Source organism: Paraburkholderia aspalathi (genome assembly GCF_905220735.1).
GTDB classification, from domain to species: Bacteria; Pseudomonadota; Gammaproteobacteria; order Burkholderiales; family Burkholderiaceae; genus Paraburkholderia; species Paraburkholderia aspalathi.
The window spans coordinates 56,917-114,587 of record NZ_CAJNBA010000012.1; the positions used below are offsets into that span (position 1 = coordinate 56,917).

A 57,671-nucleotide genomic window follows, 5' to 3' on the forward strand; every position below is an offset into this window, starting at 1 on the left:
CAACACGCATCTGCTGTACTCGTGGGCGGGCAGTGCGATTCAGCCGACCTCCGTGCTTGGCATCCCCGGCGCCACTGACACCAGCGTCGCGCCAATCGATTCCGCCAACCTCCTTGATGCTTCGACACTCGTCCTGTACGGCACCGGCACGATCATGCTGAGCCGCCGGTCGGGACAGAACGACGGACTCGTCTCGGTGTGCAGCGCACTCTACGGCAAGGTGATCGGCACGAGCTATAAGTGGAACCATCTTGACGAGATCAACCAGTTGCTCGGCGTGCGCGGCGCGAACGCGGCCGACCCGGTGGCAGTGATTCGCACGCAGGCCAATCGCCTGAAGACGCAAGGCGTGTGATCGGATGCGGCGATTGGATCGGCAGCAGGGTAGCGCGCGCGGTCAGTGGCTGGTTTTCGTGGCGGTGGGTGCGGTGTCGGCCGGCGCGGCATTGTGGTTGAACCGCCCGCCGTCCGCGCATGATGCGTCAGCGTTGCACGCGGTGAATGCAGCGAGCTCTGCGCAACCCGCGCTTGCTTCGAGCAAGGACATGGTGGCCGGCACGTCGACTGCCGGCGCATTGCCCGCTTCGCTCGACGGTTCGTCGCCACCGCATTTGCCAACCGATGGCCGCGGCCACCTCGCGCACACGCGTGCGGTCCGCGATTTCTTCGATTATTTCCTGACGACGCAGAACGAAATCTCTCCCGCGACGCTCGATGCTTTGGTGCGTCGCCAGATCGCCGCGCAACTCGACGGCACGCCGGCCGCAGACGAAGCGGTGACCGTCTGGCAGCGCTACAACGCTTATCGCACGGCGCTCGACCAGTTGCCACAAACCTCACCGGTCCAAAGCCAGAACGGCGCAAAGCTGGACCTCGACGCGTTGCAGCTCTCGCTCGATCAGCGCGACGCCTTAGGCGCCCGCTTGATGGGCGAATGGAACGAGCCGTTCTTCGGAGCCGAATCGCAGCAGCAACATACGGATCTGGCGCGTCTGCGCATCGCGTCAGACGATTCGTTGAGCGCGGCGCAAAAAGCGGCGCGTCTCACCGCACTAGATGCGACACTGCCGCCGGAAACACGCGCAGCCCACGAACGGGCGCGCCAGCAACAGGCCGCACTCGACGCGATCAGTCAGGCGCAGAAGCAGGGCGGTTCGCTCGATACGATGCGTGCGCAGATCACGCAGACACTTGGGCCTGAAGCGGCGCAGCGCGTCGTGCAGATGCAGCAGGCTGACGACGCCTGGCAAGCCCGCTACGCGGACTATGCGAGCCAGCGCGCGCAGATCGACAAACAGGGTTTGTCGCGTCAGCAACGCGACGCGCAGATTGCGCAGTTGCGCCAGCAGTTCTTCACCAATCCGAGCGACGTGATGCGCGCGGCGTCGCTCGATCGCGGCAGCGGTTCGGCAAACTGAACCCGCTATCGCGACCTGACAAGGCATCTCAACCCGGCGCGGCGCCCGTCAATTGCGAGTACACGTCATGCGACAGTTGCAACAGCACCTTGCGATCGATCCCGCCTGACACCGCATAGCCGAAGTCGCCGTCGACCCAGTAGAACACGTTCACTGGCCCGTCCTGATACAGCTTGAACGCAGTGGTATTCGAATTCACCTGACGGTGCGAAATGCACAGCGTCACGCGCTCGCCATTCGGCCCGCGATACATGAACTGCGCGGTCGGTCCATCGGCGCCCGGCAACAGGCGGCCACCCGAAAGATTGAAACCGCTCTTCGAGAGCATCGGCGGATGCACGTTGGTGCCGAGCCGGTTTGACAGCCATTGCACGAAATCCTGCTCATGATCCGCAGTCATTTCGGCTGGACGGTCGACGGCGGGCATATAGACCACATGCGCCACCGCGGCCTGCCGCGCAAACATTTCCGAACTGTCCGCACTGACCGGGCGCGTGTTCGACTGACCGGCGACCGGCGCCACGACGTCCTGCCCCATATGCGTGCCGACGCCGATGCCCACGCCCAACACCAGCGCTGCCGCCATCCCCGCAAACTGCGGCCAGTTGGCGGCTATGCGCCAGCGGCGCCCACTGGCCAGAGGCGTTTGCAGACGTTTGGGCACGGGCTCGCTCAGCACGCGGTCATAGCGGTCATGAAACATGTTGTTCAGCGAGAAATAATCGCTGACGCGTGCGGCCAACTCGGGGTTCTGTTCGAGCGCGCGCTCCACCTCGACGCGTCGTTCGTCGGACAGCGTGCCGTCCACGTACGCGTGCAGTTCTTGTTCGCCGATCGGCGTGTGTTGGTCGCTCATCGCACCACCTGTAGTTTTGCACCGGGCTGCGTGCCCGCCATCAATGCCCGAAGCCGCTCGCGCCCACGAGACAGGCGCGACATCACCGTGCCGATCGGAATGTTCAGCGCCAGCGCCACGTCGGCGTAGCTCATTTCCTCGAGACCGACCAGCAGCACGACTTCGCGCTGCTCCATCGGCAGACGCTGCAGCGCGTAGTCGAGGTCGCGCATTTCCAGTGAACGGGTCTGGTCGGACTGCACGGCAAATTCGCTTTCGTGGACGCTGTCGTCGTCGACCGCTACGTGAACCGCGCGTGCGGAAGCCTTGCGCGCCTGATTGGCGAACACGTTGTGCATGATCGTGAACAGCCATGCACGCAGGTCGGTGCCCGGCTGGAACATGCCGGTACGGCCGAGCGCGCGTTCGAGCGTGTCCTGCACCAGATCGTCGGCGAGATCGCGATTGTTGATCAGCGCTCGCGCATAGCGCCGCAAGCGCGGCACATGCTCCATCAACTCGTCACGGACATCCATTTTCTATCCCAATCGTGGGGCTTCTCGTAGGCGCCGGGTGGGCGACCGTCGATTGAACCACCACGCGTATTCGAGGTGCAAACACACGTGGGCACATTTTATTCCGTTGTTTTTGTCGCGTTGCGCAAAAACCTGGAAAGGGCTTAGCGCATCGTCATCACGTCGGCGGCGCGCATCAGGCCGTGGGTGCGGGCGTCGCCGGCGACCACGAAGCGCTGCCATTGCACCGTCCAGGTCAGCAACCTGATCTCGCCGATGCGCAGGGCGGCCCACTGCGGCTGCGCCGGCGCCAGCGGTGCCAGCGAGGAAATCAGCACGACGGGGCGGTTGTCGCCGTTCAGATAAATGAATTCGGTGGCGCGTTGGAGTGGACCGAGCGATAGGACCCTTTGATCCACCAGTCTCAACCCGATCGCCGCGAGGTTGGGCGCGGACACGTCGGTCCGCGTCGGCGAGGCGGCAGAATACTGTGCGGTGGCGGTTTCCGCCAACGCCATCACGGCCGCATTGTTGAGTGCCTGCCGGGATACCTGGGTGGCGGCCAGCCAGCCGCTCGCGGCGATCAGCGTTAGAACGAGCGCCACGACAGCGTTCACCACCTTGCCCCGGCGTTCCCCGGCCTTTAGCCGCCCGAGTACGCCGCGCCGTCCTTCGGCGCGGGTCGAAACGGGTTCGTCAGTTGTTTGGAAGGCCTGCTGCATTTGCGCGTTGAGCCTGTCGTAGAACGCTACGCGGCGTGCTTCCGCCGGATCCTTGCCCAGATAGTCCTCCAGAAACGCAGCGCGTTCCGGCGTCAGCGTGCCATCGGCGTAGGCCTGAATGTCGGCTTCGGAAGGCGGTGAATCGGAGGGAGGAGCGGTTGAGGTCATGGTTTCGGCATTCGTCGGATTTCAGCTATCGAGTGGCGAACACACGCAGGTGTGAGTTTATTCCACGTTCGAAGTTTGTTTCTTACGAAGCGCCAAGGCAGGAATAAAAGCCGGAAACCCGTGGTTATCCCTCATGCAAACCCGCACAAAACTCTCTGGAGTTCATCATGAAGAAGATCGCTTTTGCCGCATTGTCCCTCGTCGTTTTCGCTGCTTCGTCGAGCGTTTTTGCAGAAGGCAAGACACGTGCTCAGGTGTACCAGGAATTGATCGAAGCCCAGCAGAACGGCCTTGACTATGTCACTGATACATCGTATCCGGAAGTCAATCCCATCTTCGCCCAGCAGGTCGCGCACAACAAGGAAGCACTCGCCGCCAAGGCGGCCGCCGCGAACCATGTCGCGAGCGGAGCCGCGACCGCAGGCAGCGTCAATTGACCGTATCGATAGCCGGCGCGCACACGGAACGGACGCGCCGGACGTCGAATGGAATAGATCGCCGAATTCGGTGTTTGCCGATGAGTGCATCTTTCCGAGAGTCAAGGAGTCGTCGTGACAAAACCATCCGTTCCCAACGCTGCGCCTCCATGCATGCCATGCCGGCTCGCGGCAATTGGCGCGGTCGTCGCGGTTCTTGCCGGCGGCTTCGCTTATACGGCGGGCTGGCTGACACCTGCGCGGCTCACCGCGCCCCGTATCATCAACACTTTCGAAGCGGTGGCCGGCCAGGCTCATCCCGGCTATCGCCGCAACCATGCAAAGGGCCTGTGTGTGGCGGGGTATTTCGACAGTAGCGGCGACGGTTCGGTACTTTCACGTGCTGCCGTGTTCGCGCCGGGCCGCACGCCGGTCATCGGCCGCTTCGCGGTTCCAGGGGGCAACCCGTCCGCGCCCGACACGAGTTCACCGGTGCGCAGCATGGCGTTGCTGTTCCAACTGCAGAATGGCGAGCAGTGGCGCACTGGGATGAATTCGACACCTGTGTTCGCGGTTCATACACCCGAGCAGTTCTATCAGCAACTGGTCGCGGCGAAACCTGATGCCGCGACCGGCAAACCCGACCCCGCAAAGCTGAAAGCGTTTTATGCGGCGAATCCGGAGACCAAGCCGTTTCAGGCATGGGTGAAGGCGCATCCGCCGTCGTCGAGTCTGGCGAACGCCGCGTACTACAGCATCAACGCATTCCAGTTCACCGACAGCGCGGGCAATACTCGCGCCGTGCGTTGGGCGATGGTGCCTGAAACGCCGTATGCATCGATCACCGATGCGCAAAAGGAAGAGAAGAATTTCCTCGAAGCCGATCTCGATCAGCGTCTGCAAAATGGACCGTTGCGCTGGCATCTGATCCTGACGGTCGCGCAACCCGGCGATCCCATCGACGACGCGACGATGCAATGGCCCGACGATCGTCAGCATATCGACGCCGGCACGCTGGTGATCGATCACACGACGTCGCAGGAAGACGGTGCCTGTCGCGATGTTAATTTTGATCCGACCATCTTGCCGGCCGGTATCCGGCCTTCCAACGATCCGTTGCTCGCCGCGCGCTCGGCTGCGTACGCGCTGTCATATAAGCGCCGCACGCGCGAAGAATCGTTGCATCCCGAGGTCCATCAAACGAAGTCGAACGGAGAGCGTTCATGACACAGACGCGTACCCATTTCAGTCCGCTCGCGCGACTCCTGCATTGGACGATGGCACCACTGATCATCGCGATGCTGTTTATCGGCGTGGGAATGGTCGCGACGGTGTCGCGGGCGCATACCACGCTGATCGCGATTCACAAGCCGCTTGGGATAGCGCTGCTGCTGTTGGTGATACTGCGCGCGGGCGTGCGTATCCGGCGCGGCAGTCCGCCATTGCCGGCCTACATGCCGGCGCCGCAGCGTTTTGTCGCCAGGCTGTCGCATCTCATCCTCTATGCGCTGATGATCGCGATGCCGTTGATCGGTTGGGGGATGCTATCCGCCGGGGGATATCCGATTACGCTATGCGGTCCCCTGCATTTGCCGCCGATCGCGCCGCATAACACGGAGCTGTTCGCACTACTCCGTGCCTTGCATACATGGCTAGCATTCGCGCTGTTCGCCACGGTGCTGTTGCATCTCGCGGCGGCGCTGTTTCATGGTCTGATCCGCCGCGATGGGGTGTTTTCGAGTATGGCGCGCGGCGGACGTTAGCCCTTCACCCGTTCCGAGCGTGGATCATAGGGCGCCTTCAGATGCACGGTCGCCGGCAGTAGATCGCCGGCTACGTCGATCATGTATTGACCGCTATTCAGATACGCGGCATCGGCGACGCCGTCCGGATTGTTGATATAGCCCATCGCCACCGGACAGCCGAGCGTGTGCCCGAACGCTGCCGAACTGACGAAGCCGACCGGCTTGCCGTCACGCAGAATGGCTTCGCCACCCCACAGCATGCGATTGGCGGCTCCGTCGGCGGTAAGCACCACCATGCGGCGGCGCAGCGGTTCGGCGCGCAATTTCAGCAACGCGTCGCGGCCGCGGAACGGGATGTCTTTGTCGAGCTTGCAGGCGAATGACAGACCCGCTTCGAACGGATTCGTATCCGGCGTCAGTTCGCGGCCCCACGCACGGTAGCCTTTCTCGATGCGCAAAGAGTCGATCGCGTAGTAGCCCGCGTTGACGAGACCGAAGGCCTTGCCTGCCTGTTGCAAGGTTTCGTACACGCTGACTGCGAACTCGACCGGCACGTAGAGTTCCCAACCGAGTTCGCCGACATAGGTGAGGCGGGTGGCGCGCAGCGTCGCGTAACCGAGATCGACCTCGCGGCTCTGGCCGAACGCGAACGCCTCATTGCTCCAGTCCGCCTTCGACACGCTTTGCAGCAACTCGCGTGAACGTGGGCCCATTACGGCAAGCACGGCGTATTGCCCGGTGACGTCGACCAGCGTGCAGTGTTTGTCGCGCGGAATCGCTTTTTCGATGGTGTCGAAATCGCGCGTGGTTTGCGCGGTGCCGGTGACGAGCAGGTATTGATCGTCGGCGAGGCGCGTGAGCGTGAAATCCGATTCGTAGGTGCCGCGCTCGTTGAGCATGCCGGTGTAGACCGTCGTACCTGGCGGTACGGCTACGTCATTGGCGACGATGCCTTGCAGCACGCTTTCCGCATCGCGTCCTTTGACGAGAAATTTGGAGAACGACGTCATGTCGAATAGCGCGACGCCCTCGCGACATGCGCGATGTTCGGCGCCGCTCCACGGTAACCAGTTCTGCTGGCCGAACGCGTAATCGATCTGTGCTTCAGCGGGTGTCGGCGCGAAAAAGTTGGCGCGCTCCCAGCCCATTTTGCTGCCGAAGCAGGCGCCGTCATCGCGCAGCAGCGAATACAGCGGCGAGCGGCGGAACGGCCGCGCGCTGTCGAGTTCGCGATTCGGCCACGGCATCGCATAGTGCAGGCCGAGCGTTTCCTTCACGCGATCATGCAGCCAGGTGTCGTTGCCGTTAAACCGCGCAAAGCGGCGGATGTCGACCGGCCACAGGTCCATCGTCGGTTCGCCCGCGACGATCCATTCGGCGAGCGCCATCCCCGCACCGCCCGCCGATGCGATCCCCATCGAATTGAAACCCGCGCCGATGAAAAAACGCCGCAATTCCGGCGCTTCGCCGAGCATGAAGTTGTTGTCCGGCGTGAACGATTCCGGACCGTTATAGAACTGCTTTACCTGCGCCGTTTCGAGCGCGGGCACGCGCTGCAGCGCATTTTCCATCAGGATTTCGAACTGATCCCAGTCGTCGGGCAGCAACTGGAATTCGAAGTTGTCCGGGATGCCGTTCATGCCCCACGGTTTCGCGTTCGGTTCGAAGCCGCCCATCACGAGACCGCCCACTTCCTCCTTGAAGTAGATGAAGCCGTCCGGATCGCGCATCACCGGCAGGTCAGGATGCACGCCGGCAATGCGTTCGGTGACGATGTAGTAGTGCTCGGCCGAGTGCAGGGGCACGGTCACGCCGCACAGACGGCCCACCGCTTTGGCCCACTGGCCCGCGCAATTCACGACGATGTCCGCGCTGATCGTGCCTTCTTCGCCGTCCTTGTTGCGCCACGCGAGGCCGCTGACTTCGCGTGCGCCTGTTGTGGCGTTTGCCTTGTCTTCGAGTGCGGTGCGCGTGTGAATCGCCGTGACCCGGGTGTTCTCGACGATGCGTGCGCCGCGCGTGCGGGCGCCGCGGGCGAGGGCCTGGGTCAGATCAGTGGGATTCGCTTTGCCGTCGCCGGGCAGCCAGACGGCGCCGAGCAGGTCGTCGGTGCGCATCACCGGCCATAGATCGCCGGCTTCCTGCGGGCTGATTACGTCGCACGCCACACCGTAGGCGCGCGCAACGGCGGCGGTGCGCTTGAGTTGCGTCATCCGCTCGGCCGTGCGGGCCACCGAGAGCGAGCCGCATTGCTTCCAGCCGGTCGCGAGGCCGGTGTCGGCTTCGAGTTCGGCGTAGAGGGCGGTCGAGTAACGGATCAGTTTGGTCATGCTTTCCTGCGCGCGCAGTTGGCCGACGAGGCCGGCCGCGTGCCAGGTCGTGCCACACGACAACTGACCCTGTTCGAGCAGAACCACATCGGTCCAACCCAGTTTGGTCAGGTGGTAGGCGACCGAGCAGCCAATGATGCCGCCCCCGATGATGACGACACGGGCGTGGGTGGGGATGGATGTGGACATGTGTGGAAATAGGTTGAATCAACGTGCGTAGATTGCGACAAAATTTGGCAAAAAGCAACGATCGATTTGGCTGATGTGGGATCAAAGGATGTCGCGGATACGTCGGCAACAGACGGCCGCGCTACCTTTTTATAACCAAGTAGGTTAATATCAATCGGAGGCAAGAGTGGAAAAAAATACGCCTCACTGCAAGTTGGCCGATGTCCAGGGCTTGGCGAGTGCAGGGAAGATCAGAATCACGAAATCGGCCGTGATCGGGGCTGCGGCACTCGGCTTCGGGCCTGCGGCGATTGTCGAAACGGTGATGTCCCTCGGTCGGCGTGCTTTCAGAAAAAGCATGACTACGTACGCGGACCATCGGGTCTGGCAGGACGTCTACTGCGCCATGACTGAAGCAGGCATGGTCTATTTGAAATTGACGGTGGTCGATGACGTCCTCGTCGTGTCATTCAAGGAGTGGTGAGCATGAAATGCCCGAACTGCGGAGCGGCCGAACTGGTGCGCGATACGCGCAATATGCGCTATGTCTACAAAGGGGAAACAGCCGTCTTCGAGGCCGTCACCGGCGACTATTGCCCGGCATGTGAAGAGGCTGTGCTCGACATGGACGAGGCGACCCGCACGGGTCAAATGATGCTGGCCTTCAACAAGGAGGTGAATGCATCGCAAGTGGATCCCGCATTCATTGCCGCCGTCCGCAAGAAGCTTGAGCTGGACCAGCGCGAAGCGGCGGAAATTTTCGGCGGCGGCGTGAACGCTTTTTCGCGGTACGAGAATGGCAAAACCAGGCCGCCGCTCGCGCTAATTAAACTGCTGCGAGTACTGGATCGGCATCCCGAGTTGCTGGCGGAAGTAAGGGCAGGTTGAGCTTTAGTGCGGGTTTAGCATGCCGATTGTGGATTTATATGGGAATGCGTTGAGATTTCTTGGCGAATTATGAGGTGTTTGCTAGACTGGGCACCGTCTCCCGGTCTCGATCCTATGTTCTCCACCCAACGCCAAGCCGAAATCCTGCGACTCGTCCGCGACGAGCGTACCTGCACGATCACCGATCTTGCCGGCCGCTTCGAGGTGTCTGACGAGACCATCCGCCGCAATATCAAGCCGTTGATCGCGGACGGCCTGCTCATCAAGGTCCACGGCGGCATCATGCTGCCCGAACGGCTCGACGAGCCGCCGTTCCAGCGGCGCATGGTGGCAAGCCGCGAAGGCAAGCAGGCGATCGGCGCGCGCATCAGCGAGCTCGTGCGAGACGGCGACTCGCTGATCCTCGAGGGCGGTACGACCTGCTTGCACATCGCCCAGGCTCTTACCGCGCGCTCGCGGCTCACGGTAGTGACCAATTCCATCGAAGTTGCTCGCGTGCTGGCGCCGCGCAACGGCAACCGGGTGTTCATCGCGGGTGGCGAACTGCGTGCTGACGACTCCGCTGCAGTCGGCGACAGCGTGCTTGCCTTCCTGCGCCAGTTCCATGTGCGCTACGCAATCGTCTCGGTCACCGCGATCGACCTGCAGGGCCGTTTCATGGACGCACTGCCCGCCGACGTCGCGTTTTCGCTCGCCGCCTTTGCGCAGGCTGAGCGGCGCGTGGTCGCGGCGGATCACGCGAAATTCGGCCACAGCGCGCTAGTGCATGCTTTCGGCGCGGATGCGGTCGATCTGCTGGTCACCGATGAGGCGCCAACGCCTGCGCTCGCTCAGGTGTTCGCGGCAGCGGGGCTGGAAGTGAGCGTCGGGGCATCCAGCGACCCCGCGCTCTGAGCGAAGCCAGGCCATCCGTCCCTTGCACCGCCTTCAAAGCCGTCTCCACAGCGAATTTCGTCCAACGCGTAAAATGGCCGGTTACCACGGGCAATCTATGCCGGGCTGAAACTGCGCGGGCAGTCGCCATTCATGGTCTGCCGCGCCGATTCTGCGTCCGCACGCTGTCGCCCCCGCTGGCTTGAAAAGGAATGGACCCTGATGTCGTCAGTTTTCTTCGATCGGGAACGGATTACGGAATGGCTGGGCGACCACACCGTCGCCAAGGCACGCTCGGTCGGCGCCGTCACGAACGTGAAATGGGATGGCGCCAAGCTCAGCGGCTATGTGCAGGGCTCACGGGTGCTGCCCTACCACACGCAGGTGCGGTTCCGGACCGATGGCGGCAGACCGTGGGCGCAGAGCGAATGCAGTTGCCCGGTCAGCCGCAATTGCAAGCATGTCGCCGCGCTGCTGCTCGCCGAGCTCGAGTATCACGACGAGATGGACCACATCACCAACGTCGACACTGGCATCGACTCCGATGAGCGCTCGTCCGCCGGTTACCCGCAGGCGTCGTCCGGAACAGCGATGCAGCCGCCATCCGGCGTACGTCCCGAACTGGTCAGCTGGCTCGAGCGTTTTCGCGCACGCGCCGAGGCCGCCGATGCAGTCGCCCAGAAGGCGGGCGCCGCACGCACCCAAACGCTCGCCTACCTGCTGAACTGGTCCAAGTTCCACATGCGCCACGAAGTCGTGCTGTACCGGGCGCACTGCAATCCGGACGGCACGATTGTCGAAGTCGACGAGCCCTGGGGCAATGTGGAAGCCGCCTTGCTCAAGCAACCCAGGTTTGTCTCCGACGAAGACCTGTCGATCCTGCGCGGTTTGTGGCTGGGCCGCTCGCGCGAGGATTTCGGCCAGTTCGTTCTGCGCGGCACGAGCGGCGCGGAGATGTTGCAAAAGCTGATGGCCACGGGGCGCCTGTTCTTCGAGTTCAAGCCGGCGCCGGGTCACGACGGACCGACGCCTTTGTCGCGCGGCGCCACCCGGCCCGGGCGGATCGAATGGGAACCGCTGGCGGATGAACGCCTGCGGCCAGTGCTGTGCACTGAGCCGCGCGCCACCATGGTGCTGCCCACCGAGCCGATCTGGTACGTGGACGGCGTCGCGAATGAAGCGGGTATCGTCGAATCGTCGTTGCCGTTCCAGCAGTTGCCCGACTACCTCGCCATGCCGCCGATCTCGCTCGCCGAAGCGCCGCTCGTCGCCTCGGTGCTGCGTGAGATCGCGCCCGATTTGCCGCTGCCGCCCACCCACGACGCCTCCGCGATTCGCGTGATCGACGTCGATCCCGTGCCGGTGCTCACGCTCAATAGCCACGCGCTGCCGTCGACGGTCAAGGCGGGGCAACGAAAATCAGAGGCTGTTGAACTGGCCGGCGTCAGCTTCGATTACGACGGCGTCAGTATCAATGTCGATAGCAGCGTCACCCTCGTGCCCATGCCGGGCGGCGACGTCATCCATATCCGCCGACGCTACGAAGCCGAAAAGAAGCGCTTGCTCGAACTGCGCAAGACCGGCCTGCAGAAAGTCCCGACCAGCCGCGTGTACGCGTCGCGGCTTTTGCCTGACACGATGCTCGGCCTGCCCGATGCCGAATCCTGGTCCGCCTTTGTCAACGACGCTGTACCTGAGCTCGTGAGCAAAGGCTGGCGCGTGACGATGGCGCCCGAGTTCCGCTACAACATCATCGAGATCGACGCGATCGACGGCACTGCGCAGCAGGCGGGCGACGGCTGGTTCGATCTGGAGATGGGCATCCGCATCGGCGAGCGCAATGTGCGGCTCGAGCCGCTGCTCGCCGATCTGTTCCGGCGCGACCGGCGCTGGCTCGGCGGGGCGCTTGAAGCCATCGCCGACGACGAACCGATCGAGCTGAAGACCGAAGAAAACAAGCGCCTGCGTTTGCGCGCCGACCGGCTGAAGCCGGTGGTGCGCGTGCTGGTCGATCTGTTCGACGCACTGGGCGGCACGTTGGCCGAAGGCGCGCCGCTGCGGGTGCCCTCCGTCGATGCGGGCCGCCTTGAAGCCTTGAACAGCACGGGCCGCTGGCAATTCCAGGGCGACGATTCGATTCGCCAGCTGGCGCAGCGTCTGCAGGCCGGCCCGGGCTTGCACGAGGTGCCGGTACCGCGTGGTCTGAAGGCGGAACTGCGTGCGTATCAGCAGCAGGGCCTGAACTGGATGCAGTTTTTGCGCGAACACGATCTGGCCGGCGTGCTCGCCGACGACATGGGTCTCGGCAAGACCGTGCAGACGCTCGCGCACATCCTCGCGGAGAAGGAAGCAGGGCGGCTCAACCGTCCCGCGTTGATCGTCGTGCCGACCACGCTCGTGCACAACTGGCGCGAGGAAGCGCGGCGCTTCGCACCCGATCTGAAAGTGCTGGTCCTGAACGGCCCGCAGCGCAAGGAGCGTTTTGAGCAGATCGGCGAACACGACCTGATTCTGACGACTTACGCGTTGCTGTGGCGCGATCAGAAGGTGCTCGCCGAGCATGACTATCACCTGCTGATCCTCGACGAGGCGCAGTACGTGAAGAATGCCAGCACCAAAGCCGCGCAGGCGATCCGCGGATTGCGCGCGCGGCATCGGCTGTGTTTGACGGGGACGCCGCTGGAGAATCACCTCGGCGAACTGTGGTCGCAGTTCGACTTTCTGTTGCCGGGTTTTCTCGGCAGCCAGAAGGACTTCACCAAACGCTGGCGCAATCCGATCGAGAAGAACGGTGACGGCGTGCGCCGCGCGCTGCTGGCGCGCCGCATCCGGCCGTTCATGCTGCGCCGTCGTAAGGACGAGGTGGCGAAGGAGTTGCCGGCCAAGACCACCATCGTCTGTTCAGTCGATCTGGAGGGCGCGCAGCGCGATCTATACGAAACAGTGCGGACGGCCATGCAGGAGCGGGTGCGTGCGGCGGTCAGCGCGCAGGGCCTCGCGCGCAGCCACATCATCGTGCTCGATGCCTTGCTGAAGCTGCGCCAGGTGTGCTGTGATCCGCGTCTCGTGCGGAAAATCAGGGTTGATGAGGCGCCGGGGGAATCAGGCGAACCGGGCGGGAAGCGCGGCAAAGTGGAAAAAGCGGAAAGGGTCGAAAAGGGCGCACGTGTCACGCGTTCGGCCAAGCTCGATTTGCTCCTGTCGATGCTGCCTGAATTGATCGAGGAAGGACGCCGCGTGCTGCTGTTCTCGCAGTTCACCGGCATGCTGGCGCTGATTGCCGACGCGCTCGAGGAAGCCGCGATTCCCTACGTCATTCTGACTGGCGACACGACGGACCGCATCACGCCGGTCGAGCGCTTCCAGCAAGGCGAGGTGCCCTTGTTCCTGATCAGCCTGAAGGCAGGTGGAGTAGGTCTGAACTTGACCGCTGCGGATACCGTGATTCATTACGACCCGTGGTGGAATCCTGCTGCCGAGAATCAGGCGACCGACCGCGCCCATCGGCTGGGGCAGGATAAGCCCGTATTTGTCTACAAGCTGATTGCCGCGGGCAGTATCGAAGAAAAGATCGTGGAGTTGCAGGAGCAGAAGGCGGGACTTGCCGACAGCATTCTCTCCGAAGACGCCGCCGGCGCCGCCAAGTTCTCGGACGACGACCTCGACGCGCTATTCGCGCCGATGCCCGAGATTGAAAGCAGTAGGTGAGAAGTGCAGGCTGCGCGCGCCGCGGAGATTCCGACTGCGGCGTGACGCGCCTCCAAAAGCGCAAGGTTCCCCGCCAACCCGTCAATCCCCGTTTGCTCGCTTGATGAAGCATGTTGAACTCCATGTGCACTGAGGGGAATTCGAGCGACCGTATAAAAAATATTTTTCTGTTCCCCTACGTTCTTCAGCATTCCGGTGTATTCCACCAGTCTTGATGACCGGCAGGAACTGGTATTGACGATGAGTAAACGCCTACGCAAGACGCGTGTGACGGTGTTACATCGGAGCGAATCATGCCGGTTGTTCGGAGTTTCACGCGAGGGCAATGGGAGGCACTTGGACGCAGACTGGGTGCGCTCCCGGAAAAGGGCAAAGATGAACAGCACCTCAAGGTGGGAGACGGCGTTAAATCCATTCGGACGCAAATTGGCGCGGCGAGGGAGAAGGGCTACACGCTGAATGAGTTGATAGAGCAGGCAGCGCAGGAAGGCATCGACGTGAATCTCAATTCCCTGAGATATGCGATGCGCCGCGCCGAGGGAAAGGGGCGCATTGGCCGGAAAAGCAAGGACGCAGTACGCGATCACCCCGCAGGGCCGGCACGGAGCAGGAAACCGGCTCAGAAAAATGCGGTACGCGATAAGCCGCTACGTGCCGGAACACAACAGAAAGGGGATGGGGGAGTGACCAGGTCGGGGCCCTGCTCCTCAGGTTTGGTGCGACGTTCCCGAATGCGGTCACACACGTTGTGCGCAACGGCTATTTCGGCGCGCCGGAAAAGTTCGCCCTGTACCGGGAATCAAATCTGCGCAAGGCCATTGAGGCGCAGGGTCAGTCGCTGGATTTCCCTGATCTTGCGGATCGCGTTGCCGACGAACTTCGTAGCCAGCGCCTGTCGATACGCAAGGCAGCAGAAATGATGCATATCGGGGAGCGTGCTGAATTGCTGCGCTGGCGCGCATTGCTTACCACGATGTTTGCCAGGATGGCGGCCGATGCGTGACCGGCAGACGAGACTACCGGATGCAATCGGCCGTCTGTTTCTCGACGTCACGGGGTGCCGGCATGCCGTTTCGCAAAGCTATGGAACGCTACCTGCCGGAGCGCCTAGGGGCAGGGCAGTCGGCGCGCGGAGTGCTCGGCAGCGTTCGCCGACGGCTGGCGAAGGTCGCGCGGCAGGTCGGCCGGCCGGAACTCGTCACGGTTTTTGCGCACCCTGACGGTAAGCGTTTACGGGACACGAAGGCGGTCGCGGACGCGATCGAGGTCCTGCGGCACGCGCGCATGCCGACTCCGAAGATCAGTGACGACATCGGCATCTGGCTGCCCGCGCGAGCGGTCGCTACCCTGCACGCGCACGGTATCTCGACGCTGTCGGACCTCACCGTATATTAGACGTCCCGATGGAACCGTTTTTCATGTCGCGAGATATGAATACTCCGTCAATTGTCCGTCGCCCGCGTGCATGGTTTCAGGCACGGCGCTAACCAGAATCATCTCATCGGCGTTAAGCGTTGCCTGACTTCGTTTGGGTTTGAACACCGCGTCGCCCTTATGGATATCCGTCCCGCTGAATGCACATCGCCCCGCTGTACGAGCCGTGACAATGCGCCATTCTTGCCCGCCACAGTGGCCGCGACGCGCGTCGCTCCAGTCGACCACCAGGAGGTCGGCCTTGGGCCGTTCGAGCAGCAAGATGCGACATCCCGTCGCAAAACACCGCGTGTTCTCTGTGTCCGCTTTACGCATCATCGATCGCCTCCGAGTGGTACCCTCTCGCACCGAAAACACGTGCCGTTAATCCATCACCGCATGCGCCGCGTCTTCACTGTTGACTCGCTTGGCGGGTCGAATAATCAACAGCAGCGGGATGACCACGATGCTCATCCACATCATGAATTTGAAATCGTCGATGTAGCCGATCATGCTGGCCTGCGCGGTGATTTGCTGGTCAAGCGTAGCAAGCGCGAAGGCAGAAGGCCCCTGACCCGAGGGGTGCAGGAGCGGGTTGAAGCGGGTGATGTGCTCAACCAGCGTCGAGTGAACGATCTGCGTGTGCTGCGTGAGCATCGTTTGCACGACTGAGATACCGATGCTGCTGCCAATATTGCGAACCAGGCTGAAAATAGCCGTGCCGTCAGCACGCATCTCCGGACTTAGCGTGGCGAATGTCAATGTGCTCAACGGGACGAACACGAAGCCGAGTCCAAGCCCTTGAATCACGCCCGGCCAAACGACGTTGCGCTCGGACAGAACAATCGTATAGCCCGCCATCTGCCAGAGCGAGAACGCTGTTAGCGCAAGGCCGATAAATATGAGAATGCGCAGATCAACGCGTCCGATTGATCTGCCGGCGATCATCATTGCGAACATCGTGCCTATACCGCTGGGTGCGACGACGAGGCCTGCTGTCGCGACTGGGTAGTTCATGAGGGTTTGCAGCATGGGCGGCAGCAGTGCGCGAGTCGCGAAGAGAATCACGCCCACCACAAAGATGAACACAAGGCCTGTGACAAAATTTCGATCGACGAGCAGGCGCCGGTTGAAAAAAGATGGTCCTCGCACGGTCGCCGTGTGGATGATGAAGAAGATAAAGCTGATCGCGCATGCGAGCGTCTCGCACCAGATTTCGATCGAGCCGAACCAATCCTGTTGCTCACCGCGATCGAGCATCGCCTGCAACGCGCCGATGGCGATGCTAAGTGTTGCAAAGCCGAAGAAGTCGAATCGGGTGTCCCGCCGCAGGAATTCGCCCTTGATATATGTGAACACGCCAAACACCGCGAAGGCGCCAATCGGCACGTTGATGAAAAATACCCAGCGCCAGTTGTAACTGTCGGTGAGCCATCCACCAAGGGTTGGGCCCAGGATCGGGCCGACCATCACACCCATGCCCCAGATCGCCATGGCCTGCCCCTGCTTTTCACGCGGGTTGATGTCGAGCAGAATGGCCTGCGACAACGGCACGAGCGACGCGCCAAATACCCCCTGGAGCAGACGCGCGGCAATGATCATCGGTAACGAAATCGAAACGCCGCACAAGGCCGACGCGACCGTGAAGCCCACAATGGAGGTGAGCAATACATTCTTTTTCCCGAAGTGGTCGCAGAGCCAGCCGGTGACAGGCGTCGCGATAGCCGCGGCGACGATGTAGGACGTCAGGACCCAGGTGATCTGATCCTGTGACGCTGACAAGCTGCCTTGCATGTGCGGCAACGCCACGTTTGCGATCGTGCTGTCGAGCGACTGGATCAGCGTCGCCAGCATGATGCAAATCGTGATGATGCCGCGGTGCGGCACCAAAGGTGCCGACGCCTGGTCCCTGGCCGTACCCGTCGGCGTGCTCATTGCCTCGTTCCTTTCTCTTCGCTGCCTGATGCTGCGAATTGTTCAAGGCCGTGCTGAGGCAAAAAAACGAAAGACTTGTTCTGGTATTTCCTTCCGCTCCCGGTCGGTTGCTGCATCGCGTGGCCGACGGTCGGCTTCTTGCGGTGCGAGGACGTGTCTTGCACTTCATTGCCCGGGCCTGCGCTGCCCTCGTTTTCTTGAATGATCCGGGCGATTTCGGCGTCGGCCTGATCGCCATACCTCGCAAAAACGTCGGTCTGGTAAATGGTGTTGGGCGCGGCGCCCAACTGGCCGCCTTGGTCGTTCTTGATCGTCACGTCGACGTTCATCGACAGGCCGATGCGCAGCGGATGCTTTTCCAGTTCCTTCGGATCGAGCCCAATGCGCACCGGCAGTCGTTGCACGACCTTGATCCAGTTGCCGGTGGCGTTTTGAGCCGGCAGCAGTGAGAACGCGGAGCCAGTGCCGGCTGAGAAGCCGATCACCTTGCCGTGGAACACCACCGATGAACCGTACACGTCTGCGGTCAATTCGACCGGTTGGCCAATGCGCATGTGTTGCAACTGAACTTCCTTGAAGTTCGCGTCGACCCATACGGCGTTTAGCGGGACAATCCCCATTAACGGAGTGCCCGGCAATACGCGTTGGCCGACTTGTACCGAGCGTTGCGCGACATAGCCTGTGACCGGTGCAGGCATGGTGTTGCGGGCAAAGTTTATGTAGGAGTCGCGTACTTTCGCCGCGGCAGCGCGCACGTTCGGATGGTCAGTGATGTCCGTGTTGGCGGTCAGTGCGCGATTGGATTGAAGCTCCTGCTCTGCGGCGTTGAGCGATGCTTGCGCGCCGCGCACCGTGTCCCGCGCATGCGAGATTTCTTCCAGCGAAATCGCACCGGTTTGCGCGATGGTCATGCGGCGCCGCAGATCGTCCTCGGCGCGCGACAGGTCCGACTGGCGCAACGCTACTTGCGCCGCGTACTGGTTGTCGTTCACAAAAAGCGTGTGCACCTGACGTACCGTTTGCGCCAGATTCGCTTCGGCCTGATCGAGTGTGACCTTCGAGTCCGCCGGGTCAAGCACCACTATCGCATCGCCGACGTGAACCGTCTGCGTGTCGTCGGCGTTCACGGAGATGACAGTGCCCATTACTTGTGGAGTGATCTGTACGACGTTGCCGTTCACGTAGGCGTCGTCGGTCGTTTCGTGAAAGCGCGCGATGAGGAAGTAATACAGGCCATAAGCAACCGCCGCGATCACAAGCACAATGATGAACAGCGTCATCAGCAGCCGGCGTTTGCCGTTGGTCGTCGCCTCCGGATCCGCGGCAACCTGAGTCGCTTGGGCCTGGGTGGGTGGATACGGCGGACTGGTTGGTTTTGCGGAAGTGACGGGATCTTCGGTGGTGCTCATGGCGATGCTCCGGATTTCTCAATGTTCGTCGCTTGTTCGGGTAGCTTTCGGGCTCAGTCCGCGGCAGTCGGCGTCGCTCGGCTTGCCGGCAGGGGTTGAGCGGACTGCGGAGCTTGCGCCACGCGAGCGTCGGTCGGCACGACAAGATCGACCTTCGTGGCGTCGAATCCACCGCCGAGCGCCTTGATCAGTGCGATCTGCATATTGCGGCGACTCATCCTCAGATCCGTCACGGTCTGTTCCGCCGCGAGCCGGCTCTGGTCCGCCGACAACACTTGCAATTGGGGAGAGAGGCCCGCCTTGTAGCGCACCACTGAGAGCTGGTAAGCGCTGGTCGAGGCCTCCAGCGCCCGCTGCGCGTCGGCTTGCTGCCGGTCGATCGAATGGATGGAGGCAACCTGGGTGGAGACATCGTTCAGCGCATTGACGAGCGTCTGGTTGTAGCCGGCAACGTCGTAGTCGAAGTCCGCATAGCGGCCTTTCAACTGTGAGCGCAAAGCGCCGCCATCGAAGATCGGCAGGTGAATGGCGGGGCCAAACTGTATCTGGCGGCTCCCCGCAGTGAAGAACTTGCCCCAGCCAAACGCGTCGAAGCCGGCGGTCGCAGCGAGGTTTACATCCGGGAAGAATTCGGCCTTGGCCTCTTTGACATCGTGGAGTGCCGCCTCCACCTGCCAGCGTGCGACGACGATGTCCGGACGACGCGCCAGCAGGTCGGCGGGAAGGTTGTCCGGCAGAGCGATGGCGCCGCCTGACGCCAGGACCGGCTGAACGATTTGCAGGCCGCGGTCCGGACCCTTGCCGAGCAACGCTCCCAATTGATAGCGCACGACGGTGATCTGGCCATCCAGATCGCTAAGATTCGCGCGGGTCGTTGCGATGTTGCCGATCGCCGTTTGTCGCTCAACGTTGGTGTCGAGGCCCGCGGTGACGCGGCCGTCGGTGATGCGGCCAATCTCTTCACGATTCTGGACTTCACGTTGAGCGATGTCGCGCTGGGCATAGAGGCGCGCGAGCTGGTTGTAGGCACTTGCGACCGACGCGGCGAGTGTCACGCGGGCCTGCTGCATATCAGCTTCGGTCGCTCTCTCCTGCGACACAGCCTGGCCCAGGCGCTGGCGATTCTTGCCCCACAGATCCAGATCCCACGACGCGCTCGCGAGTGCGTTGTTCTCGCTATACCAGGTGCCGCCGAAGGGCGGCGGGTAGATCGAGTTGGCCGAGTAGATCTCGCGGTTCCACGAATAGCTGGCATTGACCTTCGGGTAGAGCGCCGAACGCGAACTTTCGATATACGAGGAGGCTTTTGCGATGCGCGCCTGCGCCTGGGCGATCGACGGGCTGCCTTCCAGCGCCTCCGCGATCAGTTGGGGCAGTTGCGGGTCGCCGAACTGGTTGGCCCAATCGAGCGATGGCCACTGCCCACCCTGTGACGGTAAGCTCTGGTTGGACTCGTACTGACCCGGCGACGACATCTGCTTGTCGCTTCCTATACCGAAGTAATTCGCGCACCCCGTAAGGGCGAGCGCTGCCACCGCTGTGGTGACAGCGGCCCGGCACGACAGTGCAGGCGCGGACAGGGAAAGGGATTTCATCGCTCGACTTTTTTGAGTGTCAGTGGAATGTGATGGCGGGGTCTGCAACGGACTCATTACTCCCCGTTGCAAAAGCTGGTTGATGCATTGCCGGTTGGTCCCGATAGCTGGCTGTCGGCGTTGGCGAGCACGCGCTTCAACATGCTCTTAAGTAGTCCGACCTCTTCCGGTGTGAAACCGGACAACAGGTCGTCCAGCACGCCGCTGAAGATGGCCGGTATGCGTCGCTGGCCTTCCGGCGTCAGCGCAAGGCCCCTGGACGACTGGTCGGAACCCAAAGTGTTCATCTGCTTTTTGCTGCCTGAGCACGGGTTGGCACAAAAATGTCCCCGTGCAACGCCTATTCCTGGGTCAGGTTGCGGAAAATGCGAGTAGAACTCATATTTAGTGATGTCATAATATGACTGTCACTCGTATTTTGTCAAGCCGCCCGAAACCGCTAGTTCGGCTGGATTCATATGGCATTGAAAAACGTTCGGCGACTGTGCAGATTCTGCTTTCGTCGTTTGCGCCGTCTGTGAATCTAGAAACATTGCGAAGGCGATGTTCTCGCGCGACCAGTACAGATTTCACTGCGAGCCTAGATGCATGCTCGACAGCTGGTTCTGTGCGATGGTCATTGCTACGAGGGCCATAAACCGTGCGGTCGTGGCCAGTCGGAGTTTCCCAGCAGAGGGCGTTTTGACCGGCTGGAAGAGGCGATCAGACGTGCGATGCAGTGGGTCAACGGGCATCGCGCGGACAACCGAAACTGAGAGTCCGTGCGGACGGTCCTAGCCGCGAGCCGATGGGGTAGATCGTCAAATGGCGATGGCGGGATGCCACCTCGCCGACACTGCCCGCCGCATTCAGGCGAGCATTGAGATGATCGCGCTGGCTTCGGTCACAAAGGCCTGTCGTGGAAAGACCTTGTCGAGCAGGACGCGGTGGACCTCCGCATCGTTATCCGAGCAGCAGTCCCTGACTACGAAAAGGCGGTAATCCGCATCCGCTGCGTCGCAAAGCGTCGAGAGCACCACACCACTTGTGAGGATGCCGGTGAGCAATAGCGTGTCGATGCCGTTTGCTCGCAGGATCATGTCAAGGTCGGTTCCGGCGAAGGCGCTTACCCGATGTTTGGTCACGACTGTGTCAGCCGGTCCTGGTGCCACAGCGGGGTGAATCTCAATGGTTGAATCGTCTCCAGCTAACCGGCCTGAACTCCTGATTGCACTGAACGTCATGTTCCGCTCGCTCACCTCTGGATAGCCTGGCCGGAAGGCGACCACGACATAGATCACCATGATGCTGGCGTCGCGTGCGGCCTCCAGCAGTTTGGCGGTCCGGCTGAGAAGCTGCTTACTGTCTGTGGCGTAGCCGTCGACGACGAGTCTCTGGAAATCCATGACAAGCAGGGCGGCGCGTGTGCGATCGATGGGAAGCGGTTGGATCATGATGTCATTCTCCGTTGGGATTTGGATTGGATGCGTGTTCAAGGCTAAACATGAACAAAAGCATTCTCCACTAGGCGCTGCTCGCACATGGTGGGTTGCGGTTACCGTTGCCGGAGACCACAAATCCGGCTGTGCGCGCTCTGCTGCAGGCCGACACCGACACACCCTTTGGCCTTGAGCTATTGACCGGTCGAAAAAAAGCCGACCTGATCAGGGTCGGCCAAAGATTCTGGCGAATTATGGGGGAGGGGGTGCCAGAACCTTCCGGGGCTGAAAGATGCATCGGGATCATGCCCCGTGTAATGCCCCGTGTAATGCCCCGTGTAATGCGAGGAATACTCATATTGTTGGGCGATAATATGAGCATTCCTCCAGTATTGTCAAGCCTTGGGAAAGCATCTGAGCAGGGGAGCGGGGAGGTCTGCATTGCGGGCTTGAATATCGCTGTGAACCCTATGGCCACCAGGATCATGACCAGAATCACGCAGCCGCTTCAAACCTTTTGGCATAATCGAGGAACTTCATCAGTTTGTTATGCCCGGAACTTCGTGCGTGCGAAGACGCGAATGGGTAGCACCCGGGTGCTGAAGCGGCTGATGCCTCTCACCCAGCAAAATGAGAGCCAATCTCACATTATGGAACGACAATATGAATGAGACTCTGGTTTCGTCAAGGCGACCGAAGCCGCCTACCCAGGAGCGCGGAGAGAAGCGTGTGGCCGATCTACTCGCCGCAGCCGAGCAACTCTTCGCGTCGTCGGGCTATGAGGCTACAAGCATGAATGCAATTGCGAGCCTCGCAGGTTCTTCAATCGGCTCGCTGTACCAGTTCTTCCCCAATAAGGAAAGCGTCGGGGCCGCGCTGTTGAACCGCTACACGGACGAGATCGTCCTGTTATTGGATCAGTGGCAATTGTCTTTGCCCGAGACACCTATGGAGTTCGCAGGGGGATTGATTTCTATCGTGCATGGCTACGTCTCGAAACGCCCCGCGTGCAGGGTGCTGTCGGAAACTCCATCGGTGGTGGTAGCAGGATCATACGGGATGGTTCGGCTTTCCGCAGCGATTCAGGATCTGTTGACGACGTTCGATTCCTCGATCAGGCGCTCGGAGCTATCCGGAATTGCCTTGGCGACATACCTGATCCTAAAGGCGGCCCTGCAAGGGGCCCGGATGGTGGACAAGAGCAAGAGTGCGGCGGTCCGCAAAGAGATGCAGCAGGCTTTGGGTAGCTACCTGAAGGAACGTATAGGCAACGGTTCCAGAACGAACGCAGGCAGCAGCAAGGAGCCGCGATAGCCTGGCCAGACCGTTATTCTGCGTTGGTCAAATAGTGACTTATTGCAATCAAGCCGACGCGACAAAGGTGTTGTTGATCTGACGCACGACGCTGGGTCACCGAGGCCGCTTGCTATAGGACACATCCACATCATCCTTACGTATCGCTATGGGACCGTTGCGAACTCATCAGTTGGTCGAAGCTTGACTCAACCCAGTTGACTTTGGCGCCCATCTTCGCGGCGAGAGTGCGGGTCTGCATGGGCGCGCCTAGCACCTGCTCAGGCAAGCCGCTCTCGATGATTTGTCCCTGATCCATGAACAGCACACGGCTCGCGACTTCCCGCGCAAAACCGAGTTCGTGCGTAACGACGACCATGGTCATGCCGGTGCGGGCAAGATCGCGCATCACGGCGAGCACTTCGCCGACCAGTTCCGGATCGAGCGCGGACGTGGGCTCGTCGAACAGCATCAGCGCCGGCTTCATTGCGAGTGCGCGGGCAATCGCCACACGCTGCTGCTGGCCGCCAGACAGTTCCACCGGATATGCATCGCAGTTCCAACGTGTTCATTCGCGAAGGCAATCCGTTGCGCGGAATACTGGCGAAAGCGGGTCGCTATCTTGCGGACGGAAGTTGCCCTGTCGGCCCGCACATATATGAGTCTGCCTACTGGTCTGCGCAATGTGCCGCAGCCGCGGCGCAGGCCGTTCTCGAAGGTGCGCGCGAAACGTATGCACTCTCACGTTCTCCTGGTCACCACGCGCGCGTCGAAGCGGCAGACGGATTTTGCTACATCAATAGCGCGGCGGTCGCATCGGAATCCAGTCGTGGCGGGATTCGACGATGAACGCGGAGTAAATGAGGGGCACGGCTACAACGCGAACTTTCCGATGCCTCATCACTCGCCCGAATCGGTTTTCTTCGATCAGTTGGACAAAGCGCTGAACGTCGTGAGCCAGTTTCAGGCGGACGCGCTAGTCATCGCTTCAAGTGGATAGCGCAGTCGCTTCAGAACCTTGGCAATTATCGGAGCAAGCGTTTTTCGTGGCGTGAGAGCCTGCTTCATCGAAGGGCCAAACGGTTTTCGTCAGCTTCGAACTTTACTTTCTCCGCATTGATGCGACAGAACTCCCGACATTCACCCGTGCACGATACTGTCGTACTTCAAGCGAAAAGGTCATCCAGTCTGCGTCCGCGGAGTGTCAGTGTCCGACTCGCGGTGAGCCAGTCAAGGGGATCTGTAGCTGCCGTTGAAAGTCAATTGTCATCCGGGCGCCGCAAGTGAATATCAACGTCCGTGCGCACCAATGCCCCGCAATGTGAACCTCAGGTGGCTCGAATACGGATCGCACGGAATAAACACGCGTGCTTGATCGTTCAATGCGCAATGACGATGAACCGCCGGCGCGAAGGTCGAGGGCAAGGATGCCATCGACGCCGCTTGCGGGTTGGTGCGCTCGTTCAGAACACAAAGGGGTCGACGCGCGTTGCCGGTGGTTGTGCCGCGCGAGGACTATAGGCAAATCGTTCAAAGATCAGGAGGTGACATGCATAAGCTTGCAACTGTTTTCTCGCTTGCTGGAGCGGCCACGCTCGCACTTGCCGCGTGCGGCGGCAATTCGGGTAACAATATGCCCACACCGACCGCCGGTACATTCAAGTCGACCATTCTCGTGTCCAACGGCAGCGTCGCCGCGCCGCACGTCGACCCCAATCTGCAAAACGGCTGGGGCATCGCGTTCGGTCCGACCACCCCCGTCTGGGTATCAGACAACAATACGCAGAAGTCGTCGCTGTATGACGGCAATGGCGTGGTGCAGTCGCTCGTGGTCACACTACCGCCGGCCGCAAGCGGTCAACCCGCGAGTCCGACCGGTATCGTTTTCAACGGTACTACGGACTTCGCCGTCACGGCGAATGGCGCAACCGGTAACGCGGCATTCATTTTTGCCACGCTGGCCGGCACGATCGCGGCCTGGTCGCCTAAGGTGCTGCCGACGCAGGCTGTCACCGTTCACGATGACGGCGCGGGCGGAGCCGAATACACAGGCCTTGCGATTGCCAGCAACGCCGGCGCAAGCATGCTGTACGCCGCCGATTTCCATAACGGCAAAGTTGATATGTTCGACAAGACTTTCACGAAAGTCACGGTTGCCGGCGCCTTTAGCGACCCGAACGTACCTGCGGGTTTTAATCCGTTCGGTATCCAGGCCGTCGGCACTACGATTTATGTGGCGTATGCGAAGCTCGGGCCCGATGGTCACAGAGATCAAAGCGGTGCGGGCAACGGCGTGGTGGATGCGTTCGATACCGCTGGCCACCTGCTCAAGCGCATCGCATCAAACGGGCCGCTCAATTCGCCGTGGGGGATCGCCATGGCGCCGGCCAATTTCGGCGTGTTCAGCAACGACCTGCTGATCGGCAACTTCGGCGACGGCACCATCAACGCGTTCGATCCTGCGACTGGCGACTCGAAAGGGCCGCTCACACAGGCCGATGGTTCAAAGGTGACGCAGCAAGGACTCTGGGGCCTGGCGTTCGGCAACAACGCCGACAACCAGCCTTCCAACACGCTGTTTTTCGCGGCAGGTCCGACGGCGACGACGGGTGTCTATGGACGCATCGATTCGTCGATGTAGCCGGCCAAAGGTCCACAGGCTCGATGCAGTATCGTCAAGCGTGGCGCCAGAGACCGCGAGCGGTCCCATTCAGACGCCTGTGGTGGAGCGCAAAGGCGGTGCGAACCGACTTTGTCAACATGTCAGGATTGAAACGGAGCGATCGCCAGTGGGATTGTCATCTCCATCGAAGGAGCTCAAACTGGCAGGGCGCCATTCGTCGAGGGCGCCTGAAAAGATAATGAGCGCGTACGTCGCATGGCGACTATCGATGCAGGCAACATGCATGCGAAGCGTGGTTCTGCGAATACACTCAGCTCCGAGCCCGCAACCTCACCCGCGGTCAAAACCGGTAATCGGCCCTCAGCGTACCCGACTTTGCCGACGCACCTACAGATTTGGAGTCGCTCGTAGCGATAGAAACGAATTTCTGGATTTTCTTTCCTGCGGGAGCCGCTTTCTCTCGCGGCATCGTTCGAAAGATTGGCAGATATGCGATTCCGGATCATTCGAAGAACGTCCCGGTGTTCCGAGTTGGCGTCGTAGATCCGGCCGTCGGGAAAGTAGTTGACTGGTGTTTGTGGGATGCCCTATAACGAATGGCCGCTATCGACATACTTGAGCGACCGCTTCGGGTCCAGAGTGTGTGAAAACACGTCGATTACGTTGCCCGCTCTTTGCAAGGATCTCGCGAAGGCGGGCGATATTGATATGGCCACTTGCCAAGTCGATGATGACATTGTGGTCGAGCGTGAGCTTCATAACTCGGACCTACTTCCGACTGGATTCTGAGCACCGAAGGATACGCACTCACCCACGGTGTGCCGATGCTGCGTCGGTCCACGAAAGGAAGCAGAGCATGACGCTCCAAATCGCGGCCCTGCGAGCGCCGGCGCTGGACCACTCTGTGCGGCACTGTCGGTCAGACAGCGCGAGTCCCCCGGGGCTTTGCAGATCTCACCCGACCGCTTTGAGCTGGCCATGCTTGCATGGCGACATCTGCGATCGCCTTCAGCTTTTGCGGGCCGCCTCCGTCTCGTGCCTGGACGGCCATTCCGCGGGTCACGGCGCTGTAGAAGGCAGCGAGTGCAGGCACGTCGGTGTCAGGCGGTAAGTCGCCGTCTTCGACCCCCTTGCGCAACCGCTGCGCCATCATCTCTTCAGCGTTTGCGCGGTGCTCGGCCATCGTCTCACGAATAGAAGCGAGTTCGGGGGGCAGGTGAGTGCCGGCCAGAGAGATCATGCAGCCCGATGGGTGGCTGTCTCGAGTGAACTCCACGACGGTAGCATCGAGAAGCTTCTTGAATGCTTCTCGCGTGTCGGCCGTGCCGAACAGTCTGCCAGCGAACCAGACTTCGGACATGCTCAGGTATGCGTCAGTCGTTTCCTTATAAAGCTGCTCCTTGCTGCCAAACGAGTTATAGAAGCTCGAGGGGCTGATCCCCATGGCATGGATCAACTGGTCAAAGGAGGCGCCTTCGTATCCCTGCTCCCAGAAGAGCTTCATGGCTCGGTTCAGGGCTTCCGTACGATCAAAGGTTGAGGGTCTGCCGCGGCTGCGCCGGGGTTGGGTATCGTTTTTTGTAGTCATGGCTCCAAAATTAATTGACATGCTGTAGAGATGAACCTATTCTGCCATAACGGAGCGATCGCTCCAATAATCATATGCTTGCGAAAGGAGTCTCTGATGCAGCGAATTGTTCACACCAACCATGGCGAGCCCGCCGAGGTGCTCACGCTGGAAGCATTTTCCGATGCCCCTTCTCTTGTGAGCGGAGCGGCGCTTGTGCGTGTGTCCGCCGCACCGGTTCATCCGGGCGACTTGCTGGGCGTCTCAGCTTCCCCCGCCTTCGGGGCGGCTCCCTTCATCCCGAGGGGGGGCGAGTGCCCGGCGTCGAAGGTGTAGGGGTGGTGGAAGCGCTGGCCGCTGACATTGCCCCTTCACACCGGATTCAAGTCGGCACACGTGTGGCCTTCTTTCCCGTCAACGGTGCCTGGAGTTCCAGGATCGCCGCGCCTGTCCAGTCGCTGATACCCGTGCCCGATGAAGTGAGCGATGAGGTCGCAGCGCAGATGTTGGTCAACACGTTGACGGCACGCCTTGCGATGAGGGCTGGTCACAACGCGTTGCCCGAAGACAAGCGCGAAGATGTCACGGTTATTCAGACGGCTGCCAATTCAGCCGTCGGAAGGCTGCTCACTCATCTGCTCGTCGAAGCGGGCGTCAATCCGATCCTGCTCGCCGGCTCCGCGGCGAGCGCGCAAGCGCTTAAAGCTGCTCGCCCCAGCCTTTCTATCATCGCCACGGAGAACCAGGGCTGGAAGGACGAACTTCGCGCTGCGCTTGCGAACAAGCCCGTCTACGTGGCGTTCGATGGCGTCGGCGGTGCGCTCTTGCCCGACGTAGCGGGCTTCCTGGCCCGGGGCGGAGCGATCATTAGCTACGGCTCCCTGGGAGGAGCGGCGACGGACATTCGTTCCATCGCCCCTCAAGCGTTGACCATCAAGGGGGTGTCGTTGTTCAGTTGGCAATTCGAAGCTGCGACGGTACGCGAAGCGGACCTGGCCAAGGCGCTCGAGTTGGCACGCAACTTCCCGAGCCTTTTCCCAGTGGCGGAACGATATCAGGCGAGCGACTACCTGCGAGCGCTCGAACATACGTACCGCAGGGGAAGGGCCGGCATGGTGCTGTTCGCGTTCTAGCGCTACGTGTCCTGCGCAATGTGAGGCGCTCCTCGTCATGAGGGGCGGCCTCGTAGCGTTCACCCCGGTCTTTGCACTATTTCGAAATGAGCGCCGAGCGCCGAAGTATTGCCTCTCGGCTTTCCAGCCAAGCATCTTATGAAAGGACGCAAGCCATGCGTGCTATCCAGAACACCGCTTTCGGCGACCCCGTCGAGACTCTGAAACTCGTTGATCTTCCGGAGCCGGCCAGCACCGGCCCGGATGAAGTCCTGATTGCGATGGAGTATGCCCCCATCAACGGCAATGACCTGGCCGTCATCACGAATCGCTTCGCCTACTCGACTCCGCTGCCCTCGATCGTGGGCAACGAAGGCGTCGGGCGAGTTCTGCAGGTAGGCTCGAATGTCTCCAATGTGAAAGTCGGCGACCGCGTATTGCCCCCGCTTTATGCGTTGACCTGGCGTGAGCGCCTGGCGATCCCGGCCAAGGGGCTGATTGCGCTGCCTGCCAGCGTCGATCCACGTCAACTGGCCATGCTGCGCATCAATCCTCCCACGGCCGTACTTCTGCTCGGGCGCTTTGTTGACCTCAAAGAAGGCGACTGGATCGTGCAAAATGCGGCCAACTCCGGCATCGGCCGCACGGTGATCGCGTTGGCGAAGAAGCGCGGCCTGCGGACCATCAATTTCGTACGTCGTCCTGAACTGGTCAAGGAACTGGAGGAAGCTGGTGGGGACGTCGTTCTCGTCGATGAGCCGGGCGCCACTGACAAAGCCAAGGCCGCGGTCGGTCCGGGCGACGTCCGTCTGGCCATCGATGGCCTGAGCGGTTCGGCTGCGGTGCGCCTGATCGACGTGCTGTCGCAAAACGGTACGCTGGTGAGCTATGCGTTCACAAGCGGCGAGCTGGTCACTCCGCTCAAGGTCGTGGACCTGCATCTGCGCGGCATCGTCGTGCGCGGCATATACATCGACCTTCCCGAATATCTGCCGTACATCATGGACGCAATCAAGGAGTCTGCCGAGCTGATGGCTCGCGGCGAGCTTGAGCTGCCTGTGGCTGCCGTCTATCCGCTTGCGGACTTCCAAAAGGCCGTCGCGCACGCAATCAAGGGTGGCAAGGTGCTGCTCGACTTGCGCTCATCGAACTGACCTGGCTGTTCTACCACGTGCCGTGCTCCTGGACGAGCATGGCTTCATTGACTTACGTTGCCGCTGAGGTGTCGAAATGAAGATTGGTTTTATTGGAGCCGGTGCTGTAGCGCAGTCCATCGCCAGGAGTGCCATTCAAGCGGGACATGAGGTTCTCCTGAGTGCTCGTCGTGGGCCGCAGGCTTTGGGCGATGTCGTGGCCGGACTCGGTCCGAACGCGTCGGCAGATACGGTCCAGGAGGTGGCTCGGCTCGAGCTGGTCGTGCTCGCCGTTCCGTGGCTTCAAGTCCCGTCGGCCTTGGATGGGCTGCCCAATTGGGCGGGCCGCATTTTGGTGGATACCACTAACCCTTTTACACAACTGGAGCCGGAGCTCGTTCTGGCAGACTTGGGGGGCACGGGCGCCAGCGAGATCGTCGCGGCACACGCGCCAGAGGCTCGCGTCGTCAAGGCGTTCAATGCTATCCGCATGGAGCACTACGACAAGGGCCCGAAGTTTCATGACGGAAAACGCGTCATCTTCGTCTCCGGTGACGACAAGGACGCAAAGGCGGTGGTGACCGGACTCGTCAACGATTTTGGCTACGCATCAGTGGATCTTGGCGGTCTGGTTTCGGGCGGTCGCATGCAGCAAGCGGGTGGTCCGATTGCTGGCCGCGACTGGGTCGTCGCATAGGACTGCAAGGTATGCAAACCAATGTCGCGTTATGTCGGGAAGCAGAGCGGCTGGATGTCCGGTTGTCTTTGTGATCTGCCGTTGGCGGGACGCCACTTCGACTGTCGAGGCCAGAGGGGCCAGCCGCGAGCCACCTGGTCCTCGGACGGCAGATGTGTACAGATGGATTGCGGTGATAACGCGGGTTATCGCCGCAAAACTCGCCAAGGCATTGTGGAGCAGAGCAGTGGCGATAACACCCGTTATCGTGGCAAACCTCGGCGAGGCGTTGTAGAGCAGGGCGCTCTAAGCGGTGTTGGCGCGATTGCAACGCGCAGGGCACGGAAAGTCTGCTGGTCGGCCAAAGCCGCCGTTCGAACATCTTGGCTTGCACGTCTGCTATGCGCTACTGACCGGACGCTTACAACCTAACGCCTGCCAAAGTCCTGCCGAAATTCAGCGGATGCGTGCTCTCGACCCAAACGAGATACCCCGCGAAAATCCATGAACGACCGCTTTGGGCGAGCGGGCCGTCGCTTGAATTGACTGGATCAAACGAAGCACCGTAGCTATCTTGCTCAAAGGTCATGCCCCATTCCCGCTCGGACAGGCCTAACAACGAGCGAAGCGAGTGTCTCGGTGGCCTATCCTCCGGGGGCACCACGACGGGAGGACCAATGCGATCTATTTCCCGGGCTTGATTGGATCAAGCCCCGTCTTTTCGAATACTGCCGATGCTGTCGGCGTTCTCAGGTAAGAAATGAGGGCTGCGGCGCCTTCCTGCTCCTGCGCGTTTGTTGATAAGGCGGCGGAAATGACGCTTGCCTTCTGGACTTCTTGCGGGAGCGCCCCGACGTACTGGATCCCCTGAATGGCGCGAAGTTCACTGATCTGTTGCAATCCAAGTTCAGCGTCGCCGCGCTCAATGGCCGTTCCGACCAGTTCCTTCCCTTTGATTTGAATACTCCTGGCTTTCATTTGATGCGCGATGCCAAGCTTGGGGAACAACGTCTCAGTAATATAGGTGCCGCTAGCTCCTTCAGAGAATGCTACAGATTTTGCTGCGAGCAGTGCACTACGTAGTGCTTCCACAGTACTGACATCCGGCTTCGGCATGCCGACCTGGACCGCGACGCCAATTCGGGACGCAACGAGATCTGTGCGAGTGTCCGGGAGAAACTTGCCTTGTCTGATCTGTTCGTCCAGCGCAGGGCGGATCATGAAGCAGACGTCCATTGCTTCGCCATTCTTAATGCGCATGGGTAACGCGTCAGCGGACGTACCGTATGACGGCCCCCACGATATGACGAGGTGATTCCCGGTCTGCCGTTCATACCCTGGTCCGAGCTCCCTAAACGCTGCTGAGAGCGCTCCAGTTGCCAGAACATGAACGTCAGCGGCATGAACCGCATTTGACAATAGTGACGCGGTGCAGAGTGCGGCAGACACGGTCGCGCGTCGGAGCTTTGCAATGTTGATGACCATCGGATTATCCTTTTCTAGTAAAGCTACGGTTTTTTCAGGTGTCGAATCTCACTGCATGTACTGACATGCAGTGGCTTCAGGGAAGATGTCGCCGGCAGGAAGCACAAATTTGCGCATGCTCCAGCAATTGGTGCGGTCGGTTGGGAACCCGGCCGGACTGAAGATCCGCAAAACCATCCGGCTCTCAGAAGAAAAGCCCGCAACTGCACAGCGATTCTGCAAATATCCACACGAAATCCAGGAGGGGTACCATCTGCTGCGCCGACAAAACGTCGCCTCCTACAGGTTGCCGCTCCGGACGCCAATCGCGAGATGATCCGCAGACTTGGCCGCGGCGCTACGATGCGGTCTGATTCGGCATCGACAATCGACCTTTTCACGTTAAGCACGGCAATCCCACTGTCTATGGCGGACCACACGAATCAACAACCGCAATCGAACGCTACCCCATCGAATCGATCGCTCGAACGCGGGCTCGAACTGCTGCGCGCGTTCGGTCCCGGTGCAACGCTTCTCGGCAATGGAGAACTCGCGGAACGCACCGGCCTGCCGAAGGCAACGGTGAGCCGCCTTACGCGAACGCTCGTCGAGGCGGGTTATCTCGAGCACGATGCGGCACGCAGGGCGTACAGACTAGGCCTGCCCGTGCTCAGTCTGGCGCAGGCGTTGCGCAGCGGATCCACGGTACTGAATGCTGCAGGACCGCTAATCCGCGACACTGCCCAGGCAAAGCGCATCAATGTCGGAATCGCGGGCGCCGACCGGGAAGAGATGGTCTACCTTGAGTCCATTCGCTATAACCAGCGAGCCTCACTACGTACGATCGTCTCGGGACAACGCGTGCCGATGGAACTGACTTCGCTCGGGCGCGCGTACCTCGCAGCGCTGCCGCAGACGGAATTCACCGCCCTGATGGACGCGTTCAAGCGGCGCAAACGGAGCGGCTGGGAGCGTCTCGCGCGGGAGATCGGCGAAGCTGTAGACGATGTGCGCCGAAGAGGCTTCTGCGTTGCAAGTTGGCAACCGGAAGTGATCGCACTCGCGACACCCCTCGCCATTCCCGGACATCGTTTGCTGGTCCTGAACTTTAGCGTCCGCACGGCGGCGTCAAACGACAGCGTTGTAAGCGAACTGGCAGCGCCCCTGCTGGGTCTGCGCGACGAGATTACGGCCGCATGCGCGCGCCTGGAAGGCTGAAGACTGCAAGCTTCTCTTTCATTCCCGGCGTTCACTGATCGCGCGCGCTGGAATACCCAGCACCACCGCAAGACCGCCGAGTATGGAGACGAACGCAACCGCATAGAGGCCCACGGCGCTGCTACCGAAGTGCGTCGATGCGTAGCCGATCACCGAAGGAGCCGAAATCCCGCCAAACTGACCGAGGCTGCTAATGAGGCCGATGCCGCTTGCTGCGGCGGTGCTCGACAGGTACGCGGGTGGGATCGTCCAGAAAAGCGACAGCATGCCCAGATAGCCAGCCGTCGCGACGCAAAGCAGTGCTACCAGAATGCCTGCGTGATTGGCCGCCGCCGGCAAAAGCGCGACGCCCAGCGCGGCCATCAATGCGCTTGCCATGAAATGCCACCGCCTCTCCAACATACGATCCGAGTTTCGGCCGAGCAGATACATCGCGACTGCGCCGACCACATACGGAATCGCGGAAAGAAGCCCAATGTGCCAGTAGTTCGATACCCCGCTTTTCTGGATCACGCTCGGAGCCCAGATATGCACGACGATGCTCGCCCACGGTACGCTGAAGTATGCGAAGGTGAGGAAATAAAACTTCGGTTCCTTCAATGCGACCCAGATCGAACCATGAGCGCGTGCAGCCTTCGTTTGCGCGTCGCGGTTAAGCTCCGCGAGCAGGAGGGCTTTCTCGTCGTCCGTGAGCCAGGTCGCCTGCTCGGGGCGGTCCGTCAGATAGACATAGGCAAAGATACCGGCGATGACTGACGGGAATCCTTCGAGAAGGAACAGCCATTGCCAGCCGTTATAGCCGAGTAAGCCCGACATGCTGTTGAGTATCCATCCCGACACAGGCCCGCTGATGATGCCGGATACGCAGATCGCCGTCATGAAGATTGACGTGACTCGTGCGCGGCGCGCGGCCGGAAACCAGTAGGTGAAGTAGAGAATCACTCCCGGGAAGAATCCTGCTTCCGCTGCGCCCAGCAGCACGCGCGCGATGTAGAACTGGGTCGGCGTCTGCACGAACGCGGTGCCCGCCGAAACAATGCCCCATAGCGCCATGATCCGCATGAGCGTTTTTCTCACGCCGACTCGCGCGAGCCACAGGTTGCTCGGCACTTCAAAGAGCATGTACCCCACGTAGAAGAGCCCCACACCCAGACCGAATGCGGCGTCGGAAAGACCGATATCGCGCGAGAACTGCAGGTGGGCGAAGCCGATATTGGCGCGATCCAGATAAGCGAAGACGTAACAAACGAAGAGGAACGGCAGCAGCCGCCAGGTGACTTTCCTGTAGACGGCCTCTGTCTGCGGTTGCGCGACGGCGCTGACGTCGATTGGATTGGAACGGGCTGCGTGCATCATGTCTCCGGCTTGTATGGGCCGCAGGATCGTCGTGGCAAGTGTCCTGCGTTGGAATCCATTATCGGCGCCGAACGCTCGATGACAATCCGCCAATTCCATCCAGTGGAATTTATCGGGCCTTGGGATGAAATACGCTCCGTTCCACAGAGTGGAATTAACGGGGTGTCTTGGGCGGCAGGTGGGGCTAAGCTGCATTGGCAGATTGACCTTGTCAGTCGACTCCAATTCAACCATCGAGACACGCATGAGCACATCCACCATTCAAGTCACTATCGACTCGCAAGTCGCCATGATCGCGCTGAATCGTCCTGAAAAACGTAACGCCATCACCAACGAAATGCGTGCCGAACTGATCGAGGCGCTGGACACCGTTTCGCGCGACCGGGGGGTGCGCGCCGTAGTGTTGACCGGCAACGGCAAGGGGTTCTGCGCTGGCGGAGACGTCAGCGGTATGGCGCAGCGCATGGAAGCGCCCGCCGGCGAGATTGCGTTCAATGGCTGGTCCCGCCAGCAACTCGTGCATCACACGGTCAATCTGCTCTACTCGATGCCCAAACCGACCATCGCTGCCGTCAACGGGGCGGCCGCGGGTCTCGGTGCCGATATGGCGCTCTCCTGCGACTTTATCCTCGCGTCCCAGGAAGCGAGCTTCACGTGGAGCTACATCAAACGCGGGCTGATTCCCGACGGTGGCGGCATGTACTTATTGCCGCGTCGAGTCGGCCTCGCGCGGGCGAAGGAACTGATCTTCAGCGGGCGCAAGGTAGATGCACAGGAAGCGCTGGAAATTGGCATCGCGGATCGCCTGAGCGACCCGGAATCGCTCATCGCCGACGCCCATGCCTGGGCCGCCGAATTGAGCCAGGGTTCGGCCACCGCGCTCGCGCTTGGCAAGAGCATCCTCAACCAGAGCTACGAACTTTCCGTGCATCAGGTGTTTTCACAAGGTAGCCAGGCACAGGCCGTCTGCTACACAAGCAGTGAACATCGCGACTCGGTGCTCGCATTCCTGAACAAAACCAAGTGAGCACGAAGGAGATCGACGTGAATGCAATTTCAAAATTGATGCGCCCGGCGAGCGTAGCCGTAATCGGCGCATCGGCGGACGCAGCCAAGACTTCAGGGCGCCCGGTGGCTTACCTCCGGAAGCACAGCTTCGACGGCGACATCTACCCTGTCAATCCGCGTTACGACTCGATCGATGGCCTGCCCTGCTATCCCGATGTAGCGTCGTTGCCGCACGCACCGGATGTCGGCATCGTGCTGCTCGGCGCCGAGCGCGCCCACGTTGCGGTGCGGGATCTGGCAAACCGCGGGACAAGCGCTGCAATCGTGCTGGCGAGCGGCTATGCAGAAATTGGCGAGGAAGGCGCGAAGCGGCAGGCGCAATTGATCGAGGCAGCAGGGTCCATGCGCCTGCTTGGCCCGAATACGATCGGGCTCGTCAACCTCACCGATAGCATCACGCTGTCGGCAAGCGGGGCGCTGGAGACCGACACTTTTACAGTCGGCGGGATCGGCGTGGTGTCACAAAGCGGGGGGATCCTTGGCTCGCTGTTGTCGCGGGCGGCAGCAAGCGGTATTGGCCTGTCAAAGCTGGTGTCGACGAGCAACGAAGCAGATCTCGACATGGCAGACTTCGTCGACTATCTGGTTGACGATGATTCGACTTCCGTTGTCGCGCTCTACATGGAAGGGCTGCGTCATCCGGAACGATTCCGGCGTGCGGCGTTACGGGCGGCCGCCGCGGGCAAGCCGGTCGTCGTGTTCAAGATCGGACGCTCGGAATCAGGCGCACGATCGGCGGTCTCGCATACGGGCGCGCTGGCCGGTTCGGACCGCATGTATGACGCGCTTTTCAGCCAGGTCGGCGTCATTCGTGCTCAGAGGTTTTCCGATTTGCTCGACATCCCTCATGCGCTCGCTACGCGTCGCAAGCTCTCCGGGCGGCGGGTGGCGATTCTGACCTCGACCGGCGGTGCCGGCACGCTCGTCACCGACAGCCTCGGCATGGTGAACTTTGAGACCCCGCCTCCCGATGAAGCGACTGCTGCAAAGCTGCGCGCGCTCCAGACCGGCGATCATGCAGTGCTCGACCGCAATCCGATCGACGTGACGCTCGCGGGTCTGCAGCCGGCTCTGCTGCGCGGTGCGATCGGCACGCTACTCGACAGTCCGACTTACGACGCAGTCGTGGTTATCGTTGGATCGTCAGGCCTCGCGATGCCTGACCTGATGGCTAACGCGATCCGCGATTCGCTGCCCGGGAGTGACAAACCCGTGATGGCATTTGTGAGCCCTCACGCGCCGGAGATCACACGGTTGCTTAACGAGCAGGCAGTGCCGGCGTTCCCATCGCCCGAAAGCGTGACTAGCGCACTTGCGGCGATGTGGCAGCACGGCGAGTACATGCAACGCGCCGTGAATTTGGACAAACAACACTCCGAAGCAGACGTCAACGTGAGCGATCTACCCGCCGGATCACTAAACGAAGCGCAGGCGAAAGAGCTTTTTGCCCGCTTCGGTGTGACGGCGGTACGTGAGCGTGTCGTCACGAACGCGAATGAGGCCACGAGCGCCGCTCGCGAGCTGGGCGACAAAGTCGTGCTCAAACTGCTGTCGAACACGATCACCCACAAGAGCGATGTCGGTGGCGTCGCGGTTGGGGTCACAGCTGACAGCATCGGGGCGCGCCTGAACCGTATGCGGGACGACGTTGAAACCGCGACTGGCGTATCCGCGAATGCGTTTCTCGTTCAGGAAATGGTGGCCGGTGGAACGGAACTGATTCTCGGCCTTCATCGAGACCCGTTAGGCATAGCATTGCTGCTCGGCATGGGCGGCGTCACAGCGGAACTGTTCAAGGACACGACAATGCGCCTGCTCTCCACCGAAGTGCCGCTGTCGCGCGCAGACGCGCTCGCGATGATCCACGAACTGAAAACGTGGCCCCTGCTAGACGGGTATCGTGGACGGCCGCGCGCTGATATTGATGCCCTCGTAAGCGCAATCGTCGCCTTTGCGCGAATGGCGGTGCAGCTTGGCGGGCGTATTGTCGAAGCAGAAATCAATCCGATCTTCGTGCTGCCTGCGGGCCAAGGCGTACGGGCGGCTGACGGCGTTGCTGTACTCGCATCGGAGCCTCACGACGAATGACGAGGCTCTGGTCGCACTCGACGAAACATCCCCGTTCGCCGATCTTGCGCGTGCCGAGAGCGAGGTGGCAAATCCCACCCACATCGACCTCCCGATTGCCGATCGAAGGGCTCGGCGAGCGAACCATTTGCTACGTTCATTTCGACGAAGTGTGGTTCGCTCGCGTTTGAAAAGTAGGTGTGCGCGCCTACCGGTAACCAGGAAGCAAGAGCGTGAGAATGTGGCTTAGCAGAAACCTGATCTCGGCAACAGTCTGCAAGATAGCAATTCAAGAATTGCCTCAGCGCCTGGTGGATCATCGTTGTATCCCTTTCGGATACAACAGGATCGTCCTATCAGCGAAGCGGTGGAACATACCAAAATCGTAGCCAGTATCTGCGGATGATGAAATCGCGCTTCAGGTGCGCATTTCCGACAGTCTTGACTGCAGTAACGTACCAAGAAGCGGCAACCAACGGCTATGAAATGCTAAGGATCGACGAAGTCACGGATAGCGAAGGTTTCCCCGATCGATGCGATGTCGCGGTAATTGGCGGCGGCATTATTGGCGTCAGCACCGCGTATGAACTGGCGCGACGCGGCGTCCAGGTGGCTCTGCTGGAAAAGGGCGTCATCGGCTGCGAGCAGTCGGGGCGCAATTGGGGCTGGGTGCGTCAGCAGAACCGCGACCTCCATGAGTTGCCGCTCGCGATGCAGAGCCTCAAACGCTGGAGCGAACTAAGCGAAGAACTGGGCGAGGACATTGGGTTTCGTAAGGCAGGCATCCTGTACGGCACGGAGTATCAATCGGACATCGCGCAGTGGGAATCGTGGCTTGCACGCGCCCGGGAAGTCGGCTTTAACAGCGAGATCCTCAGTGCGCGCGAACTGGCAGCGCGCATTCCGTCCGGACGTGCGAAGTGGGCTGGAGGGCTGTGGTCTGGCACGGACGGCCGCGCCGAGCCGTCGAAAGCCGCGCCTGCGATTGCTCGCGGCGCGCAAGGTCTCGGCGCGATGGTGTATCAGAACTGCGCGGTACGAAGTCTCGACACGAGCGCTGGGCGTGTCTCTGGCATCTGGACGGAGCGCGGCCGGCTGGCAGCCGACACCGTCGTTCTCGCGGGAGGCGCCTGGAGCGCGTTGTTCTGCCAGCATCACGGCATCGATCTGCCCGCCATCAACGTGATGGGAACGGCGTTGCGAACCGCTGAGGCGCCGGGGGTCATTGAAGGCTGTTTCTCCGGGCCTAACTTCGCGCTGAGGAGGCGCTTGGACGGGGGCTACACCATCGCTGTTCCCGGCTACGGACGCGTGGAACTCGCGCCGCAAAACCTGCGGCATTCGGTGAAGTTCCGCACCATGTTCCGCAGCAAGCTGAAGAAAAAACTGAAGATTCGCGTCGGCGCCAGCTTCTTCCACGGACCGGAGGCAAGCGCAACCTGGCGCGACGATGAAGTCTCGCCGTTCGAAGAAACGCGGGTGCTGGATCCCCGGCCTGATACCGAATGGCTCGAACGTGCCCTGCAAAATGTGTCCAGCGTGTTTCCCGAGCTGGCGGGCTTGCGGATCGCTCATGCATGGGCGGGCGCGATCGACACGACGCCGGACCTCGTTCCCGTCATCTCGAAGGTTAATGCGAAACCCGGTCTTGTGATCGCATCCGGCTTCAGCGGACATGGCTTTGGACTAGGGCCAGGTGCAGGCATGCTCGCGAGCCGGCTGGTAATGGACGAGGCGCCGCAGTTCGACATTGAACCCTACAGACTGGCCCGCTTTTCCGACGGAACGAAACTGGGCAGCCCCGAAATGATGTGAGTCGACGCCGCGGGCGAGCCTATCGCGGCAGTCTGCCCCGGGAGATTGAACCTCCAGCACGATTCAACTGTATTGATTAGCGGCCGTTGCAGTTCGAAAAGCGGCCGGGTATCTAGATTGACCTCGTATGACGGAGAAGGGTCGCAGTACGCATTCGCTAGCGGTGGAGCCGATCATTCGCGAATGCCAACCTTCGAATGTCAGGAAAAGGATCCGTAGCGGCCAGAGCGACGTCGATCCTCGAATGACGGCCAAGGCCGAACTTCAGCCGTCTGAACTACCAGTCAATGCGGTGCTTTTCATCTGTTTCGCGATGACGACGATCGTCGTCCACGTGAAGATACTGACTGGTGGTCGTGAGCGACGCATGCCCGAGGAGAACTGGTCGCGACGCTGTGGGCGAAGTCCACCACATCGGCGCAGGCGGTGCTCGAGGCTCTGCGGATTGACGCCGAGGCAGAGAAGGCCAGCGCGCGCAACGAGGCAGCATCACTGCAGGCTGAGCTTGTGCGGACCGAAACGGCGCTCGAGCAGCGCACCGGCGCGTTGCTGGCGGCACAGGTGCGCATTCAGGAGCTTGAACAGGCGCAGGCCGCCGGGGAGGCGATGCGTCAGGCGCTTGAGGCTGAAGTCGCGCGACAGCAGGACGAGATCGGTGCGCGTGACCGGGCACTGGTGCAGGCGAGGGCCGATTTTTCGGTTGAACTCGACAAACTACGGAGCAGCGCGGAACTCGCAGGAGAGCGTTTGCGGGCTGCCGAGAAGCGGGCGCTGCTTGAGATCGAGCGCGAGCGGGGCGTGAGCGCGCGGTCCCAGAAGGAGCTTGAGGCGGCCGCGCGCAGGGCGGAGCAGAGCGAGACCCGGCACCGGGAGGAAATCCAGGCGCTGCAGGTTCAGCTTGGCGATGCGCGTCATCGTGTGGGCCTCGTGGAGGGGAATCTGGAAGCGCTTCGCAGTTCGAATGCGGCATCCACCAAGGAACTCGACGCGTTGAGATCGCAACTCGCGACCACCGTTGCAAACCAGACGGCGACGCGGAAGCGCCCGTTACCCTCCGTCGAGACCAGCAAGCCTCGCCGCGCTGCACCTAAGGTCGCGACGAGGAAGCGATCGCCATCCTGATTTTTTGCAGTTTTCTTCGGCAACTTGATGAATAACAAGAGTGAGACCGCTAGTACATGGCGCTTACGACGGCCGAACTGTCGCCAGGCGCGTGCCAGCGAACGGATCCCGACTCCAGTCAATCGCCGGACGTCCGCGGCTAGTCGATGTAGACGACTTCTCGACAGCAAAGTGGGCCAGTGACTGCCCGGCGCTTGTGGCTTGCCTAAGCCACTGAGGCATATCCCCCTTGCCATCCCAAGTGTCGCCGAAAGCACTGCGGTAACGTGCCGACTTTCGGTGCGCTCTTTCTTCGGCGATGGCCAACGCGACGTCGCCGACCTTGATGCCAACCTTAGCCATCTTGCGACGAAGGTATGCAATCATACTTTGGCGTTTTTGCTCATCCATGTCTGTTTCCCCTTCGAAATTCCAGCCTCGTAGCGGCCTCGTGTCGTCTCGCCGACGCGCGCTGCCACCAGATGATTTGGACATGCGAAGTATCCTGTTGAGAAAAGCTGCCGTCGATGTGCAATTCCTGAAAACACTGTTGCCGGCAGAGTGGCAAAACCGGCTGGCTCGTTCGTCTCAACCAGTTTGATCATGAAGCGTACCGAGACCGCGGCATCTGTGCCGGTGGATGTAACTCGTTGCTGCTGGTGCTACTGATGGGCCTTTCGACTGCGTTGTTACGCGGTGTCTACTCTCGATGTCTCGTCCACAATGAGAAGCAGTCGTCACCCTTCTAGGGGCGCAGGCTTTGTCGCGACAGTCGCGCGGCGATGATGCCGCCAATCGCGCCACCAAGATGGCTTGGCCACGATACGCCCGGGTAGAGGGGCAGCGCGCCGAGCAGCATACTCAGTCCGTAGCTACTGGCCACGAATAGGGCGACGAGAATCGAGATGATGCTGCGCGTGTAAACACCGCGTGCGACGAGATACCCTGCGTATCCGAACACCACGCCGCTCGCGCCGATGTGCACAGAATAGGGCGCGCCCAGCAGCCATGCACACAGTCCCGCGCCGAGGATGGCGCCGGCGGTCGCCTGCCAGAAATTAGCAATGCGCGGCCACATCGTGAGCCAGCCGAGCACTAGCAGCCCGCCTGTGTTGGCGGTGATGTGCCACAGCCCGGCGTGCAGCCACGGCGCAAACAGGATGCCCTGCAGGCCGCTCAGCGTGCGCGGGACAACGCCATGCCGATTCAGATGCAGGAAAGGCATCGAAACCGACAGGAAGAACGTCGCCCAAATGGAGCCAACAAAGACGGCGAGCAGCACGACCCGGGCCTTGAGCTGGTCGACGAATGAACCAGCGGCTCGCGATGGTGCGAATGAAACACCGGGTTGCGACATGTCCGATTCTCCAAAGATTTCGGCTCAGCCTCATTTGGTAAAGGACTACCGCGGAACTCGGAGGAAAGCCTACGTCTGATCGATACACTGTTAAAAGGCCAGTTCCTCAAGGCGGGCGGCCAGCTTCGTGAGCCGCTCTCGCTTTTCGGCATCGTAGGTATAAAGGTTGTAGACCCCCACGATACCCGGCTTGATGTGTCCAATTATCTCTTCAGCGACCTCGTTTGCGCATCCCATCGCGCCGAGCACCGTGCGCGCGGTACGACGAAGATCGTGTGGCGTCCGTCCCGTCACAGGGATTGGACGATCAGTCACCAGCTTGTTGTTTCCCTTCCAGTAGCGTTGGCAGCGGGCAATGATCTGCCGGACACTCGCTTGAGTAATGCATTTGCGTGACTTGGCTGGGCGGCGTCCCGGTTTCGGCGCAGTGTAAGGAAATAAATAGCTGGCGCCGTAAATCGCTCATCGCCTCCGGACGATCAACTCAGCCCGACCGACGAGCGGTACGCAATGCGCAGTCGCACGTTCTATGCGCTTGTTTTTCGTAGCAGTGATCTCGGGGCCAGTCAGTCACCGAACGGTATATGCACCGAGACCATGTTTGGCGTCCAGTACGGCGACGTGCCCCCTGGCCCGGCGTCGCGCGAGGGCGGGATCTTCGCCAGTATCACGGATGCCCCGTTTTGTCTCCCGCTGAACGACTGCGGCGGCGAGAGGCATTGCTGGCCAATCCCCGAGCTTGATTTGTCGCATGTTACCGTCGAGAGGCGATCGGTATCGGTACGTCCAAGTGCGTCGCGTCGCCGTAGCTTCGAGTCGTAAGCCGGGGAAGTCGTCGCACGCTATATGTTGTTGCGGCTGGAGGGGCTTGGCCCGTCTGGCGCCGAACTTCATCTTCGGTCTGATGTCGGTTTTCGGACTACTTTCAGTTGCAAAAAAAACCTACGCTAAACGTTACGCTGGCCGCGAAGTTTTGCAACGCGATAGCGCACGTCGCCACTACGTTGATTGATCCGATTTTTGTCATAAGCGATTGTTTTTAAAGTTGTTTTTGTGGTGTCTGTGTGTTTCGATGTATATCTGCAATCGCACCATCAAACCGATCTAACAATTCTTAAACGATTTATTTTGAGACTGTTCCTATACTGACTCGCAAATTGTCAAATCGCTGTTTCCTGAACGCCGGGGGGCACAGCCCGATAGGACAAAAGGCAGACGGGGCCAATCACCGTGCGAGCGAGACCAGCTGACTCGTATAACGACCCATTGAGGTCGATTTCAATAACAGGCAGAACCTGAGAGACGTCGGGGAAAATCCCATAGAGCGGCCCGCAGTGGCCGAGCCGGGCCGGATAGCTGCATAAGCGCATAAGTGCATCCGGGAAAAAGAACGGCCGTTTTCGATTATGATGATCTGCCCCTTCGGTAATCAGCGCGTTAAAGCCAAAAAATGCGCGCTAATTTCGAGACAGTGGAGCGGCAGAGCTGAACAGGGCGCGAGGCAAAGGACCGTTAATCGAAAAAGAGTGCAGCCGAAGATGAAAACAGGAAGCTGGATCGTCGGTGTTCGCACCGCCATCCCGGCCATCTGCCGGCTCACCGGCCAACAGTTACGAAGGACGATGTCGCGTTGCGGGGTTTTATGAGAATTGCAGTCCTGGATGACGATTCGGCTCAAGCCGATCTAGTTTGCCAAACGCTGTCTGCGGCCGGCCACGTCTGTCATGCTTTCGGCGCGGGCCGTGAACTGGTGCGGCAACTGCGGCGCCAGACCTTCGACCTGCTCGTGCTCGACTGGAACGTGCCCGACATGTCGGGCGAAGAGGTGCTGCGCTGGGTGCGCGAAAGCCTCTCCGAGCGCTTGCCGGTCCTGTTCATGACAAGCCGCGGCCGCGAAACCGATATCACCTCGATCCTCAACACCGGCGCGGACGATTACGTCGTCAAGCCGGTCTCTGCGGCGGTCCTGCTGGCGCGTGTCGGCTCCTTGCTGCGCCGGGCGTATCACCTGAAGCCGGCTGCGGCGAAAGAAGTTTTCGGCGAATTCGAATTCGATCTGGGCGCGAAGCACGTAGTGGTGCGCGGCGCGACCGTCGCCGTGACGCAGAAGGAGTTTGAGCTCGCGCTGCTGTTGTTCCAGCATCTGAGCCGGCCGCTCTCGCGCGCGCACATTCTCGATGTGATCTGGAAGCAGGCGACGGACATTCCGTCGCGCACGATGGACACGCACGTGTCGATGCTGCGCAGCAAGCTCGGCTTGCGCCCGGAGCATGGCTATCGTCTGACGCCGATCTACGGCTATGGGTACCGGCTCGAACGGATCGAATCCGGCTCGCCGCCCGCGGCGACCGAAGAACGCCCCGAAGCGGGGGATGCGTGACGGTTGCTTTCGATGGGGTAGTGTCCGGCCGTGCAGGTTCAGCGGGCTGGCGCGCCGGCGCGATGCTGGCCGCCGGTCTGATTGCAATGACGTGCTTCGCGCCGGTGTCGGCGGATGCGCAATCGTCGCGCGCGCCGAAGCCACGAAGCAAAACGACCGCGCCCGTCTATGTGTCCTACGTGACTCACGATGGCGACACGTTGTACGAAATCGCCGGCCGCTATCTGCGCGACTCCGGCGATTGGGCCATGTTGAGCCGTCTGAATCATGTGCCCGCGCCACGCCGCATGCCGGCCGGGATCACGCTGCGTCTGCCGGCCGACAGGCTCAAACAGGACCCCGAGTCGGCGCGCGTGATCGCGACGAGCGGTCCGGTGGAGCACGCTTTCGGCAAGAATCCTTTTACGCCGCTCACTGCGGGCACGACGCTCGGCGAGGGCGACCGCATTCGCACCGGCCATAACGGCTTTGTCACGCTGGAGTTGCCAGACGGCTCGCACATCACGGTGTCGCAGGACGGTGTGCTCGATATCGGCACGCTGCGGCGTACCGTGTTGACTGGCTCGGGCGATCGCGTACTCGATCTGCGGCATGGCGAAGTCGAAAGCCAGGTCACGCATGCCACCAAAAAGGACGACCGCTTCCAGATCCGCTCGCCATCGGTTGTAGCGGGCGTGCGCGGCACGCGCTTCAAGGTCGCCTACGACGGCGACGCCCAAACGACGGCGGTGGAAGTGCTGGACGGAGCGGTCGGCGTTGACCCGGCGGCCGTCAATGGCCGGATCGCCGCGCCTCCACCCGGCCTACCGCTGCAGGCGTCGGCGCAACTCGTCAAGGCGCGCTTTGGCAGTGTCACGCGGGCCGGCGGCGCGATCGGCGGTCCGGTGGAATTGCTGGCCGCGCCGTCGCTTACCGACCCGGCCAAAGTGCAGGACAGCAAAACCGTCGCGTTCGACCTCGTCCCCGCTGAGCGCGCCGTGGCCTATCGCGTCCAGATTGCGCGCGATGCCGATCAGCTCGACCTGATCCGCGATCTGCGCGTGAACGCGCCGCATGCCGACTTCGGCGATCTGGCCGACGGTACATATTTCGTGCGCATTGCCGCGGTCGACTCGAACGGCCTCGAGGGCCTGCCGCAGGTTTACGGTTTCGAGCGGCGCCAACTGGGTCTGAATGCGTCGGCAGGCCCACGCGCCGGCAGTCGCGATTACGAGTTCCGCTGGTTCGTCAGCCGCTCCACGGTCGAGACGCGTTTTCGCTTTGTGCTGGCCACGACTGCCGACCTGCGCCATCCGCTTGTCGACAAGACCGATCTGACGGGCGGCCAGATCGTAGTGAGCGACCTGCCGGGCGGCGTCTACTACTGGACGATCGTCGCCGAGCAGTTCGAAAACGGCCGCTTCTACGAGAAGAGCAGCGCGGTCCGCTCGTTTACGCTTGCACGCTGACGCTGGTAGATTCACGGGGCCGGGTCGACAACCGACCCGTTCCTTAGCTCTCAACCACGCCACGCCACGCCTTGCCGACCACACACACGCGCCTGAGCCTCGACCCGCGCGCCCGTCTCGGACGGCGCGCCGGCCGCCGCTTCCTGCTCGAGTGGGTGGCGATCGGCTGCCTGGGCATTGTGGTGATTCTGCTCAGTTCGCTCGGCCGGCTGACTGCCGGCGTCGATCATCTGGTCTACGACCGCTTTCTGAGTCTGCGCGCGCAACCGTTGCTGCGCGATATCGTAGTGCTCGAAATCGACAACGCCAGCATTGCGCAACTTGGCCGCTGGCCATGGCCGCGCAGCGTCCACGCGAGGCTGCTCGAACAGATTGCGAAGGCGAAGCCCGCCGCGGTGATCTACGACGTGCTGTTTACGGAAGCCAATGCCGAAGACGCCGAGCTCGCCCGCGCGGTCGCCCTGAGTCCCACTTATCTGCCGATGCTGTTGACGCCGCCGGACAGCGCCGGCCAGCGCGTCGCGGTCGAGCCGGTGGCGCCGCTCGCGCATGCGGCAGCGGGGCTTGGGCATATCAACCTTGAAGTCGATAGCGACGGCATTGTGCGCAGCGTCGCGCGTTTCGAGGGCGACGCGAATTCGCGCTGGCCGCAATTGATGGTGCCGGTCGCCCAGGATGTCGAGCGTGGTGCTCTGCAATTGAACGAGCGGCCGCCCCGGCCGTCTTCCCGCGAGGCGGCGCCCCAATCCGATGACCATGACGAAGGCGAAGGCCGCTTCCTGATTCCTTTCGGTCCGAACGCGCAGAGCTACGCGAAGCTGAGTTTCGCGGATGTGCTCGCCGGCAATGTCCCCGCGGACAAGCTGCGCGGACGCATCGTGCTGATCGGCGTGACCGCGTCCGGCTTGTATGACCGTTTTGCCACACCGGTGTCCGGTGAGCTGGGGCCGCTGCCCGGTGTCTATATCCACGCGAACGTGCTCGATACGCTGCTGACCGGTCGCGAGCTCGAACCCGCCCGGCCCTGGGTGCTGTTCGTGGTGTCGCTGGTGCCGCTCGCCGCGCTGCTCGCAGGCTTTCTGGTGCTTTCGCCGCGACGGTCGTTGCTGCTGACCGTCGCGCTGGGCGCGCTTGCCACCGTCGGCAGCGCGGCGCTGCTGTACGGCGCGCGGCTGTGGATGTCGCCGGTGCCGGCGATCGCCGGATTGATCGTGGTGTATCCGATCTGGAACTGGCGGCGCCTCGAAATGACGATGGCTTATCTGCGCGAAGAGCTGCAGCGCCTCGCCGACGAACCGCACCTCCTGCCGGAAACGCCACAGCGCCGCCGCGAGTTCGGCGGCGACGTGCTGGAGCAGCATATGGCGCTGATGGCGCAGGCTGCGCAGCGCGTGCAGGACATGAAGCGTTTCGTATGGGACAGCCTCGACAGCATGCCCGAGCCGATCCTCGTGAGCGACGTGGAAGGCATCGTGCTGATTGCAAACCATGCCGCCAAGGCGCATTTCGCGCGGCTTGGCGCGCCGCTGCCGGAAGGCCGGCCGATGCGGGCGGTGTTGGGCGGACTGACGCTGGTCAAGACCATCGACAGTGGCGCAGCGTCGGACGCCGAAAACAATCTTCTCGCGCATGCCCAGTGGCCGGCGCTGCTCGATCCTGCACGCAGCGAGTTCGCCGAGCTGATGGCGCAAGGCGTCGAGGTGCGCGACGCCGACGAGCGCGACCATCTGCTGCGCTATGCGAATTGCACGAACGAACAAGGTGAGACGACGGGCTGGATCGCGGGCCTCGTCGACGTATCGGCCTTGCACGCCGCCGAGCGTCAACGCGAAGACGCGTTGCGGCTGCTGTCGCACGATATGCGTTCGCCACAGGCTTCGATTCTTGCGCTGGTGGAGATCGAGCGGGCGCGCAGCGAGCCGGTGCTCGCGCGTGGCCTGCTGGAACGCATCGAGCGTTATGCGCAACGCGCGCTGACGCTCGCCGACGATTTCGTGCAGCTCGCGCGCGCCGAATCGCAAACCTATGTGCTCGAACCGGTGAGCATGACCGAGCTGTTGATCGACGCCAGCGACGAAGTCTGGCCACAGGCCCACGCCAAGCGCATCACGCTGCAAACCGATACGGCCGACGGAACCGATGCCGACGACGGCCACTGGATCTGCGCCGACCGGTCGCTGATGACGCGTGCGCTCGTCAACATCCTGAACAATGCGGTCAAGTACAGCCCACCGGATACACAGATCACGTGCAGCCTGACGAGCCTCGGCGGTCCCAGCGCTCCACGCGGCCTTGTGCAAATGGCCGCGCCCGCTGCGGCAAAACGTGTATCGTGCACGATTCGCGACGAAGGCTATGGAATTCCCGAGGAGCAGCAGGCGGGCCTGTTCGAGCGCTTCCGGCGCTTTCACGAGACGGAGCGGCCGGAAGTGGGCGGCGCCGGATTGGGTATGGCATTCGTCAAGACCGTCGTGACGCGCCATGGCGGCGACGTCGAGGTGGTCAGCGCGCCAGGCAAGGGGACTGCATTTACGATTTCCCTGCCGGCACTCGACGAAGCGCAAGCCGACGTGTCCACAACGCCACGCTTATGACTATGAACACTCATCTTATCGAAGCGAGAAGCCGGTGAAAGCGATATTGATCTGTGCCGCGCTCGCCGCGGCGAGTCTGACCGGATGCGCGGGTTTGAACGCCGACGTGCACACGGCGAATCCTTCAGCCGTGCTGCAGGGCGAGCGCACCTATACGATTGCGCGCATGCCGTCGCAGGATTCCAGCGCGGATCATCCGCAATTTGAAACCATGCTGCGCGATGAGCTGGCGAAGAACGGCTTCACCGATTCGGCGGCCAAGTCTGCGCACTATTTACTGTCGATTGCGTATGACACGCGGCCGGCCGCGATCGGCGTGGGCGCGACTGACTGCGCGCCCGGTGCGTGCGAACGCTCGCCCGCACCGCCGTTTTCGCTATTCGGCGGACGCGCTTATCAGCACGCGTTGACGCTGCGGTTCTTCGAGCAGTCGAGCGGACAGGAAGTCTACAAGGTGAGTGCGGCCAGCAGCGATCGAGATCCCGACCCGTTGCATGCGATGCCGGTGCTCGTGAAAAGCGCGCTGGCAAAATTTCCGTTCGATGCGCCGCCGGACTGGCGCGTGAAACTGCGGGCCGATCAGGCGGGCGGCGTGCCGGCTGTGGTTTCGCTCAAGCCTCTCCAGCCATAGCAGTCAGACGTCTGCGCCCGCATTACTCCGGCGCTTTGTCGTCTTCCGGCCAGCAATTTTCGAAAACGCACTCGGCAAGCGGCATGCGGCTCGCCCAACGCTCGGTTTCCAGCATCGGCTCGCTGTAGAACTGATCGACGTGGCCGAGACACAGAATCGCCACTGGCCGTGCGCCCTCGGGCATATGTAGCAGCGTGCGCACCGTGTCGACGTCGAATAGCGACACCCAGCCCATTCCCAGACCTTCCGCGCGCGCGGCCAGCCACATGTTCTGGATCGCGCACGCCACGGAAGCCAGATCCATTTCCGGCAAGGTGCGGCGTCCGAAGATGTGACGCTCGCGACCGTCCATCAGCGCCATCACCAGCAGTTCGCCGCATTCCAGCATGCCTTCCACTTTCAGCTTCATGAACTCTTCGCGACGCTTGCCGAGTGCGTCGGCAGTGGCGAGGCGTTCGCTTTCGACGGTTGCGTGCAGCGCGCTGCGCAAGGCCGCGTCGGTAATGCGCGCGATGCGCCACGGCTGCATGAAGCCGACGCTCGGTGCGTGATGCGCTGCATCGAGCAGACGTTGCAATACGGCAGGCTCAACCGGGTCGCGCACGAAGTGGCGCATGTCGCGCCGCTCGTAAATCGCGCGGTAGACGGCTTCGCGCTCGGAATCGTTAAAAGGCTTCGCCATGGAACAGGGCGGCCGTGAAGGCCGGGTTGGAGGGCCAATAAGCATGCATATAGGTTGCCACGATCGAGCCTGCGCGGAACACGGCCTCGCCGGGGGCATCGAGATTTGGCCGGGTGGCTGTACGCAGCGGCGTGAGCGGCGTCGTCAGCTTCGAGTAGTGAAACGTGTGGCCGGTCATTGAACCGTGCAGACTGTCGATCTGTTGCATGCCGAGCGCGGTGAAGCGCTTTTGCATTGTTGCATGGCCGGGCAAGAGGCCTAGCATCGGCGTTGTGGTGCCGCTCGTGTCCGTCAACTGTTCAAGCAGGTAGAGCATACCGCCGCATTCGGCAACGACCGGTTTGCCTGCTGCAGCGTGTGCGCGGATCGTTGCGGCACTGCGTGTGTTGCCAGCGAGCAATTCAGCATGCAGTTCGGGATAGCCGCCTGGCAGGTACAGGGCGTCGGCGTGCTCCGGCAACGCTTCGTCGGCGAGCGGTGAGAAGTAGTCGATGCGCGCGCCGAGTGTCTCCAGCAGCGTGACGTTGGCCGGATAGATGAACGAGAACGCGGCATCGCGCGCAATGGCGATGCGCTTGCCTTCCAGAAGACGCGGCGGCGCTTCTTCTATAGGCGTGCCGAATTCGACCGGCGGCGGCAATTCGGCCAGCGCGGTTTGCGCGAGCGCATCGGCGGCACGATCCAGACGCGCGTCCAGATCGTTGATTTCTGCCGCCTGATGCAGGCCGAGATGGCGATCGGGCAGTTCGATTTCGTCGTTGCCGCTGATGTGTCCGCACCAGCGCAGGTCTGGCGGCAAAGCCTCTTCGAGCATTTGCGCGTGCCTTGGTGAGCCGACGCGATTGGCGAGCACGCCGTAAAACGGTACCTCCGGCCTGAATTGCGCAAGGCCGAAAGCGACCGCGCCGAAGGTCTGCGCCATCGCTTTCGCCGAAATCACCGCGAGCACCGGCACGCCGAATGTGGTTGCCAGATCCGCGCTGCTCGGTGTGCCGTCGAACAGGCCCATCACGCCTTCGATCAGGATCAGATCCGCTTCGGCCGCCGCCTGCGCGAGCAGGTTGCGACAGGCGGTTTCGCCCACCATCCACAGATCGAGCGACAGGACCGGCGTGCCGCTGGCACGCGCGAGGATCATCGGGTCGAGAAAGTCGGGGCCGGTTTTGAATACGCGCACGTGTCGCCCCAGCCGCCGATGGTAGCGCGCCAGACCCGCGGTAATCGTGGTCTTGCCTTGGCCCGACGCGGGCGCGCTAATGAACAGGGCGGGGCACGCGGACATCGCTCAGAACTCCACGCCGCGCTGCGCTTTCACGCCTTGCTCGCGATACGGATGCTTGACGATGCGCATTTCGGTGACGAGGTCGGCGGCTTCGATCAGCGCGTCCGGCGCGTGACGGCCGGTCACCACCACGTGCAGCATCTCCGCGCGCCCGGTCAGTACCGACAGCACTTCGTCGAGCGGCAGGTATTCGTACTTCAGCACGGTGTTCAGTTCGTCGAGGATCACCATCTGATAGTCGCCGCTTTCGATCATGCGGCGTGCTTCGTTCCACCCTTTGCGCGCGGTGGCGATGTCGGCGTCGCGATTCTGCGTGTTCCAGGTATAGCCGTCGCCCATCGTGACGAAGTCGCAATTGGCGATCGCGCCGAGGAAGTCGCGTTCCGACGTATGCAGCGCGCCCTTGATGAACTGCACGACGCCGAGGCGCATGCCATGCCCAAGCACGCGCACGGCCATGCCGAACGCTGCGGTGGTTTTGCCTTTGCCGGTGCCGGTATTGACGATCAGCAGACCTTTTTCGACGGTGGCGCTGGCCTGCTTCTTCTCGTGGCCCTCGCGCCGGCGTTCGGTCATGCGTTGATGCGATTCGGGATCGGTCTTCATGGAAGGTCCTGTTCTTGAGTGTTGTTGTTTGTGTGTTCGCAGGCGAGGCGGGCGGTGGTCGATGCTATCGCGACGGTGATGCCGGCATGTACGGTTTTGCGCACGAGTAGCCGTGCGTTGGCGGTATCGGCTGCAAACGAGGCAACTGGGGTCATTGAGCTAATTGAGGCATGGGCCGCATCAGATTCGGTCGCCGCAGCGAGCAAGGCGCACGGCTCGCAGACGCCGTCTATGCCGAGATGCTCACGTGTGGCCGCCGACGGATCGTTCACGGAGATCGCCGCAATCTGCTCGCGGCTGAACAGCTTCAGCGGCAACGCATGACGTGCGCAAAATTCGAGCAAACCGGTTTCGTGAGCTTTGACGTCGACTGAGGCGATCGTGCTGATTTCGTCGAATGAATGCGAGCCGAGCGTGGCACGTACAGCCGTTTCGATTTCCTCGGCGGAGCTGTGCAAACGACAACCGATGCCGACGGTTAGCGTTTTCCTTGCGTGGCGCTGGGATTCGCTGCCGACTTTCACCGCATCCCGCGCCAAAGCCAGCGACGCCACACCGCCGATCACCACGATCGCCGGCGACCCGAGCCCGGCGCGCGAGACCGTATCGGCGAACTCGCCGAGCCGCGCGAGCGCATGCCGTTGCTCGGGGCGCGTGGCCGATTCGATCGCGGCGCACGGCGTATCGGCGCTCATCCCGGCTGCGAGCAATGTGTCGACGATTTCGTTCAGTCGCCGCATGCCCATGTAAATCACCAGCGTCATTCGCGTAGCGACGAGCGCGGCCCAGTCCGGCTCGCCGCTGCCGGCGCCGTGTCCGGTGACGAACACCACGCCTTGCGCGTGATCGCGATGCGTCACAGGAATGCCGATTGCCGCGGGCGCCGCAATCCCGGCGGTGATGCCGTTGATCACGTCGACGCTAATGCCTGCGGCATGGAGCGCTTCTTGTTCTTCGCCGCCACGGCCGAACACGAACGGATCGCCGCCTTTCAAACGGGCGACGCTGCGTCCCGCCCGCAAATGCTCGAGCATTTGCGCGACGATGCCGGCCTGCGGCGTCGACGGATGCCCGCCGCGTTTGCCGACATACACGACCAGCGCATCGGCGCGCGCGAACTGCAGTACTTCAGGATTCACCAGATCGTCGACCAGCACCACATCGGCTTGCGCCAACGCGCGCGTCGCTTTGAGCGTCATCAGTTCGACGTCGCCGGGACCGGCGCCGATCAGCCAGGCGCGGCTCATCGCAGCGTGCATGGCGCACGCCATGTCGTGACGAATGGGAGCGGCTGAGGCGCGAAGAGGCCGGAGGCGGCAGAAATTGAGGTCATGCGGTGCAACAGATTACGCGCGACGAAAAACGCCGCTCGCCGCGTTTCCCACAGGAAAACGCCAACGGCCGCGTCACGTCGTGCTTCAGCGCCTTCACATCCGTCCCTCGCGGATTCCGGCGGCCGGCAGCGTGACGTTCACTGCCTCCGCGTCTGGCCGGTATCCGGGCTGGCGGCCTCATGCGTTTTGCCTTCCCGTCCGGATTCGTCGGACAGTGGCATCAAAAACGCATGCGCGATGCGAAAGCACCGCAGGTCGCTTACCGTTGCGGGGACAGCACAGGTTGAGCGCAGCGAGCGCGGCCTGTTTCCCGTTTAACTGCACATGCGATCGCATATGCGGGCACCAAACGCGCGCATACGATAGCACACGGCAGGCCGCGCCGGCACTGTGGAAAGGCCTTGCCGAAGCCCGCGTTTCCTTGACGGCAGGGGGCGCTCGGCCTAAACTCGCACGCACTTTGGTGCTCGTGTGCGCGCTCGTGCGCATGCAGTTAAACGGGAAACAGGGTGCCCACCTGCAATGGACCGGGTCAACCTGTGCTGCCCCCGCAACGGTAAGCGAAAAGCGGTGCGTTCTTGAGCGCCGCGGAGCCGGCTTCGATGTCCACGCGCAAGGCCGCGTCGGCATATAACCACTGGGCGAGAAACCACTCGTCCGGGAAGGGGAAGCGGCGCTGTCGCCAGCCCGGATACCGGCCAGACTACGAAGAACGACCATCGCGGGGATGCGGTGGCGCGTTCATGACCTCATTCTCGTTTCCAGTTTTTGGTTGCCTCGGCAACGCCGTTGTCCGTCCCCGTGTTTTGTTAATGTCGTGGTTTGGGGTGTGTGCCCCGTTTGCCCGGCCTATACACGATGCCTCGGCGTGCACGAGCAACTCCTACGGATGGACCTCACGATGCAAACTCAAATGCGCAAGATCCCCGTCACCATCGTCACGGGCTTTCTCGGCAGCGGCAAGACCACGCTGCTGCGGCACATTCTTCAGCATGCGGGCGGCAAGCGCATCGCGGTGATCGTCAACGAGTTCGGCGAGCTCGGCATCGACGGGGAAATCCTCAAGGGTTGCGGCATCGGCTGCGATGAGAACGGCGTCGAGACCGAAGGGCAGCTGTATGAACTCGCGAACGGCTGCCTGTGCTGCACCGTGCAAGAGGAGTTTTTCCCGGTGATGGAAAAGCTGGTGGAGCGCCGCGAGCAGATCGATCACGTGCTGATCGAAACGTCAGGTCTCGCGTTGCCGAAGCCGCTGGTGCAGGCGTTCAACTGGCCGCAGATCAAGAATAGCTTTACCGTCGACGCGGTCGTCACCGTGGTAGACGGCCCGGCCGCGTCGAGCGGCCAGTTCGCCGACAACCCAGTCGCCGTGGATGCGCAACGCAAGGCCGATCCGAATCTCGATCACGAATCGCCGCTGCACGAATTGTTCGAAGATCAATTGTCGGCGGCCGATCTGGTGATTCTGAACAAAACCGATCTGCTCGACGAAGCGCGTCAAGCTTCTGTCGAAGCCGTCATCCGCGAAGAAATTCCGCCGCAAGTGAAGATCGTGCGCGCGCAGATGGGTCAACTTGATCTGCATACGCTGCTGGGCCTCGAAGCGGCGTCGGAAGAAACGATTCATCTGCGTCACGATCACCATGGTTCGGCCGAAGACGCCGATCACCATCACGACGAGTTCGATTCGGTGGTGGTGCACGCGAATGTTTCGTCGCGCGAAGCTGTGATCGCCGCGTTGCAAGGGCTCGTCGAAACCAACACGATTTACCGCGTCAAAGGTTTCGCGGCGCTGCCGGGTGCGGCGATGCGTCTGGTGATACAGGGCGTGGGCCGTCGATTCGATAGTTACTTCGACCGGCGCTGGCAGGCGGGCGAAATGGGCGCAGAGCAACAAAGCCGCTTTGTGCTGATCGGCGAAGACCTCGATCAGGCCGCGCTGCAACAGGCATTCGACGCCGCCTTGGGCGCCGTGGCGAGCGCCCAGCCGCAACAGGCGTAACCCTCATGCATCTGCTGCGCACCACGCCGGGCGGTTTTGTCGACGATACACAGGGCGTGATCCGGATCGATCAGCAGCCCGCCGATATCGTGGTGCTCAGTTCCGCGGATACCACGCTGTCATTGCTCGCGAGCGTGTTTCCGCGTCTGGGCGAGGGTTTTCCGAGCGTGCGGCTTGCGAACGTCACGTATTTGCGGCAACCGGCTTCGGTCGATTTCTATGTCGAAGACGTGTTGCAGCATGCGCGTGTCGTGGTGGTCGATCATCTCGGCGGCGAGGCGTACTGGCCGTATGGCATCGAACAGGTGGTCGCCCTCGCCGAGCGCAAGCAGCAGACGCTCGCGATGTTCTCCGGCGATCTGCAGGAAGACCCGAATCTGCTGGCGCGCAGCACCGCCGACGCCGAACTGTGCCATCAGCTATGGCGCTATCTGCGTGAAGGCGGGCCGCAGAATGCCGAGGCCTTCCTGCGTTTTATCGCGTACCGCTCGTTTGGCTGGGGGTGCGAGCCCGCGCTGCCGCGCGCGTTGCCTGCCGCGACGCTCTACCATCCTGAACGCGACACGCCGACCATTGCCGACTGGCAAGCGCGTTGGCGTGAAGACGCACCGGTTGCCGCGATTCTGTTCTACAAGGCGCATCTGCAGGCGGCCAACACAGCGGTGTTCGACGCCCTGATCGATGCACTCGAAGCACAAGGCCTGAATCCGTTACCGATCGCGATTACTTCGCTTAAAGACGCGATGAGCCGCGACGTCGTACAGCAGTTGTGCGCGCAACATGATGTCGCGCTGGTGCTGAATACAACCGCATTCGCCGCGTCTGCTATCGACGACCCTGAGCCGCTTGCGCTCGCTGGTGACGCGCCGGTGTTGCAGGTGATCCTGAGCGGCGGTAATCGTGAAGATTGGGTCAAGGACAATCAGGGGCTCAACTCGCGCGATATCGCCATGCATATTGCGCTGCCGGAAGTGGACGGCCGCATCATCACACGGGCGATCAGCTTCAAGGGGCTCGCCTATCGTTGTCCGCATACCGAAGTCGATGTGGTCCGCTACCAACCGGACCTCGAACGCGTCGGCTTTCTGGCCGAACTGAGCCGCCGCTGGTGCCGCCTGCGCACGCTCGACAACGCGGACAAGAAACTCGCGCTGATCCTCGCCAACTATCCGATGAGCGAAGGGCGTATCGGCAATGGCGTGGGGCTCGATACGCCGGCCTCGGTGGTCGGCCTTCTTTCGATGTTGCGCGATGAGGGATATCGCGTGGCCGAACTGCCCGCCGACGGTGACGCGTTGTTGAAGAGGCTGACCGAAGGCGTGACCAACGATCCGGTCGTGCGCGACTTGCGACCCGCGTTGCAAAGCCTCGCGCTCGACGAATACCTTGTGTACTTCAACGCGTTGCCGGCGGAAGCTCGCAATGCGCTGAACGCGCGTTGGGGCTCGCCCGAGCAGGATCCAACGTTGCGGCGCGGCCGTTTCATGATCGCGGGCTGGCGTTGTGGGCAAGTGTTCGTTGGCATTCAACCTTCGCGTTCGCGCGAGCAGGGCGACTACGCGAGCTATCACGACGCTGAACTCGTGCCGCCGCACGCCTATCTGGCGTTCTATTTCTGGCTGCGTCATCAGTTCGGCATCGACGCGGTCGTGCATGTTGGCAAGCACGGCAATCTCGAATGGCTGCCGGGCAAGAGCGTCGCGTTGAGCGATGCGTGCTGGCCCGATCTGATTCTCGGTCCGATGCCGCATCTGTATCCGTTCATCGTCAACGATCCGGGCGAGGGTAGTCAGGCGAAGCGTCGCGCGCAGGCCGTCATCATCGATCACCTGATGCCGCCACTCACGCGCGCCGAAAGTTACGGGCCGTTGCAGGACCTCGAGCGCCAGGTCGACGAATACTATGAAGCACTGATGGTCGACCCGCGCCGCTCGAAGCTGTTGAGGCGCACCATTCTCGCGACCATCGTCGAGCACAAGCTGCATGACGAGTTGAGTCTTGCGGAGCCGAACGGTCAGGACGATGAAGATGCGCTGCTGACGCGCGTCGATGCGTGGCTGTGCGAGTTGAAGGAGGCGCAGATTCGCGACGGCTTGCATACGTTCGGGCAGTCGCCTGAAGGTGTGCAGCGGCGCGATACGTTGCTGGCGCTGGGACGCTTTCCGGTCGGCGATGGCCAGGGCGGCAAGGCCGGTTTGATCGACGCGTTGGCGCGTGACCTGCTGATGGACCATCTATTCGATCCGTTGTCGGTGGATTGGGCTGCGGCGTGGGACGGTCCACGTCCCGAGGTATTGCAGCGGGTGAGCGATGCGCCCTGGCGGCATTGTGGCGATACACGCGAGCGTCTGGAACTGCTGGCGGCTGAGATGTTGCGTGAAGTGTGCGGCGATGAAACGTCCGGGACGGCGCCCGCAAGCGGGACTTTGCCGCAAGCCGAACGTGTGATCGAACGCCTGCGCAACGACGTATTGCCCCGGCTCGACGCCTGCGGTTCGCAGGAAATGCTGCATCTGAAGCGCGGCCTTGAGGGGCGTTTCGTGCCGCCGGGGCCGAGCGGTTCGCCGTCGCGCGGACGGCCTGACGTGCTGCCTACCGGCCGCAACTTCTATTCGGTCGATACGCGCGCAGTGCCGACGCAAGCGGCATGGTCGCTCGGTTTGAAATCCGCGCAGCAGTTGATTGAACGGCACTTGCAGGAGAACGGCGATTATCCGCGCGCGATCGGCCTCTCGGTATGGGGCACCGCAACCATGCGCACCGGTGGCGACGATATCGCCCAGGCACTTGCTTTACTCGGCGTGCGGCCGAAGTGGGCGCCAGGCAGTCATCGCGTGACTGACTTCGAAATCATGCCGATCGAGGCCTTTAACCGGCCGCGTATCGATGTCACATTACGCGTATCCGGCTTTTTCCGCGATGCCTTCGCGAACGTGATGCATCTGTTCGACGCCGCCGTGCAGGCCGTGGCCGAACTCGACGAACCCGAGGACCTGAACCCGATCCGCGCGCGTGTGCTGCGCGAACGCGATGCCCTGATTGCACACGGCATGGATGCCGCCGAGGCGCGCAAGCGCGCCGGCTGGCGCGTGTTCAGCGCGCGGCCCGGCGCGTATGGCGCGGGTCTGCAGGACATGATCGACTCGCAGCAATGGCAAACCGACGCCGATCTCGCGAATGCCTATCAGGCGTGGGGCGGTTACGCCTACACGCAGAAAAGCGCCGGCGAAGAAGCGCGCCAGGCGTTCGGCACACGCCTCGCCGCGATGGACGTCGTGCTGCAGAACCAGGACAACCGCGAACACG

General features: G+C 61.8%; 46 protein-coding genes, 6 pseudogenes and 2 riboswitches (2 of these 54 only partly in view). Of the genes and pseudogenes, 28 read left to right on the forward strand and 24 right to left on the reverse strand.

Annotated elements, in window-relative coordinates:
* Positions 1–355: the 3' portion of a triacylglycerol lipase gene (locus tag KHO30_RS36095; RefSeq protein ID WP_211703776.1), read on the forward strand. It extends 740 nt beyond the left edge of the window; the window shows 355 of its 1,095 coding nt (coding positions 741–1,095); the start codon falls outside the window, past its left edge; the stop codon is at positions 353–355.
* 4 nt (positions 356–359) lie between these two features.
* Entirely contained in the window at positions 360–1,418 is a 1,059-nt protein-coding gene (locus tag KHO30_RS36100; protein ID WP_211703777.1) for a lipase secretion chaperone, read from the forward strand.
* Between the two features lie 28 nt (positions 1,419–1,446).
* On the opposite strand, the gene KHO30_RS36105 is transcribed toward KHO30_RS36100, so the two are convergent.
* The 3 genes from KHO30_RS36105 to KHO30_RS36115 all read right to left on the reverse strand — a co-directional run bounded on the left by KHO30_RS36105 (position 1,447) and on the right by KHO30_RS36115 (position 3,658).
* Positions 1,447–2,274 (reverse strand): anti-sigma factor family protein, encoded by an 828-nt coding sequence (locus KHO30_RS36105; RefSeq protein WP_093638673.1) that lies wholly within the window; start codon positions 2,272–2,274, stop codon positions 1,447–1,449.
* Positions 2,271–2,789: a sigma-70 family RNA polymerase sigma factor gene (locus tag KHO30_RS36110; protein WP_093638677.1), complete on the reverse strand. Its 519-nt coding sequence runs from the start codon at positions 2,787–2,789 to the stop codon at positions 2,271–2,273. Before KHO30_RS36110 ends, KHO30_RS36105 begins: the two co-directional genes overlap by 4 nt.
* Before the next feature lie 143 nt (positions 2,790–2,932).
* Positions 2,933–3,658 (reverse strand): anti-sigma factor family protein, encoded by a 726-nt coding sequence (locus tag KHO30_RS36115; protein ID WP_211703778.1) that lies wholly within the window; start codon positions 3,656–3,658, stop codon positions 2,933–2,935.
* Between the two features lie 167 nt (positions 3,659–3,825).
* On the opposite strand from KHO30_RS36115, the gene KHO30_RS36120 reads away from it, so the two are divergent.
* The 3 genes from KHO30_RS36120 (at position 3,826) to KHO30_RS36130 (ending at position 5,837) form a co-directional block, all read left to right on the forward strand.
* The gene (locus tag KHO30_RS36120) at positions 3,826–4,095 is read left to right on the forward strand and encodes a DUF4148 domain-containing protein (protein ID WP_093638685.1); all 270 of its coding nucleotides are present in this window, start codon (positions 3,826–3,828) and stop codon (positions 4,093–4,095) included.
* A 114-nt stretch (positions 4,096–4,209) separates the two neighbouring features.
* Entirely contained in the window at positions 4,210–5,301 is a 1,092-nt protein-coding gene (locus tag KHO30_RS36125; RefSeq protein WP_280519188.1) for a catalase family peroxidase, read from the forward strand.
* Positions 5,298–5,837: a cytochrome b gene (locus KHO30_RS36130; protein WP_211703779.1), complete on the forward strand. Its 540-nt coding sequence runs from the start codon at positions 5,298–5,300 to the stop codon at positions 5,835–5,837. The genes KHO30_RS36125 and KHO30_RS36130 overlap by 4 nt, the downstream gene beginning before the upstream one ends.
* Here the strand turns inward: KHO30_RS36130 and KHO30_RS36135 are convergent.
* Positions 5,834–8,338 (reverse strand): GcvT family protein, encoded by a 2,505-nt coding sequence (locus KHO30_RS36135; protein WP_211703780.1) that lies wholly within the window; start codon positions 8,336–8,338, stop codon positions 5,834–5,836. The genes KHO30_RS36130 and KHO30_RS36135 overlap by 4 nt on opposite strands.
* 166 nt (positions 8,339–8,504) lie before the next feature.
* Here KHO30_RS36135 and KHO30_RS36140 point away from each other — a divergent pair, with 166 nt between their 5' ends.
* The 6 genes and pseudogenes from KHO30_RS36140 to KHO30_RS36165 form a co-directional block, all read left to right on the forward strand.
* Entirely contained in the window at positions 8,505–8,801 is a 297-nt protein-coding gene (locus tag KHO30_RS36140; RefSeq protein WP_211703781.1) for a type II toxin-antitoxin system MqsR family toxin, read from the forward strand.
* A 2-nt stretch (positions 8,802–8,803) separates the two neighbouring features.
* A complete protein-coding gene (locus KHO30_RS36145; RefSeq protein WP_200619234.1) occupies positions 8,804–9,205 on the forward strand; it encodes a type II toxin-antitoxin system MqsA family antitoxin in 402 nt (133 codons plus the stop codon).
* 114 nt (positions 9,206–9,319) lie between these two features.
* Positions 9,320–10,099 carry a DeoR/GlpR family DNA-binding transcription regulator gene (locus KHO30_RS36150; protein ID WP_154565319.1) on the forward strand — a complete coding sequence of 260 codons (780 nt, stop codon included), beginning with the start codon at positions 9,320–9,322 and terminating at the stop codon, positions 10,097–10,099.
* A 201-nt stretch (positions 10,100–10,300) separates the two neighbouring features.
* A complete protein-coding gene (locus KHO30_RS36155) occupies positions 10,301–13,786 on the forward strand; it encodes a DEAD/DEAH box helicase (protein ID WP_211703782.1) in 3,486 nt (1,161 codons plus the stop codon).
* A 700-nt stretch (positions 13,787–14,486) separates the two neighbouring features.
* Positions 14,487–14,789 (forward strand): annotated as a pseudogene (locus KHO30_RS36160) (protein mobD); the annotation flags it as partial.
* Positions 14,790–14,845: 56 nt separating this feature from the next.
* Positions 14,846–15,175, forward strand: a pseudogene (locus tag KHO30_RS36165) (phage integrase family protein); the annotation flags it as partial.
* 27 nt (positions 15,176–15,202) lie between these two features.
* Here the strand turns inward: KHO30_RS36165 and KHO30_RS36170 are convergent.
* From KHO30_RS36170 to KHO30_RS36195, 6 genes and pseudogenes are all read right to left on the reverse strand, one after another.
* Positions 15,203–15,481, reverse strand: a complete 279-nt coding sequence (locus KHO30_RS36170; RefSeq protein WP_211703784.1) for a DUF3331 domain-containing protein — start codon at positions 15,479–15,481, stop codon at positions 15,203–15,205.
* Between the two features lie 102 nt (positions 15,482–15,583).
* Entirely contained in the window at positions 15,584–17,134 is a 1,551-nt protein-coding gene (locus tag KHO30_RS36175) for a DHA2 family efflux MFS transporter permease subunit (protein WP_211703785.1), read from the reverse strand.
* Positions 17,131–18,543: an HlyD/EmrA/EmrK family protein gene (locus KHO30_RS36180; RefSeq protein WP_211703786.1), complete on the reverse strand. Its 1,413-nt coding sequence runs from the start codon at positions 18,541–18,543 to the stop codon at positions 17,131–17,133. The genes KHO30_RS36175 and KHO30_RS36180 overlap by 4 nt, the downstream gene beginning before the upstream one ends.
* A 53-nt stretch (positions 18,544–18,596) precedes the next feature.
* The gene (locus tag KHO30_RS36185) at positions 18,597–20,138 is read right to left on the reverse strand and encodes an efflux transporter outer membrane subunit (RefSeq protein WP_211703787.1); all 1,542 of its coding nucleotides are present in this window, start codon (positions 20,136–20,138) and stop codon (positions 18,597–18,599) included.
* A gap of 56 nt (positions 20,139–20,194) precedes the next feature.
* A pseudogene (locus tag KHO30_RS36190) lies at positions 20,195–20,389 on the reverse strand (MarR family transcriptional regulator); the annotation flags it as partial.
* A 597-nt stretch (positions 20,390–20,986) separates the two neighbouring features.
* Complete coding sequence (locus tag KHO30_RS36195) at positions 20,987–21,571, reverse strand: cysteine hydrolase family protein (protein ID WP_167378444.1); 585 nt, start codon at positions 21,569–21,571, stop codon at positions 20,987–20,989.
* Between the two features lie 714 nt (positions 21,572–22,285).
* Between KHO30_RS36195 and KHO30_RS36200 the strand changes: the two genes are divergently transcribed.
* A complete protein-coding gene (locus KHO30_RS36200; RefSeq protein WP_167378445.1) occupies positions 22,286–22,870 on the forward strand; it encodes a TetR/AcrR family transcriptional regulator in 585 nt (194 codons plus the stop codon).
* Positions 22,871–23,096: 226 nt separating this feature from the next.
* Here KHO30_RS36200 and KHO30_RS36205 read toward each other — a convergent pair.
* Positions 23,097–23,405: pseudogene (locus tag KHO30_RS36205) on the reverse strand (ATP-binding cassette domain-containing protein); the annotation flags it as partial.
* 2 nt (positions 23,406–23,407) lie between these two features.
* Here KHO30_RS36205 and KHO30_RS36210 point away from each other — a divergent pair.
* A pseudogene (locus KHO30_RS36210) lies at positions 23,408–23,837 on the forward strand (arginase family protein); the annotation flags it as partial.
* A gap of 561 nt (positions 23,838–24,398) precedes the next feature.
* The gene (locus tag KHO30_RS36215; protein ID WP_093638722.1) at positions 24,399–25,490 is read left to right on the forward strand and encodes a TIGR03118 family protein; all 1,092 of its coding nucleotides are present in this window, start codon (positions 24,399–24,401) and stop codon (positions 25,488–25,490) included.
* Positions 25,491–26,391: 901 nt separating this feature from the next.
* Here KHO30_RS36215 and KHO30_RS36220 read toward each other — a convergent pair.
* On the reverse strand, positions 26,392–26,976 hold the full coding sequence (locus KHO30_RS36220; protein WP_200654906.1) for a TetR/AcrR family transcriptional regulator: 585 nt from the start codon (positions 26,974–26,976) through the stop codon (positions 26,392–26,394).
* A gap of 404 nt (positions 26,977–27,380) precedes the next feature.
* On the opposite strand from KHO30_RS36220, the gene KHO30_RS36225 reads away from it, so the two are divergent.
* The 3 genes from KHO30_RS36225 (at position 27,381) to KHO30_RS36235 (ending at position 29,981) form a co-directional block, all read left to right on the forward strand.
* The gene (locus KHO30_RS36225) at positions 27,381–28,172 is read left to right on the forward strand and encodes an MDR/zinc-dependent alcohol dehydrogenase-like family protein (protein WP_211703788.1); all 792 of its coding nucleotides are present in this window, start codon (positions 27,381–27,383) and stop codon (positions 28,170–28,172) included.
* Between the two features lie 155 nt (positions 28,173–28,327).
* On the forward strand, positions 28,328–29,305 hold the full coding sequence (locus tag KHO30_RS36230) for a zinc-dependent alcohol dehydrogenase family protein (protein WP_211703789.1): 978 nt from the start codon (positions 28,328–28,330) through the stop codon (positions 29,303–29,305).
* Positions 29,306–29,381: 76 nt separating this feature from the next.
* Positions 29,382–29,981, forward strand: a complete 600-nt coding sequence (locus KHO30_RS36235) for an NADPH-dependent F420 reductase (RefSeq protein ID WP_211703790.1) — start codon at positions 29,382–29,384, stop codon at positions 29,979–29,981.
* Between the two features lie 663 nt (positions 29,982–30,644).
* On the opposite strand, the gene KHO30_RS36240 is transcribed toward KHO30_RS36235, so the two are convergent.
* Positions 30,645–31,445, reverse strand: a complete 801-nt coding sequence (locus tag KHO30_RS36240) for a substrate-binding domain-containing protein (protein ID WP_093638742.1) — start codon at positions 31,443–31,445, stop codon at positions 30,645–30,647.
* A 405-nt stretch (positions 31,446–31,850) separates the two neighbouring features.
* Here KHO30_RS36240 and KHO30_RS36245 point away from each other — a divergent pair, with 405 nt between their 5' ends.
* Positions 31,851–32,642, forward strand: coding sequence for an IclR family transcriptional regulator (locus KHO30_RS36245; RefSeq protein WP_211703791.1), 792 nt, complete (start codon positions 31,851–31,853; stop codon positions 32,640–32,642).
* A gap of 18 nt (positions 32,643–32,660) precedes the next feature.
* Here KHO30_RS36245 and KHO30_RS36250 read toward each other — a convergent pair whose 3' ends face one another.
* Complete coding sequence (locus tag KHO30_RS36250; protein WP_211703814.1) at positions 32,661–33,995, reverse strand: MFS transporter; 1,335 nt, start codon at positions 33,993–33,995, stop codon at positions 32,661–32,663.
* A gap of 247 nt (positions 33,996–34,242) precedes the next feature.
* On the opposite strand from KHO30_RS36250, the gene KHO30_RS36255 reads away from it, so the two are divergent.
* The 4 genes from KHO30_RS36255 to KHO30_RS36270 all read left to right on the forward strand — a co-directional run bounded on the left by KHO30_RS36255 (position 34,243) and on the right by KHO30_RS36270 (position 40,070).
* On the forward strand, positions 34,243–35,025 hold the full coding sequence (locus KHO30_RS36255; RefSeq protein ID WP_211703815.1) for an enoyl-CoA hydratase/isomerase family protein: 783 nt from the start codon (positions 34,243–34,245) through the stop codon (positions 35,023–35,025).
* Positions 35,026–35,042: 17 nt separating this feature from the next.
* Positions 35,043–37,154, forward strand: coding sequence for an acetate--CoA ligase family protein (locus KHO30_RS36260; protein ID WP_208620701.1), 2,112 nt, complete (start codon positions 35,043–35,045; stop codon positions 37,152–37,154).
* Positions 37,155–37,619: 465 nt separating this feature from the next.
* Entirely contained in the window at positions 37,620–38,948 is a 1,329-nt protein-coding gene (locus KHO30_RS36265; protein ID WP_093638758.1) for an NAD(P)/FAD-dependent oxidoreductase, read from the forward strand.
* 426 nt (positions 38,949–39,374) lie between these two features.
* Positions 39,375–40,070, forward strand: coding sequence for a coiled-coil domain-containing protein (locus tag KHO30_RS36270; RefSeq protein WP_211703792.1), 696 nt, complete (start codon positions 39,375–39,377; stop codon positions 40,068–40,070).
* Positions 40,071–40,133: 63 nt separating this feature from the next.
* Here the strand turns inward: KHO30_RS36270 and KHO30_RS36275 are convergent, their stop codons facing one another.
* From KHO30_RS36275 to KHO30_RS39675, 5 genes are all read right to left on the reverse strand, one after another.
* Positions 40,134–40,460 carry an H-NS family nucleoid-associated regulatory protein gene (locus KHO30_RS36275; RefSeq protein WP_200619255.1) on the reverse strand — a complete coding sequence of 109 codons (327 nt, stop codon included), beginning with the start codon at positions 40,458–40,460 and terminating at the stop codon, positions 40,134–40,136.
* Complete coding sequence (locus tag KHO30_RS36280) at positions 40,433–40,654, reverse strand: hypothetical protein (RefSeq protein WP_211703793.1); 222 nt, start codon at positions 40,652–40,654, stop codon at positions 40,433–40,435. The genes KHO30_RS36275 and KHO30_RS36280 overlap by 28 nt, the downstream gene beginning before the upstream one ends.
* 140 nt (positions 40,655–40,794) lie before the next feature.
* Complete coding sequence (locus KHO30_RS36285; RefSeq protein WP_093638770.1) at positions 40,795–41,406, reverse strand: rhomboid family intramembrane serine protease; 612 nt, start codon at positions 41,404–41,406, stop codon at positions 40,795–40,797.
* 90 nt (positions 41,407–41,496) lie between these two features.
* Complete coding sequence (locus tag KHO30_RS39670; protein WP_342345994.1) at positions 41,497–41,721, reverse strand: site-specific integrase; 225 nt, start codon at positions 41,719–41,721, stop codon at positions 41,497–41,499.
* A 255-nt stretch (positions 41,722–41,976) separates the two neighbouring features.
* Positions 41,977–42,300 (reverse strand): Arm DNA-binding domain-containing protein, encoded by a 324-nt coding sequence (locus KHO30_RS39675; protein WP_342345996.1) that lies wholly within the window; start codon positions 42,298–42,300, stop codon positions 41,977–41,979.
* Positions 42,301–43,048: 748 nt separating this feature from the next.
* Between KHO30_RS39675 and KHO30_RS36295 the strand changes: the two genes are divergently transcribed.
* The 4 genes from KHO30_RS36295 (at position 43,049) to KHO30_RS36310 (ending at position 48,459) form a co-directional block, all read left to right on the forward strand.
* Positions 43,049–43,786, forward strand: coding sequence for a response regulator transcription factor (locus KHO30_RS36295; RefSeq protein WP_093638774.1), 738 nt, complete (start codon positions 43,049–43,051; stop codon positions 43,784–43,786).
* Between the two features lie 62 nt (positions 43,787–43,848).
* On the forward strand, positions 43,849–45,234 hold the full coding sequence (locus KHO30_RS36300) for a FecR family protein (RefSeq protein ID WP_211703816.1): 1,386 nt from the start codon (positions 43,849–43,851) through the stop codon (positions 45,232–45,234).
* 71 nt (positions 45,235–45,305) lie between these two features.
* Positions 45,306–47,828 (forward strand): CHASE2 domain-containing protein, encoded by a 2,523-nt coding sequence (locus tag KHO30_RS36305; RefSeq protein ID WP_211703794.1) that lies wholly within the window; start codon positions 45,306–45,308, stop codon positions 47,826–47,828.
* A gap of 34 nt (positions 47,829–47,862) precedes the next feature.
* Positions 47,863–48,459, forward strand: a complete 597-nt coding sequence (locus tag KHO30_RS36310; RefSeq protein ID WP_244862793.1) for a DUF4136 domain-containing protein — start codon at positions 47,863–47,865, stop codon at positions 48,457–48,459.
* A gap of 22 nt (positions 48,460–48,481) precedes the next feature.
* On the opposite strand, the gene bluB is transcribed toward KHO30_RS36310, so the two are convergent.
* The 5 genes and pseudogenes from bluB to cobA all read right to left on the reverse strand — a co-directional run.
* The gene (gene bluB / locus KHO30_RS36315) at positions 48,482–49,141 is read right to left on the reverse strand and encodes a 5,6-dimethylbenzimidazole synthase (RefSeq protein WP_211703795.1); all 660 of its coding nucleotides are present in this window, start codon (positions 49,139–49,141) and stop codon (positions 48,482–48,484) included.
* The gene (locus KHO30_RS36320) at positions 49,125–50,423 is read right to left on the reverse strand and encodes a cobyrinic acid a,c-diamide synthase CobB (RefSeq protein ID WP_211703796.1); all 1,299 of its coding nucleotides are present in this window, start codon (positions 50,421–50,423) and stop codon (positions 49,125–49,127) included. The genes bluB and KHO30_RS36320 overlap by 17 nt, the downstream gene beginning before the upstream one ends.
* 3 nt (positions 50,424–50,426) lie before the next feature.
* Positions 50,427–51,029 carry a cob(I)yrinic acid a,c-diamide adenosyltransferase gene (gene cobO, locus KHO30_RS36325; RefSeq protein WP_093638791.1) on the reverse strand — a complete coding sequence of 201 codons (603 nt, stop codon included), beginning with the start codon at positions 51,027–51,029 and terminating at the stop codon, positions 50,427–50,429.
* Positions 51,026–51,553, reverse strand: coding sequence for a cobalamin biosynthesis protein (locus KHO30_RS39445; protein WP_425312939.1), 528 nt, complete (start codon positions 51,551–51,553; stop codon positions 51,026–51,028). Before KHO30_RS39445 ends, cobO begins: the two co-directional genes overlap by 4 nt.
* Positions 51,554–52,276, reverse strand: a pseudogene (cobA, locus tag KHO30_RS39450) (uroporphyrinogen-III C-methyltransferase); the annotation flags it as partial. It lies immediately after the preceding gene.
* Between the two features lie 224 nt (positions 52,277–52,500).
* Positions 52,501–52,728, reverse strand: a riboswitch (cobalamin riboswitch).
* A 79-nt stretch (positions 52,729–52,807) separates the two neighbouring features.
* A riboswitch (cobalamin riboswitch) is annotated at positions 52,808–53,080 on the forward strand.
* Positions 53,081–53,264: 184 nt separating this feature from the next.
* On the opposite strand from cobA, the gene cobW reads away from it, so the two are divergent.
* Both cobW and cobN read left to right on the forward strand, forming a co-directional pair.
* Entirely contained in the window at positions 53,265–54,365 is a 1,101-nt protein-coding gene (gene cobW, locus KHO30_RS36335; protein WP_280531463.1) for a cobalamin biosynthesis protein CobW, read from the forward strand.
* 5 nt (positions 54,366–54,370) lie between these two features.
* Positions 54,371–57,671: the 5' portion of a cobaltochelatase subunit CobN gene (gene cobN, locus KHO30_RS36340; protein ID WP_211703797.1), read on the forward strand. Its footprint extends 500 nt past the window's final position; only the first 3,301 of its 3,801 coding nucleotides appear in the window; it begins with the start codon at positions 54,371–54,373; its stop codon lies off the right edge, out of view.

Bases quoted from the DNA above. Each gene is read 5' to 3' on its own strand.
- KHO30_RS36100 (WP_211703777.1), top strand. From the start codon at position 360: ATGCGGCGATTGGATCGGCAGCAGGGTAGCGCGCGCGGTCAGTGGCTG.
- KHO30_RS36105 (WP_093638673.1), bottom strand. From the start codon at position 2,274: ATGAGCGACCAACACACGCCGATCGGCGAACAAGAACTGCACGCGTAC.
- KHO30_RS36110 (WP_093638677.1), bottom strand. From the start codon at position 2,789: ATGGATGTCCGTGACGAGTTGATGGAGCATGTGCCGCGCTTGCGGCGC.
- KHO30_RS36115 (WP_211703778.1), bottom strand. From the start codon at position 3,658: ATGACCTCAACCGCTCCTCCCTCCGATTCACCGCCTTCCGAAGCCGAC.
- KHO30_RS36120 (WP_093638685.1), top strand. From the start codon at position 3,826: ATGAAGAAGATCGCTTTTGCCGCATTGTCCCTCGTCGTTTTCGCTGCT.
- KHO30_RS36130 (WP_211703779.1), top strand. From the start codon at position 5,298: ATGACACAGACGCGTACCCATTTCAGTCCGCTCGCGCGACTCCTGCAT.
- KHO30_RS36135 (WP_211703780.1), bottom strand. From the start codon at position 8,338: ATGTCCACATCCATCCCCACCCACGCCCGTGTCGTCATCATCGGGGGC.
- KHO30_RS36145 (WP_200619234.1), top strand. From the start codon at position 8,804: ATGAAATGCCCGAACTGCGGAGCGGCCGAACTGGTGCGCGATACGCGC.
- KHO30_RS36150 (WP_154565319.1), top strand. From the start codon at position 9,320: ATGTTCTCCACCCAACGCCAAGCCGAAATCCTGCGACTCGTCCGCGAC.
- KHO30_RS36155 (WP_211703782.1), top strand. From the start codon at position 10,301: ATGTCGTCAGTTTTCTTCGATCGGGAACGGATTACGGAATGGCTGGGC.
- KHO30_RS36175 (WP_211703785.1), bottom strand. From the start codon at position 17,134: ATGAGCACGCCGACGGGTACGGCCAGGGACCAGGCGTCGGCACCTTTG.
- KHO30_RS36180 (WP_211703786.1), bottom strand. From the start codon at position 18,543: ATGAGCACCACCGAAGATCCCGTCACTTCCGCAAAACCAACCAGTCCG.
- KHO30_RS36185 (WP_211703787.1), bottom strand. From the start codon at position 20,138: ATGAAATCCCTTTCCCTGTCCGCGCCTGCACTGTCGTGCCGGGCCGCT.
- KHO30_RS36195 (WP_167378444.1), bottom strand. From the start codon at position 21,571: ATGATCCAACCGCTTCCCATCGATCGCACACGCGCCGCCCTGCTTGTC.
- KHO30_RS36215 (WP_093638722.1), top strand. From the start codon at position 24,399: ATGCATAAGCTTGCAACTGTTTTCTCGCTTGCTGGAGCGGCCACGCTC.
- KHO30_RS36220 (WP_200654906.1), bottom strand. From the start codon at position 26,976: ATGAAGCTCTTCTGGGAGCAGGGATACGAAGGCGCCTCCTTTGACCAG.
- KHO30_RS36230 (WP_211703789.1), top strand. From the start codon at position 28,328: ATGCGTGCTATCCAGAACACCGCTTTCGGCGACCCCGTCGAGACTCTG.
- KHO30_RS36235 (WP_211703790.1), top strand. From the start codon at position 29,382: ATGAAGATTGGTTTTATTGGAGCCGGTGCTGTAGCGCAGTCCATCGCC.
- KHO30_RS36240 (WP_093638742.1), bottom strand. From the start codon at position 31,445: ATGGTCATCAACATTGCAAAGCTCCGACGCGCGACCGTGTCTGCCGCA.
- KHO30_RS36245 (WP_211703791.1), top strand. From the start codon at position 31,851: ATGGCGGACCACACGAATCAACAACCGCAATCGAACGCTACCCCATCG.
- KHO30_RS36250 (WP_211703814.1), bottom strand. From the start codon at position 33,995: ATGCACGCAGCCCGTTCCAATCCAATCGACGTCAGCGCCGTCGCGCAA.
- KHO30_RS36255 (WP_211703815.1), top strand. From the start codon at position 34,243: ATGAGCACATCCACCATTCAAGTCACTATCGACTCGCAAGTCGCCATG.
- KHO30_RS36265 (WP_093638758.1), top strand. From the start codon at position 37,620: ATGCTAAGGATCGACGAAGTCACGGATAGCGAAGGTTTCCCCGATCGA.
- KHO30_RS36275 (WP_200619255.1), bottom strand. From the start codon at position 40,460: ATGGATGAGCAAAAACGCCAAAGTATGATTGCATACCTTCGTCGCAAG.
- KHO30_RS36280 (WP_211703793.1), bottom strand. From the start codon at position 40,654: ATGATCAAACTGGTTGAGACGAACGAGCCAGCCGGTTTTGCCACTCTG.
- KHO30_RS36285 (WP_093638770.1), bottom strand. From the start codon at position 41,406: ATGTCGCAACCCGGTGTTTCATTCGCACCATCGCGAGCCGCTGGTTCA.
- KHO30_RS39675 (WP_342345996.1), bottom strand. From the start codon at position 42,300: ATGAAGTTCGGCGCCAGACGGGCCAAGCCCCTCCAGCCGCAACAACAT.
- KHO30_RS36295 (WP_093638774.1), top strand. From the start codon at position 43,049: ATGAGAATTGCAGTCCTGGATGACGATTCGGCTCAAGCCGATCTAGTT.
- KHO30_RS36300 (WP_211703816.1), top strand. From the start codon at position 43,849: ATGCTGGCCGCCGGTCTGATTGCAATGACGTGCTTCGCGCCGGTGTCG.
- bluB (WP_211703795.1), bottom strand. From the start codon at position 49,141: ATGGCGAAGCCTTTTAACGATTCCGAGCGCGAAGCCGTCTACCGCGCG.
- KHO30_RS36320 (WP_211703796.1), bottom strand. From the start codon at position 50,423: ATGTCCGCGTGCCCCGCCCTGTTCATTAGCGCGCCCGCGTCGGGCCAA.
- cobO (WP_093638791.1), bottom strand. From the start codon at position 51,029: ATGAAGACCGATCCCGAATCGCATCAACGCATGACCGAACGCCGGCGC.
- cobW (WP_280531463.1), top strand. From the start codon at position 53,265: ATGCAAACTCAAATGCGCAAGATCCCCGTCACCATCGTCACGGGCTTT.